Origin of the sequence: Psychromonas ossibalaenae ATCC BAA-1528 (genome assembly GCF_000381745.1) — a bacterium.
GTDB classification, from domain to species: domain Bacteria; phylum Pseudomonadota; class Gammaproteobacteria; order Enterobacterales; family Psychromonadaceae; genus Psychromonas; species Psychromonas ossibalaenae.
The window spans coordinates 1-57671 of record NZ_KB906986.1; the positions used below are offsets into that span (position 1 = coordinate 1).

Annotated in this window: 45 protein-coding genes (1 of these 45 running past the window's edge); 17 read left to right on the top strand and 28 right to left on the bottom strand. The window is 42.8% G+C overall.

What is annotated here, in order from left to right; translation table 11 throughout:
• Positions 1 to 281 (top strand): transposase (locus tag G327_RS0111040; protein WP_019614838.1); only part of this gene is annotated, 281 nt, incomplete at its 5' end.
• 251 nt (positions 282 to 532) lie between these two features.
• Here G327_RS0111040 and G327_RS0111045 read toward each other — a convergent pair.
• Complete coding sequence (locus G327_RS0111045; protein WP_019614839.1) at positions 533 to 1561, bottom strand: acyltransferase family protein; 1029 nt, start codon at positions 1559 to 1561, stop codon at positions 533 to 535.
• Between the two features lie 538 nt (positions 1562 to 2099).
• Between G327_RS0111045 and G327_RS0111050 the strand changes: the two genes are divergently transcribed.
• The 6 genes from G327_RS0111050 (at position 2100) to G327_RS0111075 (ending at position 12630) form a co-directional block, all read left to right on the top strand.
• Positions 2100 to 3707 (top strand): sensor domain-containing diguanylate cyclase, encoded by a 1608-nt coding sequence (locus G327_RS0111050; RefSeq protein ID WP_019614840.1) that lies wholly within the window; start codon positions 2100 to 2102, stop codon positions 3705 to 3707.
• Between the two features lie 244 nt (positions 3708 to 3951).
• Positions 3952 to 5139, top strand: coding sequence for a potassium/proton antiporter (locus G327_RS0111055; protein ID WP_019614841.1), 1188 nt, complete (start codon positions 3952 to 3954; stop codon positions 5137 to 5139).
• A 352-nt stretch (positions 5140 to 5491) separates the two neighbouring features.
• Positions 5492 to 7090 (top strand): cation:proton antiporter domain-containing protein, encoded by a 1599-nt coding sequence (locus tag G327_RS0111060; protein ID WP_019614842.1) that lies wholly within the window; start codon positions 5492 to 5494, stop codon positions 7088 to 7090.
• A gap of 191 nt (positions 7091 to 7281) precedes the next feature.
• A complete protein-coding gene (gene exaC / locus G327_RS0111065) occupies positions 7282 to 8802 on the top strand; it encodes an acetaldehyde dehydrogenase ExaC (RefSeq protein WP_019614843.1) in 1521 nt (506 codons plus the stop codon).
• A 158-nt stretch (positions 8803 to 8960) separates the two neighbouring features.
• Positions 8961 to 10124, top strand: coding sequence for a nitric oxide-sensing protein NosP (gene nosP, locus G327_RS0111070; protein ID WP_019614844.1), 1164 nt, complete (start codon positions 8961 to 8963; stop codon positions 10122 to 10124).
• Positions 10102 to 12630 (top strand): hybrid sensor histidine kinase/response regulator, encoded by a 2529-nt coding sequence (locus G327_RS0111075; protein WP_019614845.1) that lies wholly within the window; start codon positions 10102 to 10104, stop codon positions 12628 to 12630. Before nosP ends, G327_RS0111075 begins: the two co-directional genes overlap by 23 nt.
• Here G327_RS0111075 and G327_RS0111080 read toward each other — a convergent pair.
• Positions 12627 to 13283, bottom strand: a complete 657-nt coding sequence (locus G327_RS0111080; protein ID WP_019614846.1) for a response regulator — start codon at positions 13281 to 13283, stop codon at positions 12627 to 12629. The two genes, G327_RS0111075 and G327_RS0111080, sit on opposite strands and share 4 nt — an antisense overlap.
• Before the next feature lie 270 nt (positions 13284 to 13553).
• Between G327_RS0111080 and G327_RS24500 the strand changes: the two genes are divergently transcribed.
• Positions 13554 to 14297 (top strand): substrate-binding periplasmic protein, encoded by a 744-nt coding sequence (locus G327_RS24500; protein WP_169337236.1) that lies wholly within the window; start codon positions 13554 to 13556, stop codon positions 14295 to 14297.
• A 42-nt stretch (positions 14298 to 14339) separates the two neighbouring features.
• Here the strand turns inward: G327_RS24500 and G327_RS0111090 are convergent, their stop codons facing one another.
• From G327_RS0111090 to G327_RS0111110, 5 genes are all read right to left on the bottom strand, one after another.
• Positions 14340 to 14735, bottom strand: coding sequence for a cupin domain-containing protein (locus tag G327_RS0111090; RefSeq protein WP_019614848.1), 396 nt, complete (start codon positions 14733 to 14735; stop codon positions 14340 to 14342).
• Positions 14736 to 14864: 129 nt separating this feature from the next.
• Positions 14865 to 15545, bottom strand: coding sequence for a Crp/Fnr family transcriptional regulator (locus G327_RS0111095; protein ID WP_019614849.1), 681 nt, complete (start codon positions 15543 to 15545; stop codon positions 14865 to 14867).
• A 160-nt stretch (positions 15546 to 15705) separates the two neighbouring features.
• Positions 15706 to 16437 carry a nucleoside phosphorylase gene (locus tag G327_RS0111100; protein ID WP_019614850.1) on the bottom strand — a complete coding sequence of 244 codons (732 nt, stop codon included), beginning with the start codon at positions 16435 to 16437 and terminating at the stop codon, positions 15706 to 15708.
• Positions 16434 to 17186 (bottom strand): nicotinamide riboside transporter PnuC, encoded by a 753-nt coding sequence (pnuC, locus tag G327_RS0111105; protein WP_019614851.1) that lies wholly within the window; start codon positions 17184 to 17186, stop codon positions 16434 to 16436. The genes G327_RS0111100 and pnuC overlap by 4 nt, the downstream gene beginning before the upstream one ends.
• Before the next feature lie 550 nt (positions 17187 to 17736).
• A complete protein-coding gene (locus tag G327_RS0111110) occupies positions 17737 to 18441 on the bottom strand; it encodes a DUF3581 domain-containing protein (RefSeq protein ID WP_019614852.1) in 705 nt (234 codons plus the stop codon).
• Between the two features lie 532 nt (positions 18442 to 18973).
• On the opposite strand from G327_RS0111110, the gene G327_RS0111115 reads away from it, so the two are divergent.
• On the top strand, positions 18974 to 19990 hold the full coding sequence (locus tag G327_RS0111115) for a hypothetical protein (protein WP_019614853.1): 1017 nt from the start codon (positions 18974 to 18976) through the stop codon (positions 19988 to 19990).
• A gap of 162 nt (positions 19991 to 20152) precedes the next feature.
• Here the strand turns inward: G327_RS0111115 and G327_RS0111120 are convergent, their stop codons facing one another.
• Both G327_RS0111120 and G327_RS0111125 read right to left on the bottom strand, forming a co-directional pair.
• On the bottom strand, positions 20153 to 21562 hold the full coding sequence (locus G327_RS0111120; protein ID WP_019614854.1) for a winged helix-turn-helix domain-containing protein: 1410 nt from the start codon (positions 21560 to 21562) through the stop codon (positions 20153 to 20155).
• A 177-nt stretch (positions 21563 to 21739) separates the two neighbouring features.
• The gene (locus G327_RS0111125) at positions 21740 to 22636 is read right to left on the bottom strand and encodes a LysR family transcriptional regulator (RefSeq protein WP_019614855.1); all 897 of its coding nucleotides are present in this window, start codon (positions 22634 to 22636) and stop codon (positions 21740 to 21742) included.
• A gap of 95 nt (positions 22637 to 22731) precedes the next feature.
• Here G327_RS0111125 and G327_RS24505 point away from each other — a divergent pair, with 95 nt between their 5' ends.
• A complete protein-coding gene (locus G327_RS24505; protein WP_019614856.1) occupies positions 22732 to 23928 on the top strand; it encodes an MFS transporter in 1197 nt (398 codons plus the stop codon).
• A gap of 6 nt (positions 23929 to 23934) precedes the next feature.
• On the opposite strand, the gene G327_RS0111135 is transcribed toward G327_RS24505, so the two are convergent.
• From G327_RS0111135 to G327_RS27160, 4 genes are all read right to left on the bottom strand, one after another.
• A complete protein-coding gene (locus G327_RS0111135) occupies positions 23935 to 24339 on the bottom strand; it encodes a hypothetical protein (protein WP_019614857.1) in 405 nt (134 codons plus the stop codon).
• A 33-nt stretch (positions 24340 to 24372) separates the two neighbouring features.
• The gene (locus tag G327_RS0111140) at positions 24373 to 24795 is read right to left on the bottom strand and encodes a GNAT family N-acetyltransferase (RefSeq protein ID WP_019614858.1); all 423 of its coding nucleotides are present in this window, start codon (positions 24793 to 24795) and stop codon (positions 24373 to 24375) included.
• A gap of 489 nt (positions 24796 to 25284) precedes the next feature.
• A complete protein-coding gene (locus tag G327_RS25655; protein ID WP_019614859.1) occupies positions 25285 to 27783 on the bottom strand; it encodes a cellulose-binding domain-containing protein in 2499 nt (832 codons plus the stop codon).
• 21 nt (positions 27784 to 27804) lie between these two features.
• A complete protein-coding gene (locus G327_RS27160) occupies positions 27805 to 28116 on the bottom strand; it encodes a hypothetical protein (protein ID WP_019614860.1) in 312 nt (103 codons plus the stop codon).
• Positions 28117 to 28638: 522 nt separating this feature from the next.
• Here G327_RS27160 and G327_RS24510 point away from each other — a divergent pair.
• Positions 28639 to 29442: a substrate-binding periplasmic protein gene (locus G327_RS24510; RefSeq protein WP_019614861.1), complete on the top strand. Its 804-nt coding sequence runs from the start codon at positions 28639 to 28641 to the stop codon at positions 29440 to 29442.
• Positions 29443 to 29530: 88 nt separating this feature from the next.
• Here the strand turns inward: G327_RS24510 and G327_RS0111160 are convergent, their stop codons facing one another.
• Positions 29531 to 31588: a bifunctional 2',3'-cyclic-nucleotide 2'-phosphodiesterase/3'-nucleotidase gene (locus G327_RS0111160; RefSeq protein ID WP_026339321.1), complete on the bottom strand. Its 2058-nt coding sequence runs from the start codon at positions 31586 to 31588 to the stop codon at positions 29531 to 29533.
• A 604-nt stretch (positions 31589 to 32192) separates the two neighbouring features.
• Here G327_RS0111160 and G327_RS0111165 point away from each other — a divergent pair.
• From G327_RS0111165 to G327_RS0111185, 5 genes are all read left to right on the top strand, one after another.
• Complete coding sequence (locus tag G327_RS0111165) at positions 32193 to 33017, top strand: TIGR01459 family HAD-type hydrolase (RefSeq protein ID WP_019614863.1); 825 nt, start codon at positions 32193 to 32195, stop codon at positions 33015 to 33017.
• Between the two features lie 177 nt (positions 33018 to 33194).
• Entirely contained in the window at positions 33195 to 33860 is a 666-nt protein-coding gene (locus G327_RS0111170) for a regulatory protein RecX (RefSeq protein ID WP_033298221.1), read from the top strand.
• A gap of 29 nt (positions 33861 to 33889) precedes the next feature.
• Positions 33890 to 35302: a DNA repair protein RadA gene (gene radA, locus G327_RS0111175; protein WP_019614865.1), complete on the top strand. Its 1413-nt coding sequence runs from the start codon at positions 33890 to 33892 to the stop codon at positions 35300 to 35302.
• A gap of 359 nt (positions 35303 to 35661) precedes the next feature.
• Positions 35662 to 36294 (top strand): PEP-CTERM sorting domain-containing protein, encoded by a 633-nt coding sequence (locus G327_RS0111180; RefSeq protein ID WP_019614866.1) that lies wholly within the window; start codon positions 35662 to 35664, stop codon positions 36292 to 36294.
• Positions 36295 to 36497: 203 nt separating this feature from the next.
• Positions 36498 to 37442, top strand: a complete 945-nt coding sequence (locus G327_RS0111185; protein WP_019614867.1) for a ParB/Srx family N-terminal domain-containing protein — start codon at positions 36498 to 36500, stop codon at positions 37440 to 37442.
• Between the two features lie 16 nt (positions 37443 to 37458).
• On the opposite strand, the gene G327_RS0111190 is transcribed toward G327_RS0111185, so the two are convergent.
• The 13 genes from G327_RS0111190 to G327_RS0111250 all read right to left on the bottom strand — a co-directional run bounded on the left by G327_RS0111190 (position 37459) and on the right by G327_RS0111250 (position 55897).
• Positions 37459 to 37848, bottom strand: a complete 390-nt coding sequence (locus G327_RS0111190; protein ID WP_019614868.1) for a type 2 periplasmic-binding domain-containing protein — start codon at positions 37846 to 37848, stop codon at positions 37459 to 37461.
• Between the two features lie 309 nt (positions 37849 to 38157).
• Positions 38158 to 38496 carry a substrate-binding periplasmic protein gene (locus G327_RS0111195; protein ID WP_019614869.1) on the bottom strand — a complete coding sequence of 113 codons (339 nt, stop codon included), beginning with the start codon at positions 38494 to 38496 and terminating at the stop codon, positions 38158 to 38160.
• Positions 38497 to 38721: 225 nt separating this feature from the next.
• A complete protein-coding gene (locus G327_RS26040) occupies positions 38722 to 40380 on the bottom strand; it encodes a diguanylate cyclase (protein ID WP_019614870.1) in 1659 nt (552 codons plus the stop codon).
• Positions 40377 to 41882, bottom strand: a complete 1506-nt coding sequence (locus G327_RS0111205) for a bifunctional metallophosphatase/5'-nucleotidase (RefSeq protein ID WP_019614871.1) — start codon at positions 41880 to 41882, stop codon at positions 40377 to 40379. The genes G327_RS26040 and G327_RS0111205 overlap by 4 nt, the downstream gene beginning before the upstream one ends.
• 588 nt (positions 41883 to 42470) lie before the next feature.
• Complete coding sequence (locus tag G327_RS0111210; protein WP_019614872.1) at positions 42471 to 43283, bottom strand: hypothetical protein; 813 nt, start codon at positions 43281 to 43283, stop codon at positions 42471 to 42473.
• Complete coding sequence (locus G327_RS0111215; RefSeq protein WP_019614873.1) at positions 43283 to 44137, bottom strand: ABC transporter ATP-binding protein; 855 nt, start codon at positions 44135 to 44137, stop codon at positions 43283 to 43285. Before G327_RS0111215 ends, G327_RS0111210 begins: the two co-directional genes overlap by 1 nt.
• Positions 44134 to 44505 carry a GntR family transcriptional regulator gene (locus G327_RS0111220; RefSeq protein WP_019614874.1) on the bottom strand — a complete coding sequence of 124 codons (372 nt, stop codon included), beginning with the start codon at positions 44503 to 44505 and terminating at the stop codon, positions 44134 to 44136. The genes G327_RS0111215 and G327_RS0111220 overlap by 4 nt, the downstream gene beginning before the upstream one ends.
• Before the next feature lie 435 nt (positions 44506 to 44940).
• The gene (locus G327_RS24520; RefSeq protein WP_019614875.1) at positions 44941 to 47658 is read right to left on the bottom strand and encodes a glycoside hydrolase family 3 protein; all 2718 of its coding nucleotides are present in this window, start codon (positions 47656 to 47658) and stop codon (positions 44941 to 44943) included.
• A gap of 450 nt (positions 47659 to 48108) precedes the next feature.
• Positions 48109 to 51747, bottom strand: a complete 3639-nt coding sequence (locus tag G327_RS0111230) for a hybrid sensor histidine kinase/response regulator (protein ID WP_019614876.1) — start codon at positions 51745 to 51747, stop codon at positions 48109 to 48111.
• Positions 51748 to 51783: 36 nt separating this feature from the next.
• Positions 51784 to 52815 carry a response regulator gene (locus G327_RS0111235; protein ID WP_019614877.1) on the bottom strand — a complete coding sequence of 344 codons (1032 nt, stop codon included), beginning with the start codon at positions 52813 to 52815 and terminating at the stop codon, positions 51784 to 51786.
• 183 nt (positions 52816 to 52998) lie between these two features.
• On the bottom strand, positions 52999 to 54309 hold the full coding sequence (locus tag G327_RS0111240) for a hypothetical protein (RefSeq protein ID WP_019614878.1): 1311 nt from the start codon (positions 54307 to 54309) through the stop codon (positions 52999 to 53001).
• A gap of 143 nt (positions 54310 to 54452) precedes the next feature.
• Entirely contained in the window at positions 54453 to 54884 is a 432-nt protein-coding gene (locus G327_RS0111245) for a VOC family protein (protein ID WP_019614879.1), read from the bottom strand.
• 143 nt (positions 54885 to 55027) lie between these two features.
• On the bottom strand, positions 55028 to 55897 hold the full coding sequence (locus tag G327_RS0111250) for a helix-turn-helix transcriptional regulator (RefSeq protein ID WP_019614880.1): 870 nt from the start codon (positions 55895 to 55897) through the stop codon (positions 55028 to 55030).
• Between the two features lie 176 nt (positions 55898 to 56073).
• Between G327_RS0111250 and G327_RS0111255 the strand changes: the two genes are divergently transcribed.
• On the top strand, positions 56074 to 57012 hold the full coding sequence (locus tag G327_RS0111255) for a DMT family transporter (RefSeq protein ID WP_019614881.1): 939 nt from the start codon (positions 56074 to 56076) through the stop codon (positions 57010 to 57012).
• A gap of 329 nt (positions 57013 to 57341) precedes the next feature.
• Here G327_RS0111255 and G327_RS0111260 read toward each other — a convergent pair whose 3' ends face one another.
• Positions 57342 to 57671, bottom strand: the 3' portion of a protein-coding gene (locus tag G327_RS0111260; protein ID WP_019614882.1) for a hexokinase family protein. 966 nt of this gene lie beyond the right edge of the window; only the last 330 of its 1296 coding nucleotides appear in the window; the start codon falls outside the window, past its right edge — the gene reads right to left on this strand; its stop codon occupies positions 57342 to 57344.

The window sequence follows — 57671 nt, forward strand, 5'->3', positions numbered from 1 at the left end:
CACTTTATAAAGTCTACCCGCCGGAAGAAGCGCGAAGAATACTTAACAAACTGGAATTTCATTACACTCCGAAGCATGCCAGCTGGCTGAATATGGCGGAAATAGAGATTGGAGTTATGAGTAAACAGTGTCTGGACAGGCGCATACCGGACATGGATACATTAAAACGGGAGTTATCCGCTTGGGCGCTTAAACGCAATGAGAAAAAAGAAACGATAAACTGGATGTTCGATGTAGATGCAGCACGTTCAAAACTAACAAAGCGTACGGCAAACTTATAAAGTCAACTAATAAAAATTAATTGGAAAAGGCACTAGTTACATCAATTAATGCCTTGCTAGTATTGGTTTTTCCTGCGCCTAAAACTGACCATTTAGTTAATCAGTTTGGTATAACTATCAGGGTGGTGAAGTGTATGTATCCCCCCTGCTCCGAGTGAAAATTCAAACTCGCGGCAGCCCCGTCTATGCATTCCCACGCAGAGCATGGGCTCATACGTAGGGGTGAAGTATTCTGTGTAGGAACGAGATGTTTATCTGAAAAGGAATTTTCGCAGAGGTGTTTTTTCAACTAATTTAACAAAGGCTAGTGAACAGATGACGGTGCCGAAGAATAACACCCCGTCTCTTGTTAATCCGCTTACTGCAGACATTCCGGCAATATTATAAAAAACAATCGCAATAGACAGGTGACAGACATAGATCGGCAGGATGCTTTTACTTAACCAGTAAGTTAGCGGATGATCACCCAGCAGAGGTTTTGCTAATAACAATAAAAACAGACCGCTTGCCCATAACGGCGTAAACAGTAAAAAATCATGACTGGAAAATGCCACCTCCTTAGTAAATAACCAGTAGGCTTCAGCAAAATGTCCAAGCAGGCCTGCAGACAACATCAGTAAAGCAGACTGAGCGGATAATCTAAATTCAAATCTTCTAATTTCAAAACCAACAGCCACCATCAGTAAACTGAAAAACGGCCCGTTACGCGTTAAAAAGGGAGAGCCGATTTCAGTAACTGATGCGTAGCTGCCGGCTAATACACCATATATATACAATAAGACGGCTGCGGGTAATAACAGTTTCAGCAGCTTAAAGTGAACAAATAAACCTGTCATAACAACAGCAATGATCAGTGCCGGTAAAAACCATAAATGCACTAAACCGCCCTCTAAAAATGAATTAAGCGGTGTTTTTAATAAAAAGCTCCAGTAAGCCTGGCGTTCACCAAGATAACCCAGCTCCATCACGTTTTTTAAATTAGCAGGCAGTATCAGGCATATTGCACTCCACACCAGCCATACTTTTAACAACGGTGCATTATAACGACGCATCACGGCCAGTGGTGAGCCCATCAGCTTCGGCTGGATTAAAAAACCCGCTAATAAAAAGAAAAACGGCACGGCAAAACGGCTGAGCTGATTAACAATATCAGCCAGCCAGGCATGGCCGTTTATAATCGGTGCATCAATAAATAATCGCGTATGGATAGCAATAACGGCAGCCATGGCAATAACACGCATAAACTCGAGACTGGCAATTCTGGCAGGATAGGTTTTCATTTTTCTCAACTACAGGTTAGGGAAATAATCATGTTGTTTCATTACACGGCATTCCTTTGCCAGCAGGAAAAATAGCAGAAAGCAGTACTTCTGATAGCGTTAAAAGATAAAAAACGGCAGTCACTCAAAAAATAATACTTTGAAACAAAACTTTCCTTGTAAACAGCTGAATTATCAGAGCAGCTAGGCTCGAACAACAAAGCAAACAACCATGACCAAAGAACAAACGGTCATTGATATTTTAATGCCAAAATCACACAAAACCACACAAAACCACACAAAGTTAACAGCACCACAACACATAGGCTCACAAAAACCTGTCACGCATTGATTATAAAGAGGAAAAGTTTTTGTTTTTGACATATTAGTAATAAAAGCTTGCCCGCTAGTCGATTGTGTCAACCATGCCTGTAAATCTATACTTAAATAGAATGAATAGTGCTTTATTTTACAGGGGGATACATTTGCTTTGGAAGGGTAAGAGATTAACAGAAGGGTTTGCTGTCTCGGTAGATAATATTTAAGGATAAATAAGCAAATGACGAATACAGTTAATTACACAAGAGCAGACCTAACCAAGAAAAAACGTAAACAAGGTATCGTTTATGTTTCTCTGCTGTTTGTGTTTCTGATTTTAGTGATTACTGTTATTTATGCCTTCATACATGAACAGATTGACCATGACCGCGAAGTTAAACAGTACGCTGAACTCGCTAATATCCAGACTAAGGTGATCGCAGAACTAAGCTCTGTCGGAGCAGACCTCATCTATTATTCCCATAGCGCTCTTGCCGTTGCAGTCCTTTCATCACAAGACCAGGCAGCCCAAAGTTATCTGACATCCCTGATGCATAAAATCAGCTCACACCAAAAGCGTTATGATCAAATCCGCCTTTTTGATACACAGGGAAATGAGATCATTCGTCTTAATCAAGACTCTAACTTATCTCCAATACAAGTCCCTCAATCAAGATTACAAAACAAAAGGGAACGTTACTATTTCAAAAATGTGCTGCGTCTGCTGCCGGGACAAATTTATACCTCGCAGTTTGATCTCAATAAAGAACAGGGCAAGATCCAGTATCCAGTTAAACCTATGATTCGTTATGCAGCTCCTGTCCATTCAGAAAGTGGTGAATTACTCGGCGCAGGTATTATTAATTATAACGGCAGCCAGATTTTGAAAATAATAACGGATCTTAATGTTCATCAAGGCGATCAGGTTTTTCTTATCAATGAGGACGGGTATTACTTAAAAGGCACTGAAGCGAAGAAAGAATGGGGATTTATGTTCCCTGACGATAAACAGTACCGATTCTCCGATGAGCATCCGCAGGTATGGCAGGCAATGCAGGAAAAAGACAAGGGTCTGGCCTCTAATCAAAGTGGTGAATATTATTTCACTCAGTTCTACTTATCCCCTTCTGCATCATTTAATGTGGTTAACAGCGAGCGGGTTTTTCTGGTGATGCATGTTCCTGAGCATATTCTTCATGATGAACATGCACTGTTGATCAAAGGTATCGCCATTGGTTCGCTGTTTATTTTGCCTATGCTTTCACTATTGGGCTGGATACTGGCAGGCTCTCAGGTAGAACGAGTATGGTTATTTAAAAAACTACATTTTGAAGCTCACCATGATGCATTAACCGGACTGTATAACCGGAAAGCAATTGTTGATTACCTTGAAAAAAATATAAGCATCAGTCGGCGCAGAAATTTTCCTTTAGCAGTCGGCTTTATTGATGTTAATGATTTGAAAAAGACCAATGATCAGCTGGGACATGATGCGGGAGATGCACTGATAAAAGGTGTTGCTTCAGTCATTACGCAGACAATTCGCGAGTCTGATTTTGCTGCGCGTTTAGGAGGCGATGAGTTTCTTATTGTATTTGTGGACTGCAGCGCTGCTAATGCAAACAAGATTATGGAACGCATGCAGTCTGAATGCGGCTCTTTAGGTCTGAAACAAACTGGTAGAGAATGGAGTATAAGCCAAGGTGCGGCTGAACTTCTGGATGCACAGGATAATGCAGAAAAAATGATTGAAAGAGCCGATAGCGCTATGTATATACACAAAGCACAGCAGAAATTTACAGCACAGCAGAAACAAAAAGCACAGAAGAAGCGGCTGCAGACAGCCTGATGCTATTCTGCACAAATATCTCTAGTTCGAATTCAGATCAGAGCGACTGCAGTGATCATAAATCTATATATTCCCAACAAGGTAAAACCTTCACCAAGCAGATAACTTATTAGTAACTTTATATTAACCTGACACTTTAAAATTGCTATCATTGCGCTCTATGTGGAATTGCTAACTATTTGATGTTATTTACAATATTCAGGGCTAGTTTACTTTCTGTTTTATCCGCTTTTTGGAGTATTTCATGTCTACTGAAATTATCATGTTAGGAATGGCCGCATTAGTTGTGGTCGGAATTTTACTGCATCACCCGTCAAGAACTTTCGGCATCCCTTCTCTGCTTATCTTTATGGGTGTAGGACTCGCGCTGGGTAACGGCGAGTTTAATTTTGTTTATGATAATCTCAATAAAACAGCCTGGGTCGGCGGACTGGCACTCAATATTATTGTATTTGTCGGCGGCCTGAACACCTGCAATGATAAGATTAAAGCGGCCTTTAAAGAAGGCGGTGTGCTTGCTTCCTTTGGAGTGATTTTTACTACCCTGTTTTTTGCACTGATTATTTACCAGCTGCTCGATTTTAATTTTATTACCTGTCTGCTGTTTGCCGCCGTTGTTTCCTCTACCGATGCGGCCGCCGTATTTTCAATACTTGAATCTAAAAAGCTCAAGCTCAAAGAGCAGACCGACAGCGTATTAGAATTTGAATCGGCAACCAATGATCCGGTCGCCATGCTGCTGGTAATATTCCTGACAGAAATGGCTTTATCTTCAACGCAGACAATACCTGCACATGACATTGCACTAAGTTTAATAACGCAGATCGGCGTGGCTGTGGTGATTGGTCTTGTGGTTGGAAAAATCACCGTCTGGCTGCTCAATAAAATTCAGCTCTCTGAATACGGACTGATCCCGGTTTTTATTCTTGCCTGTTTTATTATTTCAACCTACGGCGCAGAGATGCTCGGCGGCAATATACTGCTAGCCTCTTATATCTCAGGTGTGATGATCGGCAACGGCATCAAACGCGGCCAGCAGGTTAACAAACACTTTTTCAATAGTCTTTCCTGGCTGGCGCAGGCACTGATGTTTATCGTGTTAGGTCTGCAGATTTTCCCGCAGTCATTAATCACTATTTTCTGGGCTTCGGTATTACCCGCACTGCTGCTGATATTTGCCGCCAGACCTTTAGCGGTGCAGATCTGCTACCTGCCCTTTATCAAATCCAGCTGGCGAAAACGTCTGTTTATCTCTTTAATCGGATTAAAAGGCGCGACACCTATTGTATTTGCACTTATTCCAGCCGCAGCCGGCGTACCGGGTGCAATCGATATTCTGCACATGGTTTTCTTTATTGTTCTGTTTTCGGTTGTATTACAAGGCGGTGCAATTGCCCCGTTAGCCAACCGTCTGCGCTTAAATGATGGTTAATCAGTGAAAGGGATTAATCTAATTTACAAAATACAACTGTCATAATTGAGTACGCCGCCTGCACTTTAACAATGTCTTTATTTTTGCAGGCACAGCCTTCCCTGATCCTGACATACAGCCATAACCGCTTGATAACCGTAAATTATGTAAACTTGTAATCCGCTGCTGTTTATTTTGCTAGATTCTTTTCTAATGCAGGTCAATTAACTTAATTTGTTCACTCGTAAATTTACAACTACATTAATTATAAAGCCTGTAATGGCTGAACAGCACAGCAAAAACATAATTCCTGCTCCAGCCTGTAGTTCAGGGATAATTAAAGACCCGAATGTAGAGGTTTTAAAGGATATACATGGAATCAGTTCTGCTTATCATTTTCATCTCCTTAGCTATAGCAAGCATCTTAAATCTCGTGCTGAAAAAGTTTTCGGTATCGCATATTATCGGCTACATAATTACCGGCACAATTATCAGTAATATCTTTGCTTTCGGCAGTGAAAATCTGAAGTCATTAGCATTGATCGGGGAGTTCGGCATCGTCTTTCTTATGTTTACCATAGGGTTAGAAATGTCATTTTCTAAACTGAAAAAAATGAAAGAAATTATCTTTATTAACGGCTTTATACAGGTGGCTTTAAGCTCCGCAGTTATTTACTGCATCTCCTATTATCTGTTTGCTCTCGACCTCACTTCATCAATTATTATTGCGCTGGCCTTCAGTTTATCATCTACGGCTATCGTCTTAAGTTATCTGAAACAGTCAAAAGATATTCTTACTCCTTACGGTAAAAAATCCGCCGCTGTTTTAATTTTTCAAGATCTGGCCGTTATCCCTATTTTACTGTTGATCAGTTTTTTATCCCGAAATGATTTGTCACTCAGCGATGTGCTGCTGAAAACATTTATTTCGGCCGCCGTGGTCATTATTTTTATGTTCACCCTGGGTAAAAAGATAATAGAAGGGTTACTGCAGCTTTCATCCCGCGCAAAACTGCAGGAATTATTCGTCGCCTCGGTATTAACCATTGTGCTCGGCGCTGCGTTATTAGCACATAAAATGGGCTTTACCTATTCTTTAGGGGCTTTTATTGCGGGAATGATCATTGCTGAAACGACTTTTCATATCAAAGTAGAGTCGGATATTTCTTCCTATAAGGATCTGTTATTAGGCGCTTTTTTCTTTTCAATCGGCACTAAAATAGATGTCTATTATTTTATAACGCACTTATACCAAGTCTTCAGCGTATTAATTTTTGCCATGCTGATAAAAGCACTGATTATCTATTTTCTAATCAGATATAAATCCAATAAGAGTGACTCGCTTAAATCTGCTGTTGCACTGTGTCAGATCGGCGAGTTTTCCTTTGCCGTTTTTTCACTTGCTCTCAGCGAGAATCTACTTCCCGAAGATCTTGGCGGTTTTCTTATTTTAGTAACGGTTTTATCTATGATAGTAACGCCGTTTATGGTCAATAATATTTATAAAATAGCGTCTGTATTTGCGGTTGAGTTTTTTGAATCCAATAAAATAACGAAGATCGACACTAGCCGTCATACGGTGATCTGCGGCTTTGCAACGGTCGGACGAATAGCCGCCCGGCAGCTGCTGAAACAGAGGGTTAACTTTTTGGTTATTTCCAATAATTTACAACACGTACTAGTCGCCAGAAAACGCGGTTATCACGCCTATTTCGGACATTTCGAAAAATTACCGGTACTGGAGTCTCTCAATATCGAGCAGTCATCAAGTATTATTCTTACAGTTAACAACATACGCACTAAAAGAATGATCTGCGAAGCGGTACTCGATTATTACCCGCAGGCAAATCTAGTGGTAAAAATTAATACCCATCAGGAACGGCACGCCTTCGCTGATCTCGCGATTAACTCATTTGTTCATTCCGAGCATGAAACGGCGCTGTTATTAGTAAAAAAAAGCCAGGACAAATAACCCGTCTCTGTTTTTTGGCCCCCTTTATAACTTACCCTTCCTGCATCTCATCCTAAAGTATGAGTTTTTTCATGCCGATGGAGCATAGCCGTCACTACCTTAATGCCGCTATCATAACCCTGGTAAATTAATCCTAGTTCAGACAAATAACAGGGCTGATAAGTCTATCAGCTGACTATAAGAGGTTAACTATGATCTATGCAAATCCAGGCAGTGCAGACTCTATCGTTACATTTAAAGCAAAATATGAAAACTTTATCGGCGGACAATGGGTTGCGCCCGTAAAAGGTAATTACTTTGAAAATACAACACCGGTAACCGGCGAAGTTATCTGTCAGATTCCCCGCTCCAGCGCTGAAGATGTCAACTTAGCACTTGATGCTGCCCATGCTGCCAAAGATGCCTGGGGACGCAGCTCCGTGCAGGAACGCTCAAATATTTTACTGAAAATAGCGGAGCGTATTGATGCCAACCTTGAACTTCTTGCTGTTGCCGAAACCTGGGATAACGGTAAACCGGTTCGTGAAACACTGGCGGCCGACCTGCCTTTAAGCTCAGATCACTTCCGCTATTACGCCGGCTGTATTCGTGCGCAGGAAGGCACATTATCACAGATCGATAACGATACGGTGGCTTATCATTTTCATGAACCTCTTGGTGTTGTCGGACAGATTATTCCATGGAATTTTCCGTTATTAATGGCGGCCTGGAAACTGGCACCTGCCTTAGCAGCCGGTAACTGTATTGTTTTAAAACCTGCCGAACAAACACCCGCCAGTATTTTAGTGCTGATGGAATTAATCGCTGACCTGCTGCCCGCCGGTGTGTTAAATATTGTCAACGGTTACGGTAAAGAAGCCGGCGAAGCCTTAGCCACCAGCACACGTATTGCTAAAATAGCCTTTACCGGTTCAACACTGGTTGGCGAGCACATATTAAAATGCGCAGCAGAGAATATGATCCCCTCTACCGTTGAACTCGGCGGTAAGTCAGCCAATGTGTTTTTCAGTGATATCACCCAGCATGAGGATGATTACCTGGATAAATGTGCCGAAGGTTTTGCACTGGGATTTTTCAACCAGGGAGAAGTCTGTACCTGCCCTTCCCGTGCTTTGATTCAGGAAAGTATTTTTGATCAGTTTATGGAAAAAGTGATTGAAAAGGCAAAAAACATTGTCCGCGGCAATCCGCTGGACAGCGCGACTATGGTCGGTGCTCAAGCATCCAAACAGCAGTTTGACAAAATCATGAATTATCTGGATATCGGCATGACAGAAGGCGCTAAAGTACTGACCGGCGGCAGTAAAGAGATCCTCGATGACACACTCAATGACGGTTTTTACATCCAGCCGACTATTATGCAGGGTGATAACTCTATGCGGATTTTCCAGGAAGAGATCTTCGGACCGGTTGTCGCGGTAACCACCTTTAAAGATGAAGCCGAAGCGCTGGAAATTGCCAACGATAGTGCTTACGGTTTAGGCGCAGGCGTCTGGACACGTGATGCTAACCTGGCACACCGGATGGGGCGCGGTATTCAGGCAGGCCGCGTGTGGACTAACTGTTACCATTTATACCCGGCGCATGCAGCTTTCGGTGGATATAAAGCATCAGGAATCGGCCGCGAAACACATAAGATGATGCTGGATCATTATCAGCAGACTAAAAATCTATTAGTCAGCTACAGCACCTCACCGCTTGGTTTCTTTTAACTAATAGCCCGTAAAGGGCTTCACAATAAATGTGAAGCCCTTAAAACCCTAAAATCCCCCTTCTGCCACGTTTTCCATGCTGCATATTTGTTATTGTTTTGTCACAAACTTTTGAAATTTACATTTCCAGCATCTATTCAAAAAAACCAGGGTGAAGCATGACAAACATTAAAACCATCACTGCGCTCAGCAGCTTAAGCGAAACACAACAAGCCAGTGAAGAGATATATCAGCAGCTTAATCATGACGATATTGGTTTTATTCTTTTTTACTGCTCCTCGACCTACTCATTACCCGCTTTAGCATCAGCAATGCAGGTTTTATTCAGCGGCATCAAGGTAGTCGGCTGCACGACTGCCGGCGAGGTTAGCAGCGCAGGTAACCAGGAACATTCGATTGTCGCGGTCGGGTTTTCCTCAAACTATTTTTCTATCAGCGCAGAATTAATTAAATCGATGGCCGGATTTGATCTGCTTGATGCGCAGAAAACCATTAATAGACTCAGTGAACAGTGCGCCTCAAAAGAATTAACCACCATTAAAGACAACACTTTTTTACTGACTTTACTCGACGGACTGTCTTTTGAAGAAGAACACTTTCTAGCGGCTTTAAACTCGGCGGCGGCCGGCATCCCGCACTTTGGCGGTTCTGCAGGCGCTGATGATAATCTCAGCAAGACCCATGTCTATTATAACGGTCAGTTTCTGCAGCAGGCTGCCGTTGTTATTATGGTCAACAGTACCTGTCCCTTTGAAGTATTCAATTGTCATCATATAAAACAGCCCGCTGAAAAGTTAGTGGTTACCGCGGTTGATGCGCAGAGCCGAACCGTATATGAACTCAATGCTGAACCCGCAGCAGCGGAATATGCGCGTCTGTTAAACCTTGAAGTGAAGGATCTCTGCCCGAAAGTTTTTTCACTTAATCCACTGGCAGTGAAAGTGGGCGGTCAATATTATGTCCGCTCGATTCAGAAGGTAAATGAAGCAGATTTGAGCTTAACCTTTTACTGCGCCGTTGACCTCGGTATTGTCCTGACTGCTGTAGAGATGGACGATATTCTGCATTCTTTGTCCGCTAAGCTTGTTGATATTTCCCAGCGTTACGGCAATCCGGAACTGGTGCTTGCCTGTGACTGTGTTTTAAGGCGCCTGGAAATTGAGCATAAAAATTTAAACAATAAAGTTCAAGTTTTAAACAGTGAATACAAAATAGCCGGCTTTAATACCTATGGCGAACATATTAACGGCATCCACCTTAATCAAACGTTTACCGGTGTTTACATCGCGGGAGGCAATGATGCTGTTAAGCGAGGAAAATAAACAGCTGAAACTTCACAATGCCAAACTATTGAAAATTAATAAGGCACTAATGCGGCGCGTTGAAGAAGGTGGCAACCAGTCGGCACCCTATGCCGCTTTTGAGCATTCAGTGCATTTAGCCGAACAGGTCAGAGAGAAAACCCATACCCTCAATGAAACTCTTTCACAGCTGGAGCGCAGCAACCGACAGTTAATAACATTTAAACAGCGCTTTACTGATGCCATAGAAAGCATTTCTGAAGCATTCGTTTTATTAGACTGTGACGGACAAATTATCCTGCAGAACAGTAATTTTGAAGCCTTTCTGCACACATCGAATCTGCCCTCAGACACTGTACTCAATCTTAAAGCGCTGACTGAAAAAAATCAGAAAACCAACAAGATGCATAAATACCGGAGGCTGACAAAACCGGTTTACCAGCTGCCCGACGGACGCTGGTTCCAGCTTAACGAACGCAGCACTGTCGAAGGCGGACGGGTTTTGCTCTATACCGATATCAGCGCATTAAAAGAAGCGGAAACAGCACGTTACGAACAGGCAATGGCACAGAAATCACTGCAGCTTCAGAGTCTGGTGGATAATTTATCTCAGGGCGTGGTGCTGTTTAACAGCCAACAACAGATTGAAGTCTGGAACAGCCGTTTTGTACAGCTCAGTCAGTTAACCGTGCAGCAGCTGCGCACTCATCCCGGCTTATCAGATCTTCAAACATTAACCGATCTGGATCTGCGCACCCAGCCGAGTTTGAGCAGTGACTCTTATATGCAGACCTTAAACAGCGGCGTAGTACTGGAGATAAGAGTTCACCAGCTCCGTGACGGTAAAATAATTAAAACCTACACAGATATTACCGAGCGCCACCGCTACGCACAGTCTCTGCAGGAAAATGAACGCCGTCTGCGTCTGATTACCGATAACGTACCGGCCATGATTGCTTATATCGGCGCTGATCTTAAGTTTGAATTTACCAATCAGGTTTATATTGACTGGTACGGCAGCAGGGCTCGGGGACTTGATATTGCAGCGCTGGATAAAAGTCTTAATTATAAACAGCTCCAGCCCTTTGTTAAACGCGCTCTAAACGGTGAAAGTGTCAGTTTTGAAAGTAAAGAAATAAACCGCTCTGGTGAACTGAATTATCTACTTAAGTCCTATGTCCCTAATCTTGACGGCAGCGGCAGAGTATTGGGTTTTTTTGTATTAATTCGAGACATTACCGAGCGTAGGATAAATGCGTTAGCCCTGCAGAAAGCCCATGATCAGCTGGAAATCAGAGTTGTTGAGCGCACTTCACAGCTGCAGAGCCTAAACCAGAAACTGATCGACGAAGTTGAAGAGCGCCGTCAGGCACAAACTGATTTACAGGCGGCAACCAGAGAAGCTGAACTGGCTAATTTCTCTAAAACAAAATTTCTAGCGGCGGTCAGTCACGACCTGCTGCAGCCGCTTAATGCAGCGCAGCTGTTCACCAGTTCAATCGTTGAACACTCTCTTAATGATCACTTAAGGCCCTTAGTTAACTCGGTCAGCAGCTCGCTTAATGATTTAGAAAACCTGATCTGCACACTGGTTGATATATCCAAGCTGGATGCGGGCGTAGTGATAGCAGATAAAAGTACCTTTAAACTCTCCGAGTTACTGGATAACTTAGCCAATGAGTATCAGCAGCAGAGCCATCTTTACGATGTGCAGTTACGCTACGTTGCCTGCTCTCGTCTGGTATACAGCGACAGTGTTTTGTTAGCACGTATACTGCGTAATCTTTTATCTAATGCCTTCCGATATACCGACAAAGGTAAAGTACTGCTCGGCTGCCGTCGCGCAGGTAATAATATCTGTATCGAAGTATGGGACAACGGCGCTGGTATTGAACAGGATCAGCAGAGCGAAATATTTAAAGAATTTAAACGTCTGAAATCATCACGCAGCGCATTCAGCAACGGTCTTGGTCTGGGGCTGGCAATTGTTGACAAAATATCCAAGGTACTTGAACATCCGGTTAAGGTATCATCAACACTCGGAAAAGGTTCGCTGTTTTCAGTGACTGTACCGCTCGCCGCTAACACTCATTTACCCGAAGCCGCGGCACCGCTTAATCCGATTTTAACTAAGACTGAGTTAGCTGGACGTAAAATCTGGCTGATTGATAACGATCTTAATATCTGTGCCGCCATGAAACAGCTGCTGGAAACCTGGCACTGCTCAATCATCACCGCGGGAAGCCTTGCAGATTTACAAGCGCAGGTGGATATCTACAATGATCATACGGATATTTTAATCGTTGATTATCATCTCGATGACGGAATTAACGGCGTGGATGTCGCAGAGCAGGTTATTCACCTGCGCGGCTCGCCTTTACCGGTATTGATGATCACCGCCAATTACAATAAATCCTTGAAAAACGAAATTAAAGAGCAGGGTTTACTGCTGTTAAATAAACCGGTGAAAGCGATAAAATTGAAAACCTCCATGCTGCACTTATTAAATAAACAACCAGACACTTAAGATTTAAGATGCTGACTAAAATCAATATCCGCGCAGCCGAGTACAACCTTAACCCGGTTAGAAGCCCCCAGTTTTTTCAGAATTGAGGAAACATGGCTTTTAACCGTAGCCTCTGAAATATGCAGATTAAAAGCAATCTGCTTATTTGCTTCTCCCTGCGACAGGTTTTTCAGTACCACCAGTTCACGGCGGGTCAGGGTCGCGATCTTGTCCGCTGAAACGACAAATTCATTATTTGATTTTGAACCTTCCGGCAGACGCATTATATCAGCCGGCAGATAAACATTACCCGCAAAAACACTTTCAAGTGCTTCAACAATGCACTCTTTAGAAGACGACTTTGCAATAAATCCTACCGCACCGTAGGAGAGTGTCTGTAATATTGTCTGCTTATCGCGCTCTGCCGAAATAATCACCACAGGTATTGTCGGGCATTCATTACGCAGCGCTAATAATCCCTGCAGTCCCGACATACCGGGCATATTCAGATCTAACAGAATCAGGTCAAGATCATCATGGTGCTTAACAAGTTCAAGTGTCGATTCAATATCTTCTGTCTGCTCTACGGCCGAGCCGGCAAAGCTTACAGCAATAATACCGGCGATCGCATCTCTAAACAAAGGGTGATCATCAGCAACTAAAATTTTATACATAACAATGGCTTCTGCGTAACAAATAACCCAGGCAGTTTACCCGCTGCCAATAAACTCTACTACCAGTTGTTAAAAGAGCTGCGGGCTTTGCCGCAGTTTGTATATATATTTCCCCAGCAGTCAATAGACAGCGTTAAAGAAGCTATTATTTAACGAATAAACATTTTTATGTTAGTTGTATACTTCTATGGATGTACTATGGATAAACTGTTTAGTCCCAAAATATCTTTAACTCGGCTTTTTCTGGTATTTGTGTTGGTAAGCAGTTCTGTGTCCTCAGAACAACCCACATTAAAAGCAATCGGCCATCATGACTATGCGCCCTGGAACTGGGAAAAAGACGACCAGATTGTCGGGGCGGCAGCTGAAATTACCGCAGTTCTTTTTAAAAAGGCCGGTGCCAACGTAGATTTAAGGTATCTCGGGCCATGGAAAAGAGGACAGGGGTTTGTTGAACACGGTGTAGCCGATATTAATATCTGCGCATTTATGAATGAACAGAGAAAAGCCTATTCCGTTTTTATAGAAACTCCGATGGGGTTTATAGAGCAGGCCCTGTTTGTCAAAAAAGGCAGAGAGTTTACTTTCGACACATGGTCAGACTTAAAAGATAAAAAAATCGCGCTGCTGTTTGGTGTCAGCTTAGGCACTAAGTTTGACGAGTTTTTAAACAGCAGCACAAAAGTATTCAGAGCAGACAGTTATCAACTGCTGTTCAGACAGTTAAAATCGGAGCGCATTGATGCTGTCGTTATCGGCCGCAATTCTGGACAGGCAATACTGGAAGCCTATGGATTTGCAGAAGATATCCGCAGTTTACCCACTCCCGTATTAACCGGAAAACTGTATATCTCAATGTCCAAAAAATCTGACTATCTACATCTGCTGCCGTTAGTTGAAAAGCAGATACAGCAGGAAGGTTATTATCAATGGGTTGATAAACTGCTGGATAAATATACTTATATTTACCAGAGTGACTACAAATCAGCAGACAGCATAGAAAAAAAACTGTAATGACCACTTTAAAACAGCGGCACTCACCCGATTTAAGACGGCTTACTTATCAATAACAGTCACTTTATGCCCTTTGTCAGCTATATAGAAAACGATTATCTTAGCCGGCTCTGTGCCGCTGTTTTCGCCATAGTGAGACGTATTTACCAGCTCAACAAGGCTGTCACCCGCTTTCATATTTAACACTTTATCACCGCTGTAAACGGTCAAAGTTCCGCTTAATAATACACCGGCATTAATGACCGGGTGCTGATGCAGAGGAAGTTTTTCACCCGGTGCAATAACGATTTCCTTAATAGTCACTTCGGGTTGAGTCAGCGTATAAGCCGGCAGGTTTGTCCCGTCCCATGACTTAGTACTTTTAACTAAATCGACAGACGTCGCGGCGCTGACACTTAATGAAGCAAACAGCAGAGCTGTAAAAAGCAGTTTTAACATAAAAGTTCCTGTTATTAAGAATTAACAATAAGTATGACGGGCTGAATAAACTTCTTACAGAATATCAGAAAAAAGAACCCTACATGTAACAAAAATGTTAATTTGAATTTTAATAAGAAAAGTTAAAGCCTATTGGTAATGATCAATAAAGAACTTTAATGCATCTACATCAATAACAGATATTTCTGCGCCGTTTTTTTCAACCAGACCTTTATCAATAAGATCTTTGACCACTCGCCGGTAAACTCGGCTTGTGGTACCGAAACGCTCAGCCTCCATACATACTTTATCAAAGCTGCCGAGCATGACACTGCTTTGACTGCGATGCCATAGATCATAAGCGATATTGTAGGTGATGGAGTGCAGAAGACGATGGGTGTAGATATCCAGCGAGTCCTGATAATCTGCCGCTAATGCACAAGAAAAAAACAGATGAAAATCCGGCCGTTTCGTCAATAACTTAGTTAACTCTTTGAGGCAGATAACATCCACCTGCATACCTTCAGCCGCGACCACATTCCATTGACAGACAGTATCCGTGAAGTATTCCATTTCCCCAAAAATATGATGATCACATTCCACTTCGCCTAACTGAAAACACCGCCCGTTAACCGCAGCAATATTCATCGATACCCGGCCGACAGATACCAGATACAGATGTTTTAGTACCTGCCCCTGGCTCAGAATATCTTCACCCGCCTGAAAATACTGACTATGGCTCTGACACAAATAAAAGGCTTCTTTAAATTCAGGATACAAGGTATTCAGATGACTGGAAAAACGGCTTTGGGAATAGGGTTTCAGCTGCATAATTTATACTTTTCGGCAAAATACTAACGAAGATAATAACAGCTGCATGCTAACTAATCATCACTAGCGGGGCAATAGCTTAACTGTAAAACTCCGCGATTAAACCTGATTGTAAAAAGCCCGGCTAAAGAACCGGGCCTGTATCACAAACAATTAGCCGTTACAGCTGACAGCTCAACGCATGCAGCGCCGCTTCAGCAGCTGTTTTTTCTCCCTGCATCATAGCCTGGTCTGCATCCACATACTGACTTATCCCTTCCTGGACATCCTGCTGATATAAAACAACATTATTAAGAATGCTGGCAATACGCAGGCCGCGCAGTTTACCTACGGTAAATAAAGCAGAGGTTTCCATATCTGCACCTAGCACCCCTTTCTGACTCCAGTGCTCACATATCTGTGCTTCATTATCGGTATAAAAACTGTCGTTAGAACGCACAATACCGAAGTGAGCAGTAATATTGTGCGTGCTAAGGTACTGTTCAATGCCCGCCGTTAGATGCCGATCGGCATAAGCTGGAAATTCAGCACTGACATAAGCCTTAGAGCCGCCCTCATCACGCACCGCAGCTTCAGCAACAATCAGTTCACCTAATCCGATATTGTCCTGCAGAGCGCCGGCAGAGCCTACCCGCACAATATAATGTGCACCGCATAAATGCAGCTCTTCAAGCGCAATAATTGCGGAAGGCGCCCCGATACCTGTGCTGCACACAGTGACAGCTTTGCCCTGATAATAACCGTTAATTAACCGGTATTCACGGTTATCCGATATAAGTTTCGCATCATCAAGCAGTTCAGCAATGCGGTTAACCCGGTCAGGTTCACCGCAGACAATAACCCGGGGCGCAACCTGAGCTGCGCAAACGTTAATATGAGGCTGTTTACTCATGCTGTTTTGGCCTCCGCACTGTCCGCTGATGCTGTTTTTACAACAGGGTTATGACTGGCCGTATTCATCCACTGGCGGGTACCGTTAGCGGCAATAATCATCAGAATCGCATATTCAATAGACAAGGCATATACGCCCTGCGCAGCATAAATACCTACGCTGATAACATTAATAACCACCCACAGGATCCAGTTTTCGACATATTTTCGTGTCATCAGGATCTGCGCTACGACTGACAGCACCGTCATCACAGAATCCCAGAACGGAAATGCATCCGGCGATAACTCCGGCCGGGCAAGCCCTGCCCCAAAGATATTCATGGTATCCACAGCAACATTTGCCAGTACTAAGAAAACCGGATCGATATAAACAGTCATCAGCGCAATGGCCAGCACACTTACAGCAGCAGTAAATGCGACTTTCTGTTTACTCATCCAGCGTACAGTCAGCTTATCACCGTCTGCAGAAACGGGTCTTGTCCATGCGTACCAGCCGTACAGATTCGCACAGAAGAAAAACAGCTGCAGCAGCAGGATTCCATAAAGCTGGATCTGATAAAAAATAACCGCAAACAGTGTGACATTAATCAGACCAAACAGATAGTTGATGGTTTTTTCCTGACTGGCATTCCAGATACACAGCAGACCAAAAACAGTGCCGACCGCCTCAATCCACGACATAGCGTAGCCGTCACCGATAGGAATATTCACTAAGGTATTATTAATATCGAACCAGGTTAAGATATCCATTTTCATTCCTTTTATAGATTTTTAAAGTTATATACCCGTTATCATTCAAGATGCAAAAATCGACAAGTCGTAAGGTGAACAGGTTCTAGGCGTGAAGGTGAAGATCTAACGGATTAAATCGAGACTTCATAACAACGAAAATGTTTACCTTACGGCTTGCCCTGCGGGTCGCCAGCTCGAAAACCAATACTGCGCTGCAACATTTGATAAGGACTAGCCATTTAAGGATTAAAGTCTTTATTTTAATCCTACCGACAGAGGATTAACGTAGTTAATCGCTCGAAAGGTCATCATGTTGCGCCTTGTCTTAGTGTCCGAGCTGGCGACTGATAAATGCATTTTGATTGATAACGGGTATGTCTATTGTAATAAAAGCAGTATTTACTAATGAGGACTTTTGTCCGCCTGCACTCGATGCGAGTCAAAGTTCAGCAGAGAAAATAGAAAAATACAATGAGGGAGTAAACAAAGGAGAATTTACGGCCGCCCGAATCTTTAAATGTACAAAGTTCGGGTGGCCATATTTATTATAAGGTGCTGCTAATCGGGCTTAAAACGCAGAACGGCGCGCTTCATAAGCATCTGAGAAAGCGGTAATAGACTCATGATCGTAAGGTTTTAAACCAGCCACTACCATTTTTTTAATACCTCGGCCGATCGACTTTTCACCGTCATTGATGGCAAAATGTAGAAAGTTGTTCGCACGCTTCGGCTCTACTTCAAAAAGTGAATCTGCCAGTTCAACATTTACCGGCGCTTCTAGTGCCAGTTCATCAAACTCAAAACTCATGCTGTTGTACATTACTAACGGGCGGGCCGGATTAAACATAACATTATGTTTTTTCATCAGCGGCATCAGTAAAGTCGGGAAGTTTTGTCCAGAGAAAACCACGTAGTTTTGAATTAACGACTCGATCAGCGCAGGATCATGGCTGGTCTTGCCCTTTTTATTAATTTCTAGGACACTTTTTCCCTGCTCATTGGTAATGACGATATGCTCACCATCTGCTTCAGGAAAAACTAAGCCGATATTATCACCAACCATATTGGTAAAAGTGAAGCTCATTGACTCACTAACCCCGTATTCATTTAATGCTAGCGAAAACAATAAGTCACCAGGTACACAGAAACGTTTGTTCTCAGGATCATGAATAGGGTTAAAATCACGACATTCCTGTTTCGCAAAGGTACTTGCTTGCGCAGCAGAAATGCGCACAAGGTTGTTTTGTTTTGTGTAATAAGATTCTAATAACATCGAAGTTCTCTTAAATATGGGACAAATAAAAAAAGCAGATTATAAGGAAAAAATATAAAAATGATATCACTTAGCGATTTTTTCTCTCCGCCCGCAGGATTTTATTCACCACTGTCTGCATAAGTATTTGAAATATCTACCCCCTTAAACTGTATAAACCTTATTTTATTTTGCAGCAAAGGTTGTTAAACCCGTTATCAGTCAAAATGCATTTAACAGTACGTAATTTGCCCGTTCACGCAAACTATTAAACAAAAAGAAACCACTTTCCGCTCTAAAAATCATTACTAGATATAGATTTCCACTCAACATCTGCCGTTACTCCGCCAAATAAAACAGCTTAGCACACACCTGACAAAAACAAGCAAATACAACAAGTTAGATTGGACACACAGACTTAAAACAACTTTCCTTCACCTCAAGAAAGGTGAATTCACCTATCTTGAGTTTTCTAGTTCAACAGGCTTAGTTAGGATGACCTCGAAATTTATTAACTCGGATTAAAACCGAACTACCAGCAGGACTCTTATTTATGAAAAAATCGATTATCGCACTCAGTGTTATTTTAGGCGCAGCGCAGCTGAGCGGTTGTAATTCTTCAGATGAAATCAAAGCTGAAATCAAAAAGCAGCTTGGCTTCTCTATGGAAGACGGTGCTCAAGAAATCAAAAGCGGTTATTTACCGTTCCGCTTTGCGGTTGTTAACGGCCGTGAAGATGACGTTACAGTTAAAATGCATTATAAAGTAGAGGCGAATGCTAATCAGATAAGCCAGGATTTAACGCAAATAACTAACCTCAATAAGCTTATCCGTAACGAAGTCCTTGATATCGAAATTATTGATGACATGATAATCGGAGAGGATTACAGTATTCAGGTTCGCCCTGAAAACATTAAAAAAGATTTTGAGCTGACTATTAATGAAGGCCTGCTAGCTAATAACGACAAGTGGAGCACCCTATTCAACCAGACACAAAGTGATTTTAGTTATTATGTCGTACTGCATGAAGAAACAGATCACCCCACTGAAACCACTCATTCACCGGTAGTGAAAATGGCAGTTAAAAAAGCCGATTTGAAAAAATCGACAGCGGGTTTTATTAACCGCATTTCTACCAGCAACTTCTCTGCTGCAGACAGTAATATCTGTGTTATTGCTTCAACAAACAAAGGTAACACTCTAATTTCTGCAGATCTTCCCTACAACAGCAGCAGTGCAATGTTTGCTATGGATAAAGTACTCAACACGGATCAGCAGGACTATCGCTTTATTATTGTTGCAAACGCAAGTATGCAGGAGCTTGAAGAGCATAATCAGGATAAATTAAGCAATTCAGAAATGGACTATGCACAGCAGCACTGCCGGATCAACGGCAAAAGCGACAAGGAAAACTACTGGGTTGCTGTATCTGATGAAAAGATAGAAGATATGCCGGAAGAAAATTTAGCAATTATTTTATCGGTTGACCACAGCGAAGGAAAAAGAGAGCTGGCAGTTGACGGTATTGAACTGCCAAGCCTGAAATGGGAAAAAGAAACCTGGAAATAATTCCTTTGTAGTTTTGGGCCGAGCACCCATCACGGCCTTTTTTTTTACTGTCACGATTAAACTTTCCCACCGGTACAAGAGATGATTTCTTGTTACTGCTTTGGCCGTGGTACCCGCCACGGTCCTTTTTGTATAAACACAGATAAACCTCTGTTTGAACCGCTATTCTGCTGCAGCCTCCACTAAATAACGGCTGATTCGACCTTTTGCATTTTTAGGTTTACGCACGGACCTTCCCTGCTTTTTATCTAAAAAATATTTCAATGCCAGCTTATGAGCCGGCATTGAAACCGCCCCAATCAAACCTAACTGCTGCTCTGCTTGTACATAATTACCTGATAAAGCATTAGCCGTAGCTCGTCCTAAACACACTTCATTAAGCTTCAATGGATAAGCTTCTTCAAACCAGTATATCGCGCTGTCTAACGCGGCCGGTTCCTTATCAACCATATAGGACTCCATTTTATACCAGGCCATAGCCGCTTTCACTAAAGGGCAGTCAACCGTACAGGCTTCCAAAGAGTCAGAGAGCATTTTTTCTGTGGTCGGGTGAAAAGCGGCGGCTTCAGTATAAACATAAGCAACCAGCTGCATACGGTAACGCGCTATAGCCGGGCTCGGCGCTTGTTTAGCAATACGAATCGCTTCCGCGATGGCTTTGTCTCTGCCGGGACCGTCTTCACTTAACTTTGAAGTGAGTTTGATGATTAAATCATCAAGCTCTTCATCTAAGGTTTCCATTGACAGGTTATTAATATCCAGCAGCTGTTCTTCACCGGATTCATTGATAGTTAAAAACAGTTTAACCTGATCACCGCTGTAACGCAGTAAAGGCTGAATTCTAATATCAATATCCGCAGCTTGCGGTGTGCTTTTATTGGGGCAGACATTCGCCATTTTTAACTTGCTGCAGTCGAAAAACACCTGCTGCCCGGTCTCCTTCAAGGTACCTTTTAAAGCTGCGTACAGATAACCGGTAATCGCATAGGAAAGCGGATCTGCCGGCAGCTCTCCCTGTTTACTTAAAACTGGTGCAGGATAAATCATCACCACAGCCGGCTTTTTAGGCCATAAGGTGATCATCAGCGTCACGACCACTGCAGCAGCAATAATCACTGCTGCAGGTTTGACAAACCATGATTTTTTATTAACCACCGGCAGCGGATCTGTCTGTTCACTTTCACAGACGATTTGATTGTTAGACTCTAATGAAACAGCCGGCTGTGCAGAAGGGCTATCTTTAGTCAGCACACCAACAAAGCGGTATCCTTGACGCGGCACGGTTTTTATTACCTGTGGGGATTTATGATCCTCTCCAAGAAACTTGCGCAGTTTACTGATCGACTGGTTAAGGGAATTCTGCGTTACCACTACGCCGGGCCACACCTGCTCAAAAATCTCTTCTCGAGATACGACTTGCTCCTGATTCACCACCAGGATCTCCAGCAGCAGCATAAGCTGCGGTTCTATTCGTTCAGCGCTTTCTAAACTTATCGTGTTGTGCACAGGATCAACCAGTATACGGTTGTTAATCCAGTATTTGTTACATTTAAAATCGATTGGCTGGTGCATAAATAAAGTCTAATTTTGATAAATGGAAGCACTGTTAAATCATCATGAGTCAAAAGAGCATGCGCTTAAATCCTAGCATAGTTTTTTTTCTTACTGCACATCATTCATAAAGGCTTGATATTATTCTAATATTACTGATAAAAACAGCCCAGCACAGCACCTTTTATTACCTGTGACCTAGTCAGAAAACTGACTGTTTTTATTCACTGCATTTAAAGTGAAATCAACAAAACGTTTATTAGCAACGGACAAATAACCGTCCCTTCGCCAGGCCATAGCTAGATCCAGATGCACTGCTGGTACAAACGGGATGCCTTGTATATCCGGTTCGACGTCTGTAACTAACTCTAATAAAGCAGTGATCGCAAATTCATTTTTAACAATATTTAAAATCATTGCTAGCAGATTAGTTTCAAAAGAATACTGCGCCGTACAGTGATGTCGCTGACATAACTCGTCAATAACAGCACGGTGGAAATACCCCGCTTTAAACATAACCAGTTCATGGTCAAAAAAGGTCTGACAGTCAATCTGCTTACGCACCGCTAAAGGATGATTTTGACCCACAGCAGCCACCATCTGCGAAGTAATTAAATGCTTTGCCTGTAGTTCATCGGGCACATTTTCATTAATAATAATACCTAAGTCCAGCTCTCCGCTGAGCAGAAGATCTTTAATCGTCTGCGTCCCCGATTCCACAATGCTCAGGTTTAGATGCGGATGCTGAAACTTAAACGCCATTAATATTTCAGGAAAAAAATAGGTTCCCATCATGCTCGGGATACCGATTTTCACTTCTCCCTTTTCAAGCCCGCGCAGTTCATCCACGGCAGTCTGGGCATCGGCCATTTTATTGAGAATGATTTTCGCATGGCTCAGCAAAACCTGCCCTTCTTTAGTAACCGATACCCCTTTACGGCTGCGGTACAGTAAAGTTACACCGAGCTTTTGTTCAAATTTAGACATGGAAATGCTTAAGGCTGACTGCGCAATATTCAAGGATGCAGCAGCTTTTGTATAACTGCCATGCTCAACAACAGAGACAAAATAATGTAGGTTCTTAGAATTAAGCATATGTAAAATATATACCCGAGATAAGTTTAATATATTTTCAATACTACCATTTAATCGCTAACCTATTATTAAAAAGTCAGCAGCGGATCTCAAAAATGATTAAATTACATTCAGCCCCATATAAACGCGTGACTGTCGGCCTCGGGTTAGGCTCATTTTTAGTATTTTGTAACCTCTATTATTTTCAGCCGTTACTGCCCTTTTTCATGCATACATTTAATGCCACAGAAATACAGGTAAACTGGCTGTTCTCTATTACGACACTGGCTGTGGCGGCCGCGCTTATCCCCTGGGCGATTATTTCTGAAATTTACGGACGCCGTCTGGTGATGTTATGCAGTTTAGTGTTAATCCCGATTATTAATTTCCTTATGTTTTTTAGTCAGGATTTATCCGACCTGCTTGTGCTGCGCTTTTTACTGGGCATTTCTCTGGCAGGATTTATTGCCGTCGCCGTCGCTTATATGGCAGATGAGTTTGAGCCCCAGGCTTTATTAATTGCGGTCGGCGGCTATATCAGCGCCAATTCGCTAGGCGGTATTCTAGGACGAATATACGGCGGGGTAATGACCGATTTTATCGGCTTAAAGTGGACAATATTAAGCATGTCTGTTTTAAGCTTCACGGCACTGCTTTTTATCTTACCGCGGATCAGCCGGCAGAAGCACTTCACTCCGCAAAAGGGACGTTTTTTACATCATAACAGACAGCTTCTTACTCATATGCGTACACCCAAAATATTGCTGGCAACGATTATCGGCGGCTTAAATTTTGCGATGTTTATCAATATCTATACTGTGATGGCCTTTAAATTATCATCGCCCCCCTTGTCACTGCCTGCAAGTATCACGTCTCTGATTTTTTTATGTTATTTAGCCGGCACATTGTCGGCGAAACTAAGCGGACGCTGGACAAAAAAATACAGCACGACTTCGGGCATACTGGCAGCTCTAGGTGTGTGTTTCAGCGCCATCATAATTATGTCACTGCAGAGTTTATTTTCGATTGTGCTGGGGCTGCTGCTGCTCAGCGGCGGCGCATTTTTTACCCACTCTCTGGCTTATGGTTTTGTCGGGCGAAATGCACTGCACGGAAAATCTACCGCAACCGCGCTGTATCTGGTGATGTATTACTGCGGCGGCAGCCTGGGCGGGTTTGTACTGATATCCTGCTGGCAGTCAGGGGGCTGGCCGATGGTCTTTGCAGCCTGTGCTTTCACTTATTTAATCATGGCGGCACTGACTGTTTATTTAAGCCGGAAAACACAGGTTATCAAGACACAATATGCTTAAAGATAATTAACGCCCTAAAAGCTCTACCTGCTGTCGTTCCAGCTCTGTCAAAGCACCATAAAAACGCGGGTAAGGCCAGCCGTAACCCCAGCGGAAACTGGTTGGTAAAAACGGTGTACCGCCGACTCTAACTCCCAAAAGCATTAATAAAGCAACTTCAGGCTCCCCGACTTTAGTGACACAGCGTTTCAAAGCCTTATCGGAGTCTATCCGCTGCTGGTAAGTCCCGCCCTTCCAGTAGTCATAATCATGAATTTCACAACATGAAAGCCATAATTTATTCTGCTCTATTGTTCCGTCAGGAAATGCACTGCAGCCGTCACTGGTAAACGGCGCGAGGGTGTCCGCATGAACGAAAGGCAGTCCCAGCACTAACAACAGCAGGGGAATTATCTTATTTAATCTTGTCATAATACCTGCACTACCTGTTAAACCGTCGATGCCCTAATCTAATATTTTGTGCATCGATAAATGCACAATACCGGCTTCCATAAACTCTTCACCAAAGGGGATAAAACCTAGTTTTGTATAAAAATCGACTGCTTGTTTTTGTGCCCCAAGATAAACTCGCTGATAGCCCTGTTCAGCGGCAGCATCAATTAATGACAGCACAATCTTAGCACCCAGCCCCTGACCTCTATAATCACGCAGCACAGCAATACGCCCGATATGTCCGTCTTCTAACATGCGTCCGGTAGCGGCGGCTTGACCGTCAACAAACAGCAGAGCATGCAGGGCAGACTGATCGTTGCCGTCAAATTCAATCTCGGCATCTATCCCCTGCTCTTTAATAAAAACAGTTTCTCTAATGAAACGAATAGCGTGTTTGTTTTCACTGTCAAATGCGACATTTTTTACTGCTGACATTATTTAACCTTGTGGTGAATCAGGCCGGACAATTCCAGCTGCTGATTAAAAATTCATTTTAGAAGCGGCTGTCTATTGGATTTGCAGCAATGTGCTAAGCCTTTTACCTGGAATTTTTTATACCGGCAGCACAGTACTTCTTGTTTAGACTTTACTATGTTTAATCTGCGATTCAAACCCGCAATTATATTCTGAACTGTAAATATCCGCAGTTGATAAGCATCTGCAAAGCACAATTCCAGCTTATATAAACAGGCTTGATTGAACTGAATAATGACATTCAGCAGCTTGTTAATAGAGTAATGAACAGCGCGCCTTATTACCGTGGAATTTTAAATATGATTTACTAACTGTTTGGCGATATTCTGAAACGCGGGGTTAATTGAGACTTACGATAAGCGTTTGTATAGCGGCACTTTTAATAAAAATGCCGGTCAGCTATAAACTGACCGGCATTTTCCGGGAATAATAATTTACTCCTGCAAAGTTTTACTGCGGGTTAAGACCTAATGATTCTAAGACTAACTTGAAGTTAGCACGGCGATCTTCAATGGCATGAACATCACCACTTACAGGGCAGGTAGAATCCGGGCAGCCGCGGTTAACGATACCAGATACATCATCAACAAATTCATTACCTACCAGACCACCGTCTACATACTTTTTAAGTTCATCGTAGTAGTCCCAGTCTGCATATTGACCACCTTCATCATCGTATGCCTGTACTGAATTAACCCAGAAAAACAGACCTGCAATCCATTTGATCTCCTTATTCTCTTCCGAGCTGCAGATCAGCCCTGGATTTGAACATAAATCTAAATCGGCGTATAACGGGCTCTCCGGCGGCGCTTCAACGGTAAGACCATCAACCTTTTTACCTATCAGGTCAGGATCAACGTGTGAACGACCTACGAAGTGGTTAAGCGTACCAAAGTTTTGACGACCTGTGGTTTGAATAACACCACGTCCCCACCAGCCGCAGCCTTCAACACTTGCTTCTGCTTCACCTGGGTGACCGTCCCAGATAAATTTACCTGCCTTTTGACCAACATAGACTTCACATTCATCACGTTCATAAGCCTGCTTAGAGCTATCTATACCTGTCGGTGGAGTACCACACCAACCATCACTATGAGACCAGCGGCCAACTTTACCGTCAATAAGCAGGCCCTGCTCTTCCAGTACTGCATCAGGAGCAACAAACAGAGGAGCTGGAGCGCCGTACCATTCAGCATGGGTCAGTGCAGTCTGTTCCATCTTATTATCGCGAGGACAAGAGTAAGCATGGTCTTTACCTGATACAGGGTTAACACCATAATCTGCATATTTCTGACCTAACTGACCACAACTTGCTGTCATTGTGTAGGTTGCTGGTGCGCCGTAGTCAGTATGAGACCAGTTATTTTCGTCACAGGCATTGAAACGAATTGTTTCCTGCATACTTTGTGATAAAAACGCAGCAATAGCGACTTTGGCGTATAGCGTATTCGTTGCATCATCAGCATTTTCATCGATTAACCAGAACGTATCACCAGCGACACCCACATTGTGCATTGAGTTTAAGCCGGTTAAAAAATCAGCCCAGTTATAGATTGTTGACGGGATCCACTTTAAATCTGGCGTTTCATAAAGGAAAACTTCATTATCCATAACTGTTTCAGCATCTTCTAAGTCTTTGTTCAGTGACTCAATGCTTGTTAACGGAACCTCATCCATAGGCTGACCTACATAATACAGCGGCACTTTAGCGTTGTCGTAGCGATCAATTTTAGCTTCTAAATCCATCGTATTAGTATCGAACAAAATAGCAAAAATGTTGCTGTGAGCCGCTTTACGTAGATTGCTCTCACCGGCAGTATTACCCATAAAGTAACCTGCAGCCTGATCCGTTGGAATATTAGACAACATTGCAGGCGCCTTAGCGTGGTCTGTCACTTGTTTCACGTATTCCAAAGCGTTATGCCACTGGCCGCTTGTTAAAGCATCAGAATCACTGGACTTAGAGAACGCAATAAAATCAGCTTCTGATTCACCTTTATAAAGCTCGAAGCTGCTAAGCAGGTCAGCCGTTGCTTTAGAGGCAGCATCCCATACAGACTGTCTGCCTGAGTGAGTGTCAAAAGCAAAATCACCAATACTTAAAGACCAGCCGAAAACAGCCTTAGGCGCAAGCGTAGACAAGACTAAGTTCTGAGCTTGAGCCCAGCCTTGCGCATTATCGGTTAATGCATTGATCTCGCTGCTGTCGATTTGTTGACCTGTGTTAATTAACGCTTGAGTTAAAGCACGTTTAACTTCAATACTGCCCAAAGACGCGCCTTTATCAGCCGTTATATTATCAAGCACATCAGTGCTGATGATGACTGTTTTTTGCTTGGCCTTAGTCGCAGCTGTAATCAGTTCTTCGAAAGACTCTGTTAATAGATCATAATCAGACAGGTCTTCGCTGTTGATAGTCTCTACCGTCACCATCTTAGGCGCATCTGAAGACGGGCTGGCAGCAACAAAGTCACTCGGCCAGCGGTGAAGGGACAAATTAACCGGATCACTCGGATTTGGTAAAGACAGCAGCGCTGCTTCACCAGGCGCTGTGCCATCACAGTTCAAATGATGCTCCCAGTCACTTGAACTACCAGGCACCTCCTGCGTCCAGCTTTTAGCTTTATGAGCGATGTTTTCATGAACCATGATATCGCCAGCATCAGCATAACTAGGCTTACCTTCCCAGTCAGTTTGAGTCCAGTCAGGATAAACATTAAAATCTGCACAGAGTGCACCTGGGTCTGGCGTTGGCTCTGATTCTGGCTCAGGTTCTGGCTCTGGCTCTGGCTCTGGAATCGGGTCAACACCTGGATCTGGTTCTTCACCCGGCTCTGATGTACCATCCGGACAGTCTACTTCATCCCAAAACCAAGAAGTGCCGTTTGGTGTTTCCCATACTCCCGGGTTGTTTTTAGCGATATAGCACTCATTCTTATAAGAAACCATATCGCCATTTTCGACTTTTGTTTATCCAGGGATAAACGGAATGACATCCCCGCCAGCAGGCGGCTCTCCAGGAGTACCAGGACAGTCTACTTCATCCCAGAACCATGAAGCACTTGCACTTGGTGTTTCCCATACTCCCGGATTGTTTTTCGCGATGTAGCACTCATTATCATAAGAGACCATATCACCATTTTCGACTTTTGTTTCTCCAGGAACAAACGGTGTAACTTGCTCCCCGGCAGCAAAAACATTCGAGCTGACCGATAATGTCAGCGTCGAAGAAAACAAAGCAACCGAGACTGCTTTTTTTACCTGACTAACCTTAAAACTCATACCTAATCCTTACCTTTAAAGACTATATTATTACAACTTAAAATGTTTATATCCGCGCTTCTATGCTTATATTACGGCTTAAATTGACTTCAAAAAACACACAATTACCCAACATGACACACTAAACTACCACCCAATAGGTAGCCCAAATCTGTGTTTTTTGTGATTTTTTGTGATTTTTTGTGATTTTTTGTGATTTTTTGTGCAAAAAACACACGCAGAAAAAAACAACTACAACTATCATTTTAAAATCAACAATCTAAATAAAACAGGTGATTAATAACAGTAAATCTGCTTGCTCGTATTTAAGCGGGACAATCAATAACAAAGGCACTTAACGGTGGCAGAACAAAGCCGGAATAATCATGTTATGCTCACTCCGGCTTTGTTCTGCCGTATAAATCAACACTTCAATCATAATAAGATGCTATGGTTATAGGGTATATTTTCGCTAGTGGTCAGCGTCTGTTTTGTCTAAGCCCAATTTTCCTCTTAACGGCCGGCCTTTACATTGGGATATTTATGTTACCGAAAAATATCTTAACTTCTTACTTACTAATGCTGACCTGCTTTGTCTTTTCTGCACAGCTGCGTGCAGAGCAAGTCTCTATCGGTATTAGTTTTTCAATCCCCCCCTGGGTAATCAAAGAAACTGAAACTGGATTAGAACTGGACATACTTAAAGAGGCACTTTCAGTTAAAGGCCACACCATAAAAGCAAACTATCTGCCCCTGGCAAGAGCTTTTGAATCATTTGATTCAGGTCTGGTTGATGCGGTGATTAATGTTAAAAAAGGCATGGTAAAAGGCTTTTATTCGGATCTGGTGGTCAGTTTTCAAAATTGTGCAATAAGCTTAACCGGCAGCAAATTTGTTATTAATGACATTAATGACCTGCAGGACAAACGTATCGTTGCTTTTCAAAGGGCATCAACAATATTGGGGCAGGACTTCAACGCAATGACACGGAAAAATACACGCTATAGAGAGGTTTCAGATCAGTCACTGCAGGTAAAACAGCTTTTTAAAAATCGGGTGGATGTGGTTATTTCGGAAAGGAATATTTTTAAGTATTTTCATAACCAGTCACAACAGGAGTCCCTAGCCGGTGAATCTGTCTTCGTAATCACTGCCGCAGACCTAAAACAGCAGGTTCAGTATCACTGTATATTTCCGCCTTCGCATTACCACTATGCATTCACTTCTGAAAAAATCCGCGATGATTTTAATTACGGTTTAAAAACCATACGGGAAAACGGCCTGTACAACAAAATATTCTCTGATTATGCAGGCACAATAGAAACAACTCCAACTCCACAGCCCTGAACCAGCGCCCTTAGAAGACGGAAAAATACGCCCGTAGAAAGCCGCATCATACTCTGCTGTGACCAGCAAAATATGATGCGCTATGTTGTTATTTTCCTTTTGGCGGCGCTGTTAAATCAATTTTGTAAATAGCAAAACCGAGTTCATCAACAGCCACTTTTTCCATATTTCTCTGCTTGAACTGTTCAATGAATTCAGCAGCTTTTTCTGTGTTTTGTGTTTCAAAACGAACATCCAGCGCTGTATCAGTATCAATCGTTTTAAAACTCCAGTTATGATCAGCTTCCGTAGTCACCTGCCCTTTAGCCGCGGTTTGTGCAGTGATGTAATTTGACAATACGCTGCGGTTTTCATCCGGCAGTTCCAGCACAACATGATCAAACCCGGTACCAGCAAAACTGCCTCCGAATGCACGGTAGTTGTTCACCCCGACCAGAAACTCCATCGCAGCCAGCTTATCACCCGTGTACTGCGTACCGTCTTCAGCTGTATAAGTTAGGCCTGAAATACGTTCAGCTCCTTCATTACCAGGAACCAGCGTACAGCTGCTGTCGAACTTATTCGGCTGAGTAACATCAATCTGATAAGTGACACCGTCAATAACGTCATAGTTATAAGTCGGATGACCGGCATAATTGATTAACGCCTGCGGCTTACTGCTGCCGGGATCAATCTGGTTAAACTGGTTGGCACTGCATTCCAGCCAGTCTTTAACCTCAGCACCTGTCGCTTTTACTACTACCATAGTATTCGGGTAAAGATATAAATCGGCGGCATTTTTATAAGTTAGCTGACCTTTATCAACCTGCACGTATTGATCCGCATCACTTGATGTACCGTGACGGCCGCCGGCTTTAAATGGAGCCGCGGCAGACAAGACCGGTAAATATTTCAGTGCCGGGATATTAGCAACCTGCTCTTTGACTTTATCGATTTGCGCATCAGCAACGATCTGCACCGTAGGGTCGTCCTGAACCAGCGTTAGGAAGCTGTACATATTACCCGATGCTTTACCAATAGGCTGGGAAACAAACTTAAGCGTTTCCTGATGTTCCGTTTTGACCGCATCACGCAGGTCCTGATCCGCTTCAACAAGCGGTTTATCTTTAAAGATCGGACGCGCTTCTGAGTGCGAATCAACTACTGACCAGTTACCCTCTTTCAGTTCTACTTTAAGATCAATAACCCCCAGGTTATCACCCCAGCGGCCCGGCATAACAGCAGCCACACCGTTTAAAGTACCTTTTTCAATATCTGCATTGGGTATATCAGCATATTTTTGCGCCGGGAAAATAGAGTGGCTGTGGCCGAACATAATTGCGTCAATACCATCCACCAGACTTAATGCATAAGTTGCATTTTCTGCATTGATTTCACCTGGATTTTCCGGCGTTCCTATACCAGAATGCGGAATTGCAATAATGATATCTGCCCCTTGCGCTTTCATCTCAGGTATAAATTTATTGGCACTTGCAATGATGTCATCTGCACGTACTTTGCCTTCTAAATGTTTTTTATCCCATTGAAGAATCTGCGGCGGCACAAAACCAATATAACCGATTTTCATCGTGTGCTTATTACCATCAGTATCAACGACTTGTTTTTCCTGAATCAGGTAAGGTGTAAATAAGTTATCACCACGTTCCAGGCCGTTCCAGCACTCTGAACTGTCACAATAAACGTTTGCATTAATATAAGGGAACTGCGCGCCGGACAGTGCTTTTTCCAGAAATTCTAACCCATAGTTGAACTCATGATTACCGATATTACCCACGGCATAGTTCAGGGTGTTCATTACCTTGTAGGCTGGATGAATATCGCCTTGAGCAACACCTAGATCTTTGTTGTACTGATCAGCAACATAGTCTGCCATTGGACTGCCCTGAAGCAGATCACCGTTATCCACTAAAACAAAGTTATCACTCTCTGCACCTGCAGCGCGGATCAGACTCGCGGTACGTGTCAGGCCGATAGTCGGATCTTCTTTGCCGCTGTAATAATTAAAATCCATAATGTTGGCGTGCAGATCCGTAGTTTCCAGGATTCGCAGATCAACCTGTACTGCTTCTTTATCACTATTCACACTGCATGCAGACAAGCCTAGTGTAGATGCAATAACCACTGCTAAAACTTTTTTATTAAACATATCAATCATTCTCTTATTAATTAAAATTGAAAAATAATCACTCGCGATCATTTCTCAAATAGGTATACCCGTTTAAGTCTGCATGTGTTCTGCTTAATGCTTCGTGTGCTAATCCTTTGACCCATTTCAGTAGAAAGAGAAATGATCACAAACTCAACTGGTGTGTATTTACTGTCGATGAAATAACTAAGCCGCTTGGAAATACCTATTATGGTATTTCCAAGCGGCTTAGTGACTGACAGAAAATTTTCAGTAGCAACAGTTCCTATTTTACGATGCGCCGGGTATTAACCAGACGACATACGGTTTCTTTAAACGTCCAATAGAGAAACGGCAAAATACTGCGGGATAATTCGTGTTTCATATGATATAAGCACAATCCCTCTCTCTGGATCTGTATTTTGATTAAATCATACCCGCAGATCTTAAGTCAATTTATTCTAAAAAATCATACAAAAAATTCATATTCAGTTGTCTGATAGGATACTTTTTTAAAGCACAGCAGCTATTTACCATCTAATCCGCAATGGTATATGATGACTCTTTTCTAAATCATTAAAAAAAGACAGGTACCAGTTAACAGTGCCGCCGGAGAAAACAATAAGTGAAAATAATTAACGGTCTTAAGAACATCATCGATAGTTTTGATACCTTTATTCTGGATCAATGGGGCGTGCTGCATAACGGCGGCGACGCTTTTGAACAAGCGGTTGAAACACTGGAATTTCTACAAAAGCATAATAAAAAAGTGGTGATTTTGTCTAACAGCGGCAATACCCACCACTTTTCTTACGCCCGTTTACAGGACTCTGGAATTCGTCGGGACTTATATATCGACGTATTAACATCCGGGGATCATATGCGCCATAATTTTAACTCCGGAAAATTTAAGCATCTCGGGACAAAGCCTCTGTTTTTCACCTGGGAAGAAAGCACAACTGTACTTGAAGAGTGCGGCTTAACCAGTACACCTGTTGAAGATGCATCATTTGTGCTTTGTTATGGGATCAGCCGTCCCGGTGTTGCCGACTATATGGATGATCTTAAAGCCGCCCGCGCACGTAATCTTGAGTTAGTGGTCAGTAATCCAGACCTTGTTGCAATGACGCCTGAGGGCTCATTAAAAATGTGTCCGGGCTCCATTGCCAAAGCCTATCAGGATATGGGCGGTATCGTACACTGGCACGGTAAACCGCAGCCGGATATCTACGCAATGTGCAGAGAACTAGTCGGCGGATGGGAGAACGCGATAGCCGTAGGTGACAGCATGGAACACGATATGGCCGGTGCGGATAATGCAGGAATATCAAGCCTGTTTATTACTAGCGGCATTCATGCACAAGAGATCACTGATCAGCAGAGTATTAATGATTTAAGCGCTAAATATGCGGTTAATCCCAGCTTTTATATAAACTGGTTTAAAGTTTAAATTGAACACTAAAAGCGATGGTCGGTGATCACCGCTTTTATCCCCTGCAGTTAGACTTCTTCCATTAATCGTTTTACTTCACTTCCCCGAACTGCCAGATTAAAACGGCTCAAACATTGCTTTAAAATACTATCAGGTTACAATTCAACTGTGTATTTAAACAGTAACCAAAAAATCATGTCATTTAATAAACCGATAAAACCAGCTGAAGATATTGACAGCGTACGCAGATCAGCCTTCTGGCATTTAGGCCGCCGTGACCATAGTGAAAAAGAGTTACGCGAAAAAATCGCCCGTAAAACCGATAATCAGCAATGGATCGAAACGGTGATAAACGAATGTCTTGAAAATAATTATTTAAATGACAATCGTTTTGTAGAAAATTTTATCCGCAGTGCACAAAATAAAGGTTTTGGTATTAACCGGATTAAACGAGATCTGCAGCGTAAAGGCATCGACGCAGGTGATCTGGCGAACACCTTTGAAAGCAGTGTATATGATTATGTAAACGGTGCAGTAACACTATTGTCAGGCAAATATAACAAGCGTCTTGCTAATCAACACCTAAAACAAAAAGCAATGGCTTTTCTGCAGGGTAAAGGCCACGATTTTAATGATATATTCAGCGCTATTGAAATACATAATGAAGCTTATCCAGAAGAAGAGCGTGTTGATATCAACGAAGCGGCCCAGCTCCTGTTTCGTAAATTTAAGACTGAAATTGTAGAACGAAAACAGCACGATAAAGCGATGCGATTTTTGTTATCGAGAGGTTATACATTCAGTGATGCCCAGGATGCAGTTAAAGAATTTAATAAACAGATGCATGAATCTGACCAGTAAATAATATAGACAAGCAGCAGGATAAAGTAATGGCCAAGGTAAAAACAAAAATCGCATATGTATGCAGTGAATGTGGTGCAGATTATAAAAAATGGCAGGGTCAATGTGCCGAATGTAAATCATGGAATACCGTCACAGAATTTAGAGAAGCATCAACGACAACAAAATCGGTAAATGCTGCTGTAAACCGTGCTAAAGCAGGTGGCTATGCTGGTGTATTGAGCAGCGGCGTACAGCGGATTTCCGGCGTGCAGGTTGAGAATGCAGCTCGTGTAACAACCGGATTGTCTGAACTGGACCGTGTGTTAGGCGGCGGTATCACGCTGGGTTCAGTGGTACTTATCAGCGGCGACCCGGGCTCAGGCAAAACCACCCTGCTCACCAAAGTGGCCGAAGTCATGTCGCAGTCTATGTCTACCCTCTATGTGACCGCCGAAGAAAGTCTCAGCCAGTGGGCGAAACGCGGCATTGAACGCTTAAAGCTCAACTTTAATGAAGATAACTTTTTATTATCAGATACCGATAGTGTTGAAGATATTGTTGATCAGTGCGTCGAAAATAACGTCAAGTTTCTAATTGCCGATTCAATCCAGGCGTTTGAATCAAATGCTGTGGACGGCTCTGCCGGCGGCGTAACACAAGTAAAAACCTGTGCCAAAATCTTAAACAGATTATGTAAGCAGCACGGTATTACCCTGATTCTAGTTGGTCAGGTGAATAAAAACTCGCAGATGGCCGGCCCTCAGACCTTAAAACATATTATTGATACGGCTATTCATATTGAAGTGAATGATGCTTCGGTGCGTATTTTACGTGCTGATAAAAACCGTTTCGGCGATACGGAGCAGGTGGGCATTTTTCAAATGACCGAAAAGGGAATGCACTCGGTTGATAACCCGAGCCGCCTTTTCCTTTCCGGCAGTGAAGAACATTTTGAAGGCTCCGCGATCTCGGTGATCAAAGACGGCGCGCGCAACCTGCTGATTGAGATTCAGGCATTAGCGACCGAGGTAGAAGGCGAAAAATCTATCCGCAACTGTATCGGTGTTTCCTACAGCCGTTTATCTCTTATTACCGCAGTACTGAAAAAGCACGGCGGCATTCCCACCTATTACGATATCAATATCAGTCTGGTCGGCGGCCTGAAAATGGCCGATTCAGAAACATCGACAGATATGGCGGTAACGGCAGCCTTGCTCAGCTCCATTAACTCCAGACCGCTGCCGGAAGATTCAGTGTTTATCGGCGAACTGGCTCTGACCGGCGAATTACGTCAGATACCGCAGATTGTGCCGCGTGTGCGCGAAGCATTAAGCCATGGTAAAAAACAAATCTATATTCCAGCGGTGGCTTATCATAAATCGATGCAGCAGTTTGTTAAAGCGGATCAGTCTGTTATCCCGCTTAAAAACGTTAAGGATTTAATTGAAGCGTTGAATTAAGAAATCTCCACAAGGCGCCATGCACGGCGCCTTTAATTCTCAGGCCATTGAATTTAAAGGGTATAACCTGTAGGTCCATTCTTTTGTCGAAATATTTTACAAAGCCATAAAAACATAATGAACTGATTTATAAGCGATTAAATATAAAATAGTGCTTAACCTGCTGAAATCACACTGCATAACTATTATAAAAATTTACAGTTGTACTACTTATAAATATACCCCACATTAAAAACATCCTTCAATCAACTTTAATGAATTGATTTTAAACAACTTAATGCTAATGGCCTGATGTTTGCTTCAGTTAACAGATTAGCATTGCAGGTTGCAGTGCTTATGCATAAGTAGGAGTTTAACTGATGAACAAGAAACTACATATAGCAGCAGGTTTAGCATTGTCATTTGCTATTAGTAACAGCCAGGCAATTGTTATCACAGATATGGTGGGTGACGTTGATTGTTTAGGCGGCGCGATTGTCTGCGGAGCAACCTCATTTACTGGTTCTTTTGACAACAGGTCTCCAGCAGAACTTGCAGCCACTGACGGCGCTCAGCATACTGACTATGCGACCGGACCGTATGGCACTTGGTTAGGTAATCCGACTTTTAACCACAGCTATTCAGTTTTCAGCAGCATTGCCTCAGCAACATGGGAAGTTGGTGTCGGTGGTGTACAAAGCCAAAACGATAGACTGTATTTAGACGGAGCACTGTTTGCAAGCGGCGCGCAGATCCCTGAACAAGGCTCTAATGGTTATGGTATTTTAAGTTACGCGCTGACCGGCGCTTCACTGATAGCTTTGCTTGACGGCAACGGCTCATTTAGATTCAATCTCAATTCTAATGACAGTGGTGAGCCTGTGGTATTTGACTACAGCAAACTCACCATTACAGGTACTCTTCGTGACGGTGAAGTACCAGAGCCTGCGGCGGCTGCACTTTTAGCCTTAGGTTTATTAGGCTTTGCTTTAACAAGACGCAGAAGAACTTAATCACTGCCATGTGGGAGTTCGCTCCCACTTTTTTTGTCCGCCTTCTAGCTGTTTATTAAAATGTCCGATATGTCACGCCCGCATTGATTATTTAAAAATCCCCTTTGCCAGTCAAAAACAAAAAATCATGAAATAAGCAGTCATAATAGTGCCGCAAAAATACGCTATTATACTCACTTCAATTTTCATAAAGAGCTTAAAACATGTTAGCGAACACGACTCTTAAATCTGCTTACAAAATTTTGGCTGCGGCAGCCCTGCTTCTTTCACCATCATTATCGGCACTGGACTTAAATAATGCCGTAAAAGGACAGGTCTTTGAGGTTAAATTAAAAGACTTATTACCTACCCAGCCTTCCGTCGGCTTTGATCAGATATACTATAAACTAGGCCGCTTTGAGCAGGATCTTAAAAAACAGCTCGATGAAATTTGTGAAACAAACGGTCAAAAAGGAATTAAACAGTTCAATATCAATTCACAGGCGGATCTGCCCGGCTCTTTTAAATGCAGAAAACCTGTCGGCAGCCGTATAGACGAAATGAAAACCGTTGTGATCGCACCGGATAATCATTTGTATTTAACAGACGGGCATCACACCTTAAATACTTTCTGGCATATGCCCGGAGGCGGTCAAAATTTTGCACTACATGTGCTGATTAAAAATGATTATCGAAACCTTAACTCGATGGATAGTTTCTGGCAGGCGATGAAAACAGATAAAAATATCTGGTTATTTGACAGCGAAAACAAACCGCTAGATTTTTCTGAACTGCCGCAGTCATTAGGTTTAATAAACTTCTCCGATGATGTCTATCGTTCGATGATGTATTTCACCCGCGACACAGCATGGGAAAAACCTAAACATCCTATCCCGTTTTTAGAGTTTTACTGGGGGCAGAGTTTACGCAGTAATATTAACTTAAGCAGTTATGACTTGTTGTCCATGCAGGGTTATCTGAAAGCGGTTAAGGACAGCAGTGCCACCTTATTATCCCTTAATGATACAAATTTATCCGGCTCCGGCAGATCTGTGCAGCAGATGGGCCTGCTTGAGAAATTTAATCACAAAGCATTTGATAAATTAAGCAGCAGAAAGAGTAAATTAAACTATATGCTGGTTTATAAAACGGCATTAAACACAAAATAGTTATACGCAGAGCTTATTACTGCGACGGATCATATTCGATGCCGTATTTCTTTAATAAAATCAAGTATTCAGGCGTTTTCTTAAAATCACTCAGAGCTTCAGCAAAGCGCTGTGCCAGCGCTTCTCCGGCACGAGCTTTTGAAAATGCAATATACTGCGAAATACCCGGTTGATAAGGTTTCAGATAAGCAATTTTATTTGCTATTCCCTGTCTATGCGCAAAGTAACGGATCCTGTCGATATGACCTATTCCGATATCAAATCGACCGGACAGCAGCCTCTTTAACAATATTACCTCATCTTTAGCGCCTTCATCTTTCTGCAGCCAGTCTGCCCGATCAAAATATTCCCCATAGCTGTAACCGCTTATTCCCCCTATCCTGAATCTGGTGCAGATCGCCGTCATACTGAAACCTGTGCTTTGCACTTTTTAAAACAAAAAATCCGTTATTTACTACGCTCAAAATATTCCTATTATCAAAAATAGCAAACTCTTCGCGTTGTGCTGTTTTTCCGATATATACCCGTTATCATTCAAGATGCAAAAATCAGCAAGTCGTGAGGTAAACAGGTTCTAGGCGTGAAGGTGAAGATCTAACGGGTTAAATCGAGACTTCGCAACAACGAATATGTTTGCCTAACGGCTTGCCCCGTGGGTCGCGAGCTCGAAAACCAATACTGCGTTACAACATTCGATAAGGACTAGCCATTGTCATCATGTTGCGCCTTGCCTTAGTGTCCGAGCTCGCGACTGATAAATGCATTTTGATTGGTAACGGGTATAGGTAATCGCATCCGCCTCACCATTTTTCATCATACGTATCGCTCTTTTCCAGGGCACACTGATAAATTCAATCTTTATTTTTAATATACCCGCTATCGTGTAAATAATATCAATATGAAGCCCGGTCATCTTATTGTCGGAAGTTATGATTTCTTGCGGAGGATTACTCCTGGCGGATCTAACGATCAGTAACGATTCCTGCTTTTCGGCATATACTCTCTGACCTAGCGCCAGCACAATCAATATGAAGGTAATGAAAATATTTTTCATATAACCTCCCTATGTACCAATAATATAAGCCGTCAGCGGTAAAACGCCGATATCTGTGCACAAGTATGGATATACGGCTGTGTTTTTACCACATTAAAACGGCCGTTATTTCCATATAAAACGTATTCGTCACCTGAAAACAGACTAAAAAAACGGGAAAGAAAAAGATACAAACACTAAGGGGAACTGCCCGTTTTACCTTTGATAAAAAGTTACTGCTTTGCTTTAATGGGAGTAAATACAATTCTTACCGCTTTTTTTAGCCTTATATAAGGCTTTATCTGCTTTCTCAAGCAGCTCCGCACTGTTTAAGTTTTCCTGATAACAGCCGCCGGCAATACCAATGCTCATGGTAACGTGCGCAGCAGCGCTGTTTCCCTCATGCGTTATGTTTAAAGCGTTAACTTTAGCAAGCACCTCCGCCGCCATTTTCTGCGCCCCATCAGGTGTCGTATTAGGTAAAATAAACAGAAATTCTTCACCGCCGTAGCGGGCAATAAAATCAGTAGAGCGCCTTTTACTGTGCAATAGTGCGGCGCTTACCTGTTTCAGACAATCATCTCCAGCTAAATGGCCGTAAATATCGTTGTACCTTTTAAAATAGTCAATATCCATTATCAACACCGCCAGAGGTCCTTGGTTTCTCGCAGCAGTCTGTAATTCCTGCTCCAGCCTCTGATCTAAAGCACGCCGGTTATACAAGCCCGTTAGTCCGTCAGTTAAAGAGAGATCCCGTAATATCTGCTTCTGCTCTTCGATTTCGGCGGCAAAGATATTAAATGCTTTCGCCATATCGGAAATTTCGTCGTTACCGCTGACATCGAATTCGATCTTATCACCTTTAAGCCGCGCAATAACCTGCCTGTTAAGTAAAACAACACGTTCAACAAAACGCCTTTTAATGAAATAAATAACAGAAAAAAGAACAAATAAAACAAATAACGAAACGACATTCATTAGTTTTGTTTCAGCGTCCGTCGCCTCAATTATCGCATTTGTATCGGCAACTACGGTCTCATTAATCTGATAAGACTTAAATTCGGCTACGCGGGAAAAATCATCAAGCAGATTTTTCAAAAAATGCTCCCGTCCAATAACACGCCCGTTAATACGAAGCTGCATAATTTTCAACTGCAGCAGGCCGTTTTCGGCAAACATCAGCTGACGCAGCTGGTCAGTTAAAGATTCAGCGCTTGTCCGGCTGGACAGCGGCAGCAAAAGAATATCTTTTTCGAGTAATGCTATTTTATTTTCAGCCTGACGAAAAACCTGCCTTACTTCCTGTAGTCTGAGCTTTATTAATGTTTTACTGGCTAAGGTTATCATCTCTGAATACGCAGACGTCCAGATTGTACCGGCTGAATTTCTATTTACTTGCGGTGATAAACTGAACATTTTTTCATGAAGTGTATACATGCTGCTTTGAGCTTCTATTATCTGCTCCTGTATAGTTAATTTATGCTGCACCAGCTGCTGTAAACTAAAAAATTCACTACTGATTACATTCAGTTGAGTGCTCAAATAAACATTACTATCCTGTTCATTTATCTGCTTTTGAATACTCTGCACTTTATTTTCAATGCTTTGTTTTACAATCCGCAGCGTTACATCATTACCGGAAAAAGCCAGACGGCTGCTTAAATGCAGCAGCTCATTTATCTGGTTGTGCAGGTTCCTGGAGTAAGTGATCTCTGGAAAAGAGTCTTCCGTGATCTGTACTAAAATAGACTGAAAACTACCCAGGCGGTAATGTGATAAAGTCATCGCGCTTATAAATAAAAAAACAATGCTTATAAATGCGGTGCTGATAACAGCAGCAAGAGAGCATCGACGCCCGCGGGACGAGTGTGAAAGCTGCTGGGGTATTTTTTTTCTGCTGTTCATGGCTGACCCGCAGGTTGTTTAGCAATATCTAACATTCTAGATTCTATTTTAGGCGAAATACTGTTTGTTAAACGTAGTTCGTTAATCAGTATATCTGACAGCAGTTTTGACATCTGCTGATTATAGGTAAGCGGTACATTATGTTTAAACCGCTGATAACCATCACCGCCATTGGCAAGGTAAGATGAAGTCGCCAGCTTATAGCGCTTTAACGGCAGCAGCGGGCTGTCACTAATCTCCACAGAAACAACGCGGTCACCAGCTGCTGCTTGAGAATTGTAAACAACTTTCATACCCGAGATCTGTGGGAAGCGGCCTTTGGCATTTTTTATTTGTGAAAAACCATTTTCTAATACCGCTATTAACTGCATTCCTGTCACTTCTAATAAAACCACGGTATCACGGTAAGGAAGCATTTTAACAATATCTCTTCTACTAATTTGAGTGTTTTTAGGATAAAAACTGTTGCCTCGAACTGCGCCGCCGTTAAGCAGTGCAATATCAGCCCCGCTGTGCTTTTTCATTAAATCGGTTACTAAATTACCTAAGGCATTTTCGGTTGTTCGTAAACTTAGCGACGACGTATCTATATCTGTACTGGTGACGCCGATTATTTCATCCAGCAGTAAATTTAAACGGCTGCTGTAATTGTCTATCTGACGCTGCACAATAGAGTTTTTAGGGTACGACAAAAGTTTCTCTGCCTGCCACTGCACCGTTAGTGTCTGCACTTGTTTTGTATGCCAGCTCAGTTCAATAACTGCCGCCTGAGAAGTTTCAGGCAAAAATACCTGTTTAGGATGCTCCTGCACCTTTTCAGCAGTCAACAGACCGGTTTCACTATCATTTCGTAACACCAGATCTACCGTACCATTTTTTAAATAATCAACGCAGTTAAGCTCAGTGCCTCGATAATGCATGATAATAAGATCTGCTCCCAGAGCGCGTAATTTTTTCGCCTTGGCGGCAATTATAAAATTCGGATCTTTTACACTGCTGCGTGTTAGGTTATAGGTTTCAAGTACCTCCTCATCCATTAGCGATATAAAACCCAGTTTATATTTACCCTGCTGAATCATTACTGAATCCAGTACTCCATCAAGGTTCTGCTGTGTAGATATTTGTGCAGTATTACTCTGCACAATAGGAAAAGCAGCCTCATAGGTACGCAGTGACAACTCATCTTCAGAAAAAGCGAAATCTCCATTGCTGGCAGCCATTACGTCAGGCTCTATGCTGTTCAGCAGATCAATAATATGAGTGCCGTGGTCAAAGGAGGATAAGATACTTGGAAAAAGGCTGTTACCGCCAAAAACAAAAAAAGTTGGAATCGGCTTTGCTCTATGAATTTCTAATAGCGATGCTAACTCCGCGTAACCGCCTTTATCGCGGCTCTCTATTTCAGTGAGCCCGGCAGTAAATATCAGATTAGCTTTTTCAGCAGCCGCATAAGCATTATTTATGCACAGCAAAGCGATAATTAGAAAAATAATTTTGAGCATGATCGTTGACGCCGTTATTGCCTGAGCTGCTTACCCTGTGTTTATTAGTCTGCAAAATGAACAGAATTAAAGACAAACAGCATACCCTGTTGAACAAAAATGACCATTTGATTAATCATTTATCATTTGAATACAAGTAGAAGATCACTTAATAGGATCAGTATAGTCATGAAACGGCTAATTAAGGAGATTGCCACTGTCTGAAATACAGCCATTAGAGTCGGTCGGAGGGGGATCAGAAAACAGCGTCTGTTCCCTATCCGGCGCTTTATGCGCCGGATAGGATTTTCACTAGCGCGAAAATAGTGAACGGATATATATACCCATGTTACTTCAAGATGCAAAATCAGCAAGCCAAATTGTACTTAGATGCCAGGCATAAAATTGAAGTATAGTTGTTCTACATTGAGACTTTATAACGACGCAGATGAGTGTTATTTGGCTTGCCCTGCGGGGGATCAGCTCAAAAACCAGTATCGCGTTACAGCATTCAATAAGGGATCACCATTACCCTCATGCTGTGCCTTATTCTGGTCTTCGAGCTGAGTCCTGATAAAGCACCTTGAGGTATCATGGGTATAGCTCCCCCTATTTTCTTAATAACAGGCTAACTATTAAACACAGGCTGCCAAGCAGGTAAGCACCTAAGCAGGATAACCAGCCAACCTGCACAAACACCATTAAAGGCTGCTGTGCCGTCAGCAGCGCCATCGGCATTGAGCTGATGTCACGGATGAAATCGGCCAGACTTGTAAATGTAAAAACATAGGTACTAACTAGCTTAAGCGTATAAGCTCCCACTACAACCACCAGCAACGGGGAATTGCTGACCTGCGAAACAGCCAGAAGCAGACAAGCCAGCGGCAGCAGCGCTAAGCTGACCAGAATCATTTTTGCCATAAACATTAACCAGCTAAGTAATACCCCGAAAAATGAAACTTCTCCCAGCAGACTAATTAAATCCTGACCATTAGTTAATGAAATAAACCACAGTAACAGCTCCGCACTTAGTACCAGAAGCGAACAGATCAGCGGAATTAAAATCAATGCAAAACCCAGTTTAACGACATGGGTCTGCAGATCAGATACCGGCATACTGCGCCAGAACATCAGACTGCCCTCCTGACGTTCTTTACGGAATGTTTTAGCCAGATACATTATTGATAACAACAGAGAAACAGCACCAGCACCAAAAGCTATGACCCTGCTAAGTCCCTGCGCAAAGTCAGGCGCATCATTCCCCTGATAATTAAACTGCAGTGACATATTACTAATAGAGTCAGTATTTAGTACTATCGAGCCCAATATCAATAACCCGAAAACCAGTAAAAACAGCGGTAAACGTGTCACAATTTTATGTTCAAGCAGCTCTTTTTCAAGCATAAAAAAACTAGGATGCATTAGACGCCCTCCTTTTGAAGTGCAATAAATATTTCCTGAAGATTTGGATTTATAATTTCACCCAGGCCTTCTGCCTGTGAGCGGTACTGACTTTTAAGCAGCCATTTAGTACTGCCGAGACCGGCTTGAGAAGAAATAGGCGACATCTGCTTAATGACTTCCTGATGCTGATGCAAAGCATCAACAATGAAATACTGCGCATGCAGCGAATCCATATCGCCCTGCAGCACAACCTTTCCCTGCTTGAGCATTAGTACATCGGTAAGCAGGTGTTCAATTTCATTTACTTCATGACTGGCGATAATCAGAGCGCGTTCACCATCATGAAACCATTCGATAAGATGACGATAAAAAGTATCACGATAAATAAGATCTAAACCTAAAGTCGGTTCATCGAGAATTAATACCTTAGTATCAGTGGCAATGATGATAGACAGGTGCAGCTGTACCTTCATGCCCTTAGATAAAGCACTTATTTTTTTAGACAATGCTATCTGCGTACTGCTCAGCAGCTGTTTAGCTTTACTGATATCAAAACTCGGGTGCACACCGCTGGTGTAACGTAAAATCTGTGCAACTGTCATCCACTCTGGTAATACATTCACATCCGAAATATAGGCCAGATTAGACATTAACTGAGCACGCTGACTGACCGGGTTTAAGCCGCAGACCCGGATTTCACCCTGATGACTCAGTGATCCCAGAAGCGCTCCGATCAGCGAGGATTTCCCCGCCCCATTATGACCTAACAGGCCCAGCACCTGCCCTGCCTGCAGTTCAAACGAAACATCTTTAACCGCCGTGGTCGACTGGTACTTTTTAGTGATATGTGCAGCGCTGACTAATGTGCTCATCTGTTTTCCTCAATTTGTTTTTCTAACTCTTCAATAAAATCCTGCACAGGCATATCAATACGTTTAAGCATCTGTGCAATGTTTACAATATCCCGGGTTAAAAACAGCTGTTTTTGTTCCATTTTCAATTTTTCAGCAGCACCGGGTAAAACAAACATGCCCTGACCGCGTTTTTTCTCAATTAAGTTTTTATCAACCAGGAGCTGATAAGCCTTCATAACAGTCTGGTGATTAATTTTCATATCTGCTGCAACGGCTCTTACCGAAGGTAATGCACAGCCCTCCTGCCACACTCCAAGCAGGATCTGCTCTTCAATCAACTCTTTTATCTGATGAAATATGGGTTGTTTATCATTCCAGTCGCTCATACGGACCCTGTTATGGTGTTATGCCTATGTATAACACCATAACTCTGAGAGCCGCTAGATGCAAGTTTTACAGACAGTTTAAGGAGCTAGATAATGGAATGAGCGATTAAAAGCATGCTTGCAAATAAAGAGTATCGTAAAGATTATTTCTCTATTTTATGGTCATTTGGGCATTTGGGCATTTGGGCATTTGGGCATTTGGGCATTTGGGCATTTTACTTTAAATAAAGGATAACAAAATGAAGGAGTTAGGCTGGAATTATCAGGTTCATAAATAAGCTGTCAACATGGACAAACGCAGCTGTTCAACACAGCTGCATTTGTACATTTTCAAGAAAAAACTGGTCTTTGGTTAAATTAACATTTTCAATTTTGTATCTAAAACCAGTCAGGGATACATTGCAGTAGCTCAGATTAGCGCTGTTTAAGTCACTGCTAAAGTTTTAGATCATCACACGATACTGCATCTAAAGCTTCATCAACTGATTTAGGCACAAATCGAATTTTACCTAAGTTAAACTCAATCGCGGATGTTGAGTCAGAGTGCAGTAATAATGCGGTATCCAACATGCTGAATTCCATTCCCTCTTGTGCAAAACACGCCAGCGGAATTTTAATCGTCCGCCAGTTTGCCGCGCTAGGATCCTCTAGAGGCTCTGGTAATACATTAGCAATATCAACTTCACCTAAACACGGCCAGCCGCAATGCATTGCCAGCTTCAGCTCTTCCGGCGCCTGAGTTTTCATATCAATATCAAACTGCAGCGTCGATTCAGCATTCAGGTAAGGCATCTGATCTGTACCTTTCTGATCATTCGTCTGGAAATAAATCTGACTCGCCCGTTCACCGACAAAGTTTACATTTAATGCATCCTGCTGATGCTCATAATTGATCGGGTTGGTAATCAATGTATCGATACTTGTTTCACTGCCGTTAGAAATTTCAACCGGCGCCCAGCCAGTTGTGTCCCCTGCCAATCGACCGGTAAATTGACCGTTACCCTGGGCACCGAAAACTTCCAGGGGATCTGTTGCGACGCCCGTACTCGGCTCATCCTGCCCGCAGCCGTAGTCACGCGGATCCAGAGGTAAATTATTGAGATCTGCTTCTGAAGCACCTTCTGCACTGTTTTCACCATAGGATAAACCGTAGCCGTAAGGGAACAACGGCTGATGCTCTCCAGCAATATCCTGCTCTGTTTGCGGTGTCTGATAATCTTCAATATTTGGTGCATGACGGTTAATGCTGGTAGAGCATTTTAGTTTCGGCCATGAGTATGAAAGACGTCCAGTGAAATCTCGGCCGTTTTTATTAAATAAGACATCGGTAATACCACCGGCTTCAGTCCCCGGCAGCCAGGCGGCAACAAAGGCATCAGACTGATTAATCTCTTCATTCACATATAACGGACGCCCGGAGTAAAAGACTGAAACCACTTTTAATCCGCCCTCTTTAAGCGTATTAATGGTATCCAGATCTTCACCATAATGCGATTTTATGCTTGCATATTCGAGTGTCTGGGTTGCTTTAATATCCCCCATCATCTCTGCATAAGGATCTTCTCCCATCACCACAATCGCTATGGTATCTGCCGTTGCCTGATTGATATCGGTAATAACGTTTTCTTCACCAAGCTCCTCCTGCAGTGCCATAATCAGGGTTTGTGCGCCGGGAAAGTCTTTCTCTATTTCGTTTTCAGTCCCCTGCCAGGTTAATGTCCAGCCGCCGGTCTGTTTCTGAATATCATTAGCGGCACTGCCTGTGACCAAGTATTTTTGTCCTTTTTGCAGAGGCAGAATATTATTATCATTTTTCAGCAGCACCAGAGACTGACTAACGGCTTCTCTTGCAATCGCTCGATGTTCTGGGGCTCCCAGTAAATCCACATCACCAGCATTGGCACGTAAGGTCGGCTGCGGTTTCTCCCATAAATTGGCACGCATTTTTACACGTAATATACGGGTTACAGCATCATCAATACGCTCCATGGGTATAATTCCTTCGTTAACCTGCGCAATGACATTATGATAAAAAGCCTGCCAGTCAGCACGCGCCGTCACCATAAATACATCATTACCGGCATTAACCGCTTCTGGACAATCACCACCTGTACAACCGTTTATCTCAGTATGACCATTCCAGTCTGTGACGATAATACCATCAAAACCCATTTTTTCTTTTAACACGTCATTTAACAGATACTTACTGCCGTGGATTTTGTAATTGTAATCACCAGTTCCATTTTGATCATAGTTAGCCTCATCATGCCAGGAGTTAAATGAAGTCATCACAACCTGCGCACCGGCATCTAAACCTGAGAAATAACCTGTGGCATGGATATTGCGCAGATATTCTTCTGTATAATGAGTTTCACCACGATCCACCCCGTCCAGTGTACCGCCGTCACCAACCCAGTGTTTTACATTGGAAATAACATGATTTTCCGTTTTAATGCCGTTTATCCCACCTTGCAAACCCGTTACCATACGTCCCGCGTATTCATGAATAATTTCAGGATCTTCAGAGTAACCTTCATAAACACGGCCCCATCGGTAATCACGTGGAGAAGCGACCGTTGGTGCAAATGTCCAGTCCAGTCCCGTGGCAACTATTTCGCTTGCCGTTGCTTTACCTATCTGCTCAATCAAGTCGGGGTTATCAGCTGCACCTAAACCAATATTGTGTGGAAATACCGTTGCTTTAAAAACATTATTATGACCGTGTACAGCATCAGTCGCCCAGATAAAGGGAATATCAAAACCACGATCAGCAAATGCCTCTTTTAAAGCCAGCCAGTATTTATCGGATTCTTTTGCCCAGTCTTCCGCCGTTGCATACTTATCTTCATTCGGCCAGCCGCCGCCGCCGTTAAGCAGTGAACCAAGTTTGTATTGTTTAGCTTCCTGCGGTGTTACTTCACGCAGATCCGGCTGAACCATCTGTCCGACTTTTTCTTCCAGTGTCATCTGTGCCAGTATGCTCTGTACCTTAGATTCAATGTCTGCATCTTCAGTGATAACGCTGTTAATAACCGGCCAGTCAGCAAAATACGGTAAAGTTGATTCAGGTATGACAGGTTTTACAGACTCGGAACTACATCCAGCCAAAGAAATGGCAATAACACATGAAAGCATAGTCTTTTTAAAGTGCATCAGTACATCCTAATATTATTTATATTAATGAGTTATGAATTTAAATTACTTATACCCACAGCAAATTAATATAAAAACACAGCTTGGGCATGGATATATAATAACCAATGTAACCGGTTTCATCTGTGACAGTGAGCACTAAAAGAGATCCTAAAAGCAACAGTTTGTAACACTAAAGAAACAAAGCGTCAGCAGTTAGTAACAATGTGTAAAGAAAGGTAGGGATATTCATGCAATCGTAAAAACTTAACAGCAGAGGAATTAATAACCATATATATGGCCGTTATCATTCTAGATGCAAAAACCGGCAAGTAGTAAGATGATCAAGTTCTAGGCGTGAAGGTGAAAATATAACGGGTTTAGACAGGATCTACAAAAAAGATGCCAGGATTTCTGCTGCTGAAAAAATAGAACCTTATATTTTCTCAACAGCAGAAGCTTTCAATGTAACTAATTGATAACATTTGGTTTTATTAACAATAGCGCCTCATCAAAATCAAAGTCTTCCAGTGCTGTTTCTAACTGAGTAAATTCATCTTCTGTCAAACCAATTAGCCCAGCATTAGACAAGCTGTTCACTATACTTAATGCCTGCGTATCATCATGTTCAATTTTAGTGATTAAATCATTCAGCATAGCAGTATCAACAGCATGCTCTACCTGATGATCCTGCTTCAACGTCTGCTGTTCGCAATTTTGTACAAAAAACTCATTCAGCGCAGTTGTTATAGCCGCTAATTGTGCCTGTATAAAAACAGTGTGTTCAGACAACTGCTTAATATTCATTGTTGTCTCATTTAACTCCAGCTCTTCACAAAGCTTATGCAGTGATTTAGCACCTATGGTGCCGGAAACTCCTTTAAGAGTATGAATATAACGCCCCCTGTTCTGCCCGGAACCTGCCAGACTACTTTTTACTTGTGTCTGATCTAAATAAGTTTCACTGAAACGTTTCAGTAGTTTGAGGTACAGCTGCACATTACCGTTAGCAGTATTGAGTCCGGCTTTTGTATCTACTGCGCCTATAACTGGTAAATTTTCCGAGGGCTGTGCTTCAGAGTTTACGCGGCGTATTTCAGGATTCGCCGGTACCACCCACTGCGCTAGTGTTTTAAACATACAGGGAACATCGATAGGTTTAGCAATAAGATCGTTCATACCCGAAACAAGCGCTTTTTCCCGATCTTTTTCCATTACATTAGCCGTCATGGCAATAATCGGGATCTTTGTATCACCCAGTTTACGGCGAATATGCTCGGTCGCTTCATAACCATCCATCAGCGGCATCTGACAGTCCATTAATATGCCGTCAAAAGTATACTCTCCATATATTTTAACGGCCTCAAGACCGTTTTCAGCTATGCTCACATAAATCTGCTGGCTTTCTAATAACTCTTTCGCAAGTTCCTGATTAATATCGTTGTCTTCTACCAGCAGAATATGTGCACCGGCAAGTTTTGCGGTACTTTCCTGCAGACTGTGCTGACTGAGATCATCGCGGCTGATACGCCCGCTCTCCAGACCGTAAGTATTGATAACCGCATCAAACAGATGAGAAGAGGTTACCGGTTTATCTAAAATGGTTTTGACCTGCAGTTTTCTCCAGCTCAGCGCATCCGCGAGATCTTCACGGCCATAAGCTGTTAACATTATAATATTAGGCCGTTTAGCTGCCGGTCGTGTCTGCTCAATAGACTCAACCAGATCCACTCCATCTTTGCCCGGCATCTTCCAGTCAACAATAAGCAGATCAAAGGGGCTGTCAGACTGATCAGCCTGCTGCATTGCAGAGAGTGCATCATCGGCACTGTTAACAGCCAGCGCTTCAAATTTCAGCGACTGCAGAATTTCTGTCACAATCAGCCTCGCACTGGAGTTATCATCAACCACCAGCACTTTCAGTTCGTTTAATGCAGGTGGAATAACAACCGGCTCCTGCTTAAGCACAGTGCTGCACTGCAGCTGCGCGGTAAAGGCAAACACAGATCCTTTATTAATTTCGCTGCTGACCGTGATTTCTCCTCCCATTAGTGAACAGAGATTTTTACTTATTGCTAGACCTAAGCCTGTGCCGCCGTATTTACGAGTGGTAGAACTGTCTGCCTGGGTAAATTTATTAAACAACTTATCGGCCTGCTCCTGTGTCATACCGATACCGCTGTCGGACACTTCAAACTGCAGGGTGATCTGATCCTGGCGTTGTGCGGCGACAGAGATATGAATTTTAATCTCCCCCTTTTCGGTAAACTTCACCGCATTGTTGCTTAAATTTACCAGAATCTGGCTAAGTCTCAGCGGATCGCCGATCAGTGCTGAAGGTACATTTTCATCAATATGAATCAGCAGTTCTAAGCCTCTTTCTGACGCCCGTAGTCCAACTAGGCTGGTGATATTGTCGAGCACAGTTTCAAGGTGAAAATCGATGTTTTCAATATCAAGTTTACCGGCCTCAATTTTTGAGAAGTCAAGAATGTCATTAATCAGCCCCAGCAGGGAGTCAGCAGACAGCTTAACTTTGTTTATATAATTGCGCTGCGCTTTATTTAAATCCGTTTTCAGTGCCAGATAACTCATGCCGATAATGGCATTCATCGGCGTTCGTATTTCATGGCTCATATTAGCCAGGAAATCTGATTTGGCTAGATTTGCAGCATCAGCCTCATCACGGGCATCAGCTAACTTATCCGCAAATTTCTGCAGTGCGCTATGGGATTTACTGGTCAGCACAACCAGCAGAATCACGGTAAGAATAAAGAATATGCCGCCGAATGCGAGGTAACCGGACAAGCTGCTTGATGACTGAAAATCGCTCAACTTCTTGTCACGGACTGCTGATATGGCTTTATCGGCCTGGGAGACAGATGAGTGCATCTGCTGCGTTACCTTATCGGATAACAGGTTCACTGCGACTAACTGCTCAAAGCTGTCTAGGTAGGCCTGAACTCTAGATTCAAGCTGCATAAAAGCCTTCTTGTCATTCTCTGCAGTTAACTTGTTATACAGCAGTCTGCCCTCCTGCAGAGCCTCACCAAGACGCAGCGCGACCTGCTGCGCATAAAAGGTGCGCATCTGCGGGGTATTGGCTAAAACAAAATCTCTATCTAACAGACCTGCATCATTAATACTGCTTTCCAGCTTAAACAAAGCTTTAGAGGTAAGCATACGATCTGCCGAGAGCATCTGAACCTGAGACAGATCTGACTGGACTTTGTTGAGCAAAATATGCTCACTATCCCTTAATGACAGAGAAGCAGCAGAAAAATCTTTGCCGGCGCGGGTCAGCTGAGCAGTAATTGACTGCTGCAGACGTGGATTTGTCTGCCCGCGCAGCTGCGTAAAACTAACATGGAAACGGTTTTTAGCCTGATTGATGCTGTGCAGCAGTGAACGGCTGTGCGCATCCTTAATTGAGTTATCGAGCTGTTTAAGCAGTGTCGAAATTGAATTGAGCTCGCGGATAGTCTGGTTATAGGTTTTCGGCAGCTGCGTCAGCTGGAAATCTTTGGCATTACTTTGCGCGTTAGCAGTAAGTGAAACCAGTTTCTGAACTTGTCCACTATTGGCGCTAACTGCCATCATTAACTCTTTGTGCAGTTCAATTTTAAGGGTATCAGAGTCGAGACGCCGCTGCTGCCCTTTTTGAATCGTCTGTGCATGCACTAAGGCAGAAGCCGAGGTCTCAGCCATGGTTTTTCTAATCTGCAGACTCTGCTGCTTAAGCTGATAATATTGTTCAGCACCAGTTTGGTAATTTTTTAGCGCCTGCTCTGCCGCCCCGCTGTTGTCCTGCTCTAAGGAAAACTGCATCGCTAAAGAGAGCGCTAATGCAGTTTCTTTTTTGGCGGCAGCAGCCGACTCGCCACTGTTATCACGGCTATAGGTCAGCTGATATAAACGAGCGCGGTCCAGCGCCATAACCAGCTGACTGCTGAGAGCATAACTGTCAACGGCAGAAAAGCGGTTATTTAAACTGTTCCAGCCTGCAGTTCCCGCCGTGATCAACATCAGCATCGCAATGCAGAAACCGATTAAAATCTTTTTCGAATCACTAACATATGACTCGCTTCTATTCCCTGAAAGCTGCGGCATTATGACCTCATTGTTTTGCGTGTAAGTACTGTCCGGCTAGTCCGTAAATGATGCTTTTATTGTTAGAATATTGTCCAGCTGACTGATAAATAACGGCACAAGCACAGGATCAAAATGCACTCCGGCCAGCTCTTCGATTAGACAAACCGCTTTTTCAACGGGCCAGGCTTCTTTATAGGGGCGCGTACTGGTAAGTGCATCAAAAACATCTGCTATGGCAACGATACGGGCAGACAGTGGTATTTCTTCCCCCGCAAGGCCGTTAGGGTAACCGCTGCCGTCCCATTTTTCATGATGGCACAGCGCTATTTCCTGAGCCAGCTGTAGAATTTCTGATTCATTATCATCGAGAATATTTGCCCCGAACTGAGCGTGCTGCTGCATAATGTGCCATTCATCGGCATCAAGTTTACCCGGTTTACCAAGGATATAGTCTGGAATACCTATCTTGCCGATATCATGCATAGGAGCCGCATTAAATAGCAAATCCACCCAGTCTCTGCTGACATCTAACTGCTCAGCCAGTACTTTTGCGTAATGACTCATGCGCACGACATGCATGCCGGTTTCGTTATCTTTATATTCAGCGGCGCGCCCCAGTTTGCGGATAATTTCAAAACGGCTTTCTTCAAGCTGCCGGGTACGATCTCTAACCTGTACGGCAAGCGCTTTATTCTGATCATATAATGCAATTTGTGTACGCACACGGGCTTTTACAATTGCCGGGCTTACCGGCTTAGTGATGTAGTCAACGGCGCCAAGCTCAAAGCCTTTCTGCTCATCCACTTCCTGTGCTTTTGCGGTAACAAAAACAACCGGAATACCTGCCGTAACAGGGCTGGATTTTAACGCCTGACAAACCTCGTAACCGTCCATCTCCGGCATCATAATATCTAATAAGATTAGATCTGGTTTGGGCGTTGAATTAGCAATTTTAAGAGCCTTCTGCCCTGTTTTAGCCGCTTTAACGGTGAATTCATCCGCTAAAATACCGGATAAAACATGAATATTCTCAGGAATATCATCAACAACTAAAATTACAGGTTTTTGTTCACTTAGATCTGTCATTGGTCCCTCAATTTCAGTTTAATGTATTGGAAGTAAAGCATTAACAGTATTATAAATGAAGTTGCAACAAAGCATAACTTTAATATGAATATGTGAGACTGGGATTATATAAAGTTAATCTATTGTCTGTTTGAGGCTGGGCGGCTAAGGCGCGGGAGGCGAGTCCCCTGCCTTGTTATAATATTAAGATTCAATCTGTTTACGGAAAAACTGCACCATCTCATTTCGGGTATTAAGGTGTTTAAGATGGAAAATATCCATCGGGAAAAGCAGCTCGATAACCCCGGTATCAAAAAGGCGTTTTACTTCATACTCATTATGCGCAACATCCTGCTGATACATATAGTTTAACCAGGTCTGATTGGTGTGAATAATAAACTCCACACGCATACCGCCTAAACGTGCAAAAAACTTCATCATCGCGGTTTTCTCACTCGAGCCGACTGCCCGTCCGCGATACACGGTATGCTCAACTAAAGTGTCCGAAATATCTTCCAGCACCATCAGTGAGTCAGCTTTAGAAGCACTGCGGGTTAGATGCTTCTGAAAAGCTTTAACATCACTCACCGAATCCAGTACCGCCATCAGTCCTAATTCATCATCCACGGCAACAGCCGGGTTTTTCTGATTTTTTCTTAACAGTTTTAATACTTTCGCTTCCGGCGGTTTCTTTCTTATAGAGACATAAATAGGTGTTTTTCTGATGCCGACATTAAAACTACGACGTTTAAGCAGAGTTAACTTGTTGTCCCTTGCAGGCTGCACTAATTTAGCCTGCTTAGGCGTTAATACGCTTACAGCAGTACAGCGGTAGTCCTGTTCACTGTGGGTTGAGTGCAGGTAAACCGGATCCAGCTCGCCTATTTTTAGATTCGGACTCCACACATAACCGTTTAAAAACTCCAAAAAAGTCGAAAACTTATTTTCAATATCCGTTTCACGTTCGCGCTGATCGATACTGCCGGCCAGAGTCATTAAAATCAGTTTACGGCGTGCTTCAAAGCGTGCTTTTTTATGATAATCATCGTTAAACATAATCAATAACAGTTCAACGGGATTATTGGTAACTTCTATTTCATTAGTAGCTTCAACATGTGAAGCATAGGGGGAAAGAATTTTATCGGTAATTGAATGGATAACCGCATCTGCAGTGCGCGCATATTCATCAACACGGCTGCTTATCTCATTCAAATTACCGTCAATGCCGAACATATTACCTAACAGCCGCAGCGCTCGATCACTACGCTGCCGGCGCAGAGCTTTATCAACAATCAGGGATTGAATCTGACTAATACAATCCACACCTAAAAACTCAAATATCTGACGGCGCAGCGCGCGGTACTTAGTAATATTATTAGGATCCTTGTGCAGGTCTTTTATCCATTGCCGGGTCTGCACAGAAAAACAACCGGCATGCAGCGGGTCGTCAGTAACGGCAAAAGGGCCATGCTGCTGAAGAGAAGTAAAAACACTATTTGGAGAAAGAACCGACATAAAACCACCTAAAAACAAATATACCCAAACTACTTGAATATGCAGATTCCTGCATATTCAAGCAGTTTGGGTATAACAGTGCCTGTGCACCATTTAATAGAAGAAAATATACACTAATACACAGCCTGAAGTTAATTTTACTTTTAATCACCACCTGCCGTTCTAATCGACATCGGGTGATCTTCATTTAACTGCAGTAAATCCCATAGGTTGCCGTAAAGATCCTCAAATACTGCCACGGTTCCATAATCCTGCTCTTTAGGCGGTCTGATAAACTTAATACCTTCTGACAGCATACGCTTATAATCACGCCAGAAGTCATCGGTATTCAAAAACAGAAAAACGCGTCCGCCGGACTGATTGCCGATAAAGTCATGCTGCTCCGGCTTCGATGCACGAGCGAGTAACAGGCTGACTCCTTTTGAACCAGGAGGAGAAACAACAACCCAGCGTTTGTCCTGCTCCGGCTGGTAAGTATCTTCCAGCAGTTCAAACTTCAACTTATTGACATAAAAATCAATAGCTTCATCATAATCCTTGACCACTAACGCAATATGCACGATTGACTGCTTCATTATTATCCTTGAAATGAGAGGGGAACTTATGCGCCGTAAACACTAGAGTTCAGCGACTAAAAAAGATATCAGTTACTGCGAGGCGCATAGAGTGAAATAAGAAGGTAAATATAACGCGATGCCGTTTTTACTGCACTAAAAATTTAACCTGATAAATGATTACGATACTGTTTAGGGGTGATGCCAAGAAGCTTTTTAAAGCAGCGTCCCATATGACTTTGATTAGAAAAACCGCACTGCAGCGCGATATCAGCAAGCGACAGCCTGGTTGTTGAAGCAAGCAGTTTTACCTGTTTAATTCGAACTGTGGTTATATATTCCTGCGGCGTCTGCGCCATATTTTCTTTAAACATACGGCAGAAGTGATACTCACTTAACTGCGCGGCAGCCGCTAATTCAGCAAGAAATATCTGCCGATGAGAATACGTATGGATATAATCACAAACCTGCGCCAGCACTGTCGGCGCTAAGCCGCCTTTCACTGTATCGGTAAATTTAGCAGCCCCTAAATTCTGCAGCATGGTAACTAAAATTGTATTAGTCACCTGCTCCATTAACATGTGATTATTAGTATCACACCAGTCGCTGTTAACCATTTGATGGCGGAACATTGATTCTAATCCGCTGTTTTCGGCAAAGGTAAGCTCGGGTAATGAAAGTCTGCGCGGATCTATATCAAAAGTTTTCAAAGCTAATTGTTTTAAATAATTATCATCAAAATAGAGGTGCATAAACTGCTGCGGACGACCAAGCTGCCAGTGACTTTCACTGTCTTTAGGCATCAGACAAAAACGTCCCGGCGCACCATAACCAGAGCGAATATCCGTTCTGTGGGTTTCAAACCCGCCGCTGAGATACATGCTTAATGTATGCTGTTTGTCGTTAGCATAAAATAACCGCTCATGATCATTCTGATAATGCGCCCACGCTAACCCGCCGTTTAAGGATTTTTGCCGGAAACAGACCTTACTCGACTGTTCAAAGCTGATATCTTTTCCCTGTTTATCCTTCATCAATATGCACATCCTTTTATAACACTTATTAATAAGCCTAACCGTTAACAGCAGACCGCTCAAGAAATCAGAAAATAAAAGCGCAATATCGTGATAGTTTTGCAAAGTTCGTGACAGAAGCCTTTCGCCGTACAGACAATAATAGTGTGGTAAGAAGTGTTCAATAAGGAGATAAAATGTCTGCACTATTATATTTTGTAATGATCTTAACCTGGGGCTTTTCCTGGATAGCTATCAAATGGCAGCATGGTCCCGTGCCGATGGAGGTCTCGATATTCTACCGCTTTGCAATTGCTGCCTGTCTTATGTTTATCGGCGGCTGGTATTTAAAAAAACTGCAGAAAACCAACCGCCGTCAACATCTGTTTTTTGCTCTGCAGGGATTGTGTTTATTCTGTTGTAATTTTATCGCGTTTTACAGCTCCACAAGTTATATCGCCAGCGGCCTGACTGCAGTGGTAATGGCCACAGCCCCTATTTTCAATGCTGTGCATGGTAAATTATTTTATAAAACGCCGACTAGTCAGAACTTTTGGCTTGGTGTTGCAGTCGGACTTACTGGTATTAGCCTGCTGTTTGCCGGAGACCTGCTGCAGACAGACTGGTCAGTACAAGTATTGATAGGCTTAGCTTATGCGCTGGCTGGTACCTGGTGTTTCTCAATTGGAAATATGATCAGTATTCGTAACAGCCGCGGCAGTATTCAGCCCTTTACTGCTACCAGTTATGCCATGCTGTACGGCTGCATCGCTTTATTTTCTTTAATTACTTTCAAAGGGCTGGCCTTTGAAATCAGCATCAGCCCTCTGTACTTAGGCAGTTTATTCTATTTAGCAGTGCCGGCATCAGTGATTGGGTTTACCGTTTACCTAGTTTTAGTTGACCGCATCGGAGCCAACAGCGCCGCATATCTGTTAGTTATTACCCCCATTGTTGCGCTGCTGGTATCGAGTGTTTATGAAGATTATCAATGGACAACATACTCAAGTGTCGGTCTGCTGTCTGCAGTATTGGGCAGCTTTTTAACCCAGTACAAAAAACCGCTGTTTTCTCTGTTTAATCGAACTAAAGTGACAGCCGAAAAATCAGAAAAGGAATCTGTACTGGGAAATTAAAAGTGGAATGGGACGAGTTATACCAATCCGCTTAATATTATGAACTCTTTTAGGGAATGAAGCTTCTGCCTCTACTCATACCATTCCGCATAATTAAATGGCCTGAAATTACGAAGGGAAAATTAATGATAGTAAGGCGTTTGATTGAGCAATAGCCGGCTATTGAGATTGAAGACAACGAAGCTATCGTTAATTTTAACCAGTAAGACTGATCAGATATTTATACAGATTGGTATCAGTATTACGCAGTTAAAACCGCACTTCCAAATAAAAACAAAAAAAGGCTTACAGATAACTGCAAGCCTTTCTAACTAACTGATTTAGAAAACTTATCCAACAAGGCCAGCAATTGCACTGCCGATAACCGGCGCATTTTCTACTTCAATCGTTTTAAAGTAGTAACCGCGGCTGTTAAGCAGGTCGCTAAGGTAAGCTTCACACTTAGCACGTAAACCATGCAGTTTATGGTAGGTCGAGCCGTCAACATTAATACATACCGGATATAAAGGACTGCGTCCTGCATCTCCTTTAACAACAGCGGCTGCGATATTAACTGCGGTTAATTTTGCAGAGCGGTCAATCAGATCAAGTACCAGGTAATATAATATTTCACGATCCGCTTCGAGAATGGCATCACTGCAGAACGGCGCAACGACATT

Bases quoted from the DNA above. Each gene is read 5' to 3' on its own strand.
- G327_RS0111185 (WP_019614867.1), top strand. From the start codon at position 36,498: ATGTTAGCGAACACGACTCTTAAATCTGCTTACAAAATTTTGGCTGCG.
- G327_RS0111135 (WP_019614857.1), bottom strand. From the start codon at position 24,339: ATGACAAGATTAAATAAGATAATTCCCCTGCTGTTGTTAGTGCTGGGA.
- G327_RS24505 (WP_019614856.1), top strand. From the start codon at position 22,732: ATGATTAAATTACATTCAGCCCCATATAAACGCGTGACTGTCGGCCTC.
- G327_RS0111215 (WP_019614873.1), bottom strand. From the start codon at position 44,137: ATGAGCACATTAGTCAGCGCTGCACATATCACTAAAAAGTACCAGTCG.
- G327_RS0111235 (WP_019614877.1), bottom strand. From the start codon at position 52,815: ATGACAGATCTAAGTGAACAAAAACCTGTAATTTTAGTTGTTGATGAT.
- G327_RS0111115 (WP_019614853.1), top strand. From the start codon at position 18,974: ATGAAAAAATCGATTATCGCACTCAGTGTTATTTTAGGCGCAGCGCAG.
- G327_RS0111140 (WP_019614858.1), bottom strand. From the start codon at position 24,795: ATGTCAGCAGTAAAAAATGTCGCATTTGACAGTGAAAACAAACACGCT.
- G327_RS0111195 (WP_019614869.1), bottom strand. From the start codon at position 38,496: ATGAAAAATATTTTCATTACCTTCATATTGATTGTGCTGGCGCTAGGT.
- G327_RS0111210 (WP_019614872.1), bottom strand. From the start codon at position 43,283: ATGCATCCTAGTTTTTTTATGCTTGAAAAAGAGCTGCTTGAACATAAA.
- G327_RS0111075 (WP_019614845.1), top strand. From the start codon at position 10,102: ATGCTGTTAAGCGAGGAAAATAAACAGCTGAAACTTCACAATGCCAAA.
- G327_RS0111045 (WP_019614839.1), bottom strand. From the start codon at position 1,561: ATGAAAACCTATCCTGCCAGAATTGCCAGTCTCGAGTTTATGCGTGTT.
- G327_RS0111055 (WP_019614841.1), top strand. From the start codon at position 3,952: ATGTCTACTGAAATTATCATGTTAGGAATGGCCGCATTAGTTGTGGTC.
- G327_RS24510 (WP_019614861.1), top strand. From the start codon at position 28,639: ATGTTACCGAAAAATATCTTAACTTCTTACTTACTAATGCTGACCTGC.
- G327_RS0111205 (WP_019614871.1), bottom strand. From the start codon at position 41,882: ATGCTCAAAATTATTTTTCTAATTATCGCTTTGCTGTGCATAAATAAT.
- G327_RS0111230 (WP_019614876.1), bottom strand. From the start codon at position 51,747: ATGCCGCAGCTTTCAGGGAATAGAAGCGAGTCATATGTTAGTGATTCG.
- G327_RS0111060 (WP_019614842.1), top strand. From the start codon at position 5,492: ATGGAATCAGTTCTGCTTATCATTTTCATCTCCTTAGCTATAGCAAGC.
- G327_RS0111080 (WP_019614846.1), bottom strand. From the start codon at position 13,283: ATGTATAAAATTTTAGTTGCTGATGATCACCCTTTGTTTAGAGATGCG.
- G327_RS26040 (WP_019614870.1), bottom strand. From the start codon at position 40,380: ATGAACAGCAGAAAAAAAATACCCCAGCAGCTTTCACACTCGTCCCGC.
- exaC (WP_019614843.1), top strand. From the start codon at position 7,282: ATGATCTATGCAAATCCAGGCAGTGCAGACTCTATCGTTACATTTAAA.
- nosP (WP_019614844.1), top strand. From the start codon at position 8,961: ATGACAAACATTAAAACCATCACTGCGCTCAGCAGCTTAAGCGAAACA.
- G327_RS0111125 (WP_019614855.1), bottom strand. From the start codon at position 22,636: ATGCTTAATTCTAAGAACCTACATTATTTTGTCTCTGTTGTTGAGCAT.
- G327_RS0111240 (WP_019614878.1), bottom strand. From the start codon at position 54,309: ATGTCGGTTCTTTCTCCAAATAGTGTTTTTACTTCTCTTCAGCAGCAT.
- G327_RS0111100 (WP_019614850.1), bottom strand. From the start codon at position 16,437: ATGAGTAAACAGCCTCATATTAACGTTTGCGCAGCTCAGGTTGCGCCC.
- G327_RS25655 (WP_019614859.1), bottom strand. From the start codon at position 27,783: ATGGTTTCTTATAAGAATGAGTGCTATATCGCTAAAAACAACCCGGGA.
- G327_RS0111120 (WP_019614854.1), bottom strand. From the start codon at position 21,562: ATGCACCAGCCAATCGATTTTAAATGTAACAAATACTGGATTAACAAC.
- pnuC (WP_019614851.1), bottom strand. From the start codon at position 17,186: ATGGATATCTTAACCTGGTTCGATATTAATAATACCTTAGTGAATATT.
- G327_RS0111170 (WP_033298221.1), top strand. From the start codon at position 33,195: ATGTCATTTAATAAACCGATAAAACCAGCTGAAGATATTGACAGCGTA.
- G327_RS0111090 (WP_019614848.1), bottom strand. From the start codon at position 14,735: ATGTTAAAACTGCTTTTTACAGCTCTGCTGTTTGCTTCATTAAGTGTC.
- radA (WP_019614865.1), top strand. From the start codon at position 33,890: ATGGCCAAGGTAAAAACAAAAATCGCATATGTATGCAGTGAATGTGGT.
- G327_RS0111050 (WP_019614840.1), top strand. From the start codon at position 2,100: ATGACGAATACAGTTAATTACACAAGAGCAGACCTAACCAAGAAAAAA.
- G327_RS0111255 (WP_019614881.1), top strand. From the start codon at position 56,074: ATGTCTGCACTATTATATTTTGTAATGATCTTAACCTGGGGCTTTTCC.
- G327_RS0111245 (WP_019614879.1), bottom strand. From the start codon at position 54,884: ATGAAGCAGTCAATCGTGCATATTGCGTTAGTGGTCAAGGATTATGAT.
- G327_RS27160 (WP_019614860.1), bottom strand. From the start codon at position 28,116: ATGAGTTTTAAGGTTAGTCAGGTAAAAAAAGCAGTCTCGGTTGCTTTG.
- G327_RS0111180 (WP_019614866.1), top strand. From the start codon at position 35,662: ATGAACAAGAAACTACATATAGCAGCAGGTTTAGCATTGTCATTTGCT.
- G327_RS0111110 (WP_019614852.1), bottom strand. From the start codon at position 18,441: ATGTTATTAGAATCTTATTACACAAAACAAAACAACCTTGTGCGCATT.
- G327_RS0111190 (WP_019614868.1), bottom strand. From the start codon at position 37,848: ATGACGGCGATCTGCACCAGATTCAGGATAGGGGGAATAAGCGGTTAC.
- G327_RS0111160 (WP_026339321.1), bottom strand. From the start codon at position 31,588: ATGTTTAATAAAAAAGTTTTAGCAGTGGTTATTGCATCTACACTAGGC.
- G327_RS0111220 (WP_019614874.1), bottom strand. From the start codon at position 44,505: ATGAGCGACTGGAATGATAAACAACCCATATTTCATCAGATAAAAGAG.
- G327_RS24520 (WP_019614875.1), bottom strand. From the start codon at position 47,658: ATGCACTTTAAAAAGACTATGCTTTCATGTGTTATTGCCATTTCTTTG.
- G327_RS0111095 (WP_019614849.1), bottom strand. From the start codon at position 15,545: ATGCAGCTGAAACCCTATTCCCAAAGCCGTTTTTCCAGTCATCTGAAT.
- G327_RS0111250 (WP_019614880.1), bottom strand. From the start codon at position 55,897: ATGAAGGATAAACAGGGAAAAGATATCAGCTTTGAACAGTCGAGTAAG.